Origin of the sequence: Thermophagus sp. OGC60D27 (assembly GCF_052400625.1) — a bacterium.
Lineage (GTDB): Bacteria > Bacteroidota > Bacteroidia > Bacteroidales > Marinilabiliaceae > Thermophagus.
This window is the reverse complement of sequence record NZ_JBQTGH010000006.1, coordinates 194302-251972: the sequence shown is the minus strand read 5'-3', so window position 1 is coordinate 251972 and position 57671 is coordinate 194302. Positions and strand designations below refer to the sequence as shown.

The following is a 57671-nucleotide window of genomic DNA, read 5'->3' as shown; positions in this document are numbered from 1 at the left end:
TCAGGGATTATCCCTTTTTTGAAAAATTCTTCTTTAGCTTTTGCGAGCTCGTCATACCTAAATGCAACAGCATCGATTTCTTTTCCTATTTCAATAGCTTTTAGTTTAGATTCCTCTGAATTTGAATCGCCTAAATCAACCAGTTTTTTCTGCAATTCGGCTTGTTGCTTATATAACTCAGATAAGTCACCCTTTATTTTGATAATAATTGGCGGTAATATTTTTTTATCTTTTCCAGTCTGACATCCGTGAAATTCCACGAGTGAAATTCCGATCATCTTTGATAGTTCCCATTTTATTTTACGTGAATACCTTTTAGGGTTGCGTGCAAAGTTACGAGCAAGGTTTTTGTTCCGGCCGTATTTGAGATAAAGATCTACGGCCTTATTAACATCGAAGCTTTCAGATTTTAGAAGTTCCTCGATTTTTGCTTTAAATTTTTCTGCCATGATAGAACTAAATTGAAGATTGCAAGGATAAAAGTATTTAGGCAATTGCCTTTAAAAAAGGACAAAAAACGGGAGCGCAAGCACCCCCGTTAAAAAAGTGGTATGGAATTAAGACTCCGTTGAGTCCTTGTCTTTTTTTTCGGTCCCGTGAATTTTCTCAATGTATGGGAATTTCTCTGCATGCAAAGAATCCAATACTTTGATAGGGATGTCGTCTCGGCTAAGATCGATCGTGCCATATTTTCGCGTGACAATTGGCCCGGGTTTGACACTAACGACCTTATACTTATGCCTCCAGCTCATTATGTGGTTTCAGTTAAAGGTACTGATCCACCATATTGATACAGGTTTGAAGTTTTATACGTGAATTCCATCGACACCCCAGGCCTTGCCGATGTTTCCATACCTGTACCGTTAGAATCTGGTGAACCTTCATAAGTAGCCGGACGCAAAGCATCACCCATGAGGAATAGATTTTGATTGTTGTCAGGAACTATGAACACAAGATTTTCATTTTTCGCGGCATTGATGAATCCGAGGATTTTTTTCTGTAGTCCAGGATGGAATAACCGAAGATGCATAATCCATGATTTACCGTCTTTTTCGCCCACAGATTCAATTTCAAACTCCCCAGTATCGTCTGTGAGATACAACTTAAAGAATCTGGTACCTGACTTCATGGTGATTTCACCGGTTAGTGTTGCCAGCTCTTCGATATCAGTTACTGAATCAAAATCCGGCTCAGTTGGCCATGAAGCCACATCTTTATGATATGCGAAATAGACGGTTTGCTTGATACCGCCCATATTGGCGCCACCGGGCAAATTTTTATCTATGTCAACAAATGAAACTTCCATATTAATTCGTATTAAGGGAACCTCTTATAAAAAGAAGTTCCCTGAAATTAAACATTAAGTGGTTTTTGGAAGGGTTGTCCAAACTGCATCGTTTATACCGAAGCCTATGCCTTCCCACCAGTCGGACATAATGAACACCTGTCTCTTTGATTCTTCAATTTTGAAGTTTGTCATATTCGCCGACTTCTTGGTTATGTGAAACATGTTTTCTTTTGGTGTGGCAAACATAAATGTTTCACCATTTAAAGAAGGAAGACCAACAACCTGCTGCGGAGTGAAATCGATTGAGTTGTCAATCTGTTTGTCACCTGTCAGGTTGTAGAATCCTTGGGATCTCTTATCTCGCAGATAGGCTCGCATGAACTTATAAGGCACGAAAACATTCATCTTTTTCGTCTGATAAACATCAGAAATTTTGTCTACGAATGCTTCAACCTGGTCAAAAATTGTATCGGCATCAAGAGCTCCAATGTCAGATACATGGTTCATTGGGTTTTGTGTGTTGTCAACTCCTACCTGAATGAGTTTTTTGAGACCATTCAGGTTCTTGCCAACAGCATTGGGGGTGCCTGCGGTTGGTTCTTCATGTACCCCAAGACCATACTCATACAGCTCCATGTCTTCCTTAATTTTAGGAATAATGTGAACCTCAATCAGCCATTTTACAAAAGGCCATTCTTTACGGTTTACACTGTTTGAAGCTAGGAACCCAAGCCATGTTGCTTCAAGATCGTCCGGGTACTCTTCAACATCTACTTTCAGATGGAAAGATTCAATTTTGTTGGGCGTAAATTTAGTTTCTCCTTTTGGTGTCCATGCCTTTTGAAATCCCTGAACAACCGATGAAATTGAAGATTTGGCCATCTGGAAGATAGTGTCGTCTGTTTTTATCGGCGTCATGTAGGAAGGGGTAACGGAAGGTTGCAACAATAGTTGCTTAATCCGGTTTGCATTTTGTCCCGACCTGAGGTAATACGCTCCGAATTCGGTGATGATGTCATTAACAGTCATACAGCAGGTATTTTAGAAAAATAATTACACTACGGAGTCAGCCTCTTTGTTGTGCGGAAGGCTGTCTATTTTGGTCCAATCCACACCAGCATCCTCTTTTGAATCACCACCATTATTTCCTGTAGCTGTGCTTCCGGGGATGTTGGCAACAATTTCTTTTAAGGCATTAATTTTTGCCTCAGCTCCTTCGGCAGAATGAACAGATTCATCAATGCCGTTCACTGCATTGATGAACAAATCACGTTCAGACTCCGCTGCTTGGCGAGCATTAACGGCATCCTGCCTTTCCTGTTCGACCTTATGGGCCTTTTCAATTGCTTGGTTTAACATATCCAGTTGCGATGCATTAAAATAGCAACCACCGTCTTTGTCGAGTTCAATATCATCGACCTTTACTGCATTCAGCAGCGGCTTAAATTTTGTTCTGTCCATCTTTATGTGTTTTTCAGAATTCAAAAGAGTTTTCACGTTGTCAAGAATCGACTTTGCCAAAGAACTAACATGATTGCTTTCGTCATTAGTTGTGTTTTGGCTTATTCTTGGTATAGGGGGGAGGCCGGCGGCCTCAATCATTGCAACTTTTGCAAAAGGAACATCATTGCTTTTCCCTGACATTTCAATAATCTCATCTATGAATCCCCACTCTTTCGCATCTTCTGCGGTTAGCCAAGTCTCTTTTTTCATTAAATCAATAATGTCCTGCACTTTTTGTCCAGTCCTATTAGCGTATATTTTAGCAATAACGAGGTCTATTTTCTTATTTTCTTCGGCCTCTTTCGTAAACTTTTCAATTAATTCTTTCAGCTCATCTTCGTTCTTAAACCCATACTCATCAATCCAGCCGGATACTTTATGAATTAGGAAAAAAGCTGTTGAATTCATGGATATAGTCTTCGCACCCGATGCCACTACAGTAGCAGCACTGGCCACAAAGCCGGAAAGTCTTACAGAAACATTGCCATGATTTACTATCGCATCATGCATTGCAAGGCCATGGTCAATATCGCCACCAAGTGATGAAATGTTGAGCAAAACAGGGCCATTTCCTGCCTTAGACAACATTTGATTCATCCACTGCTTTGAATATTGCCATGGACCTATGGACCCGTCAATGGTTATTGTAGTTTGTGCCATAAGAATCATTTGTTTGGCACAATATTATTCTATGTGTGTAAGAGTAAAAAGGACAAATTTTAATTAATAATAAGTTATACTGTTTATTCGGATTTCTATTTTTAACCCGGCGATCTGCTCTGGAGGAACTTTAAGGTTTGAATTATTATAATATGCAAACCCAAAATAAAATATATCCCACCACCAATTATAGCTTGAATCAATTGTTATATCATATGATTCCCATTCATCTACAAGATCGCTATCGCTAATATATATATTTTCATATGATTGATAATTAGTTGAATTTGGGTCATTATCTAAATGACATTCTATCCTACAGTCGAAAAGTTTTGGTGTTATGAACTTGTCTAGCAATGTCATGTTTTTTTTCACATCAAGTGATATTCTGATTTTTTTTGTATAAATGTTCGGAATTAAAGCCTTCTTTAAAAAAAGGATTGGTTGATCCGATAAATCTGAAAAGAATTGATTTATTGTAATTAAATTGCCAGAACCACTTATACTATATGCGCCCAATTCACTTTCAATACTCATACCATCAAAAAATGAATTGGGAATAATGTAATCAACTATCTCAAGATATTCTGAATAGGCTTCATTCCCAAATGAGGTCCCATCATGAGGAATTACAGAAAATTGAATGAATTTTCCTTTATTATTTTCCGATAAAACTAAAGTCTGACCTGTTGAAATAAGCACTTTATTGGTTCCATTTTCATCGTCACTTTGGTACCATTTCAACATGGAATTTCCTTCGGAATCTCCATCATCATCATGATAAAAATATTGACCTGTTAGGGTTTCACCTACAGAGCCGCTTCCTGAAATAATGACGTTACTTGCAACCGGTTTGTTATTCACAAATGGGTCCTCAATGAGCAGTGGCATGTTAAGCATTGTTCTTGAAAAAGAAAAATTAATGCCTGCAGGTTCAGAATAGTCTTCATTACTCTCTAAATCAGGATTATAAAGGAAAAAATTGTCGTAATCCCCGAAAAGCATAAAATTGTTATTATAATCTCTCACAATTATCAAGAAGGGAGTTGATTCGAGATCGATACTTGCTTGTAAATTATAAAACGATATGCCTGGTATAAAACATGAGATATTAACGTCATAGGCGCTTCCCTTTTTTTTAATCGAGTAACTGCATGAGTCAATAGAAAAGGGAACATCGGTCAATTTCCCTTTAATTCCTAAAGGATAATACAACCCTGATGTTGCATTGAATTTAACGCCATTGTAGTATTGAAGAGGCAATATCCATAATCGGGCAATACCTCCGGCAAATTTAGATTTCTGAAAGTTCATTTTTGAATTTGTTTGAAATGGTCCCGATTGTCGACAAATTTTCCACGAAAAGTTTATTCATTTTTTGGCTAATAGATTCAATGAAGTTCTCCACATCTTTATCTTTTTTTGTTGAAGTATGCCTGTCAATATCTTTTTTAATGGCATCAAAGCTCCAAACGTCTTCAGGCATATTGAACAAACATTGAAAATCACGGATGCATTTTGCAACCGGAAAACCGAGAGCAGCACGCATCGAAACATAATTGCGCATTATAAATTTTATCTCCTTTTCAATCTGCGCATTAAAATACATCATGTCTGTCCTGGTCAAATCCCACCCGTGGCGATAGAATGTGTCTTTGCTAATAATGATGCTAACATAGGATGTTCTGTCCGGTATTTTCAAGGACTCATGTCTCATAAGACTTTTTCGGAGAATGCTCCTGAACAAATTGTTAAGTTTAGGAAGCTTGGAAAGGTCAACAGGATCACCGCAATTGTTTACCAGGTATCTGGCCACATACGGCTTGACGATAACATTTACTGTATAGGTATCAGTCATAGTCGTAAGATTTCCCGAAAAATACGAAAAAAACCACGAATTATAAAATTTAACAATAATGTCCCTTTCGTGGACAATTCTTCAATATTGTTTTTTTACCACCTATGACTAAAAGTTGAGAAATCAGCTATTTTTTGTAATTTTTTTGCATATTCTATAAAACCATCATTGGAAATCAAGCAAATAAAGAATTACAAAAAAAATAGTCGAAATTTTCAATGCTGTAAAAAATTGAAATACAATAATTACAAAAATCACCAAATTTGTAATTTTTAGTATTTTGAATAAATATACCTCATATGCAATCCAAATTAAATTATCAATCAGATGAAATTACAAACCCGATTTTTTTTTGTAATTTTTTTGTAATTTGCTATTTGCTTTAAAGTCATTAGTTTTGATATTATAATTACAAATTACAATTATTTTTTATTCTTTTTAGTATGTTGATATTTCCCTTTTTCCTCTTTGTCTTAAATAATTACATTTTGACAAATTGAATTTAGATAATGGATAAAAAAAAAGCACCCAAAGGGTGCTTTGTACACTTACTTTTTTAGGCTTTATTTTAAAATGATTCCCAATCATCATTTTTTTCGCCTATATGTAATTGCATATTGGAGATTTTCTCTTTAATAATCTCTGTAATTACTTCTGTGTGCTTGTAATCATTAATTGGTTTGGCGTCAATTTTCTCGGCCATTTTTTTCGCATAATCTTCGTCGACAGGGGTCAATCCATAAATAGCGCTTGGAAGATGATACTTAGTAAATGCCGGCGTTCTTTTGGTAGCCGGAACATCAATTCGCACAAAGGATTGATCGGCAATTACACATTCGGTTACTTTGCCTGAAAGTTGATTATGGCCAAACAGTTCAATAATGGCCCAACTTTCAAATTTAGGATTTACTTCTTCCATCTTTTTGTAATTTATATGTTTTGTGGTCGTATTATAACCCCCTTCCACTTAGGGGTGGAATAATTTTTATCTTTTTATATCGTAAAATGCATTATCTTTTGACCTGGCAAGCAACGTGTCTTTATTGACGTAAAATAAAACAGCATACCAATTTTGCTCGCTCGAGCCATCAACATCAAATAATAACATATCATCAATTTTCCCTTTATAGGTTATTGGTACATCTAACATATACATGGTTCTACTTTTGGTGCCTAATTTTTTAAAAACATGGCCCGGATCGATTTGGGCTTCTCCCCATAAAAATGGCTCTTCTTTAATAACATCTATTGCTTCGAGCGATACCCAATTTATGTTATTGTGTAGGCAATATTTCATTAGTTCTATATCTTGATTAGGATAACAAAAGGAGTACTATAGCAACTTATAAATTCACAACCTTTGCTCTTGTTTTTTAATCCTATTTGCTTATTTCTGGCATATTTTATTTGCCCTAAATTCTATCGTTACCCTGAGTATATCCCCATGTTTTGTAAAGCATCCACGATCAATGAATTTCCACCCAATGGCTTCATATTTTCTAATTATTTCACCTAATTGATATTGATTTTGTAACTCGACCGTTAGCATTAATTCTGTTTCTTTCATGATATTATTATTAGTCGGTTAAATACTTTTTTTTTAGTCTCTCTTCAGTTTTTTTCGCAATTTCTGTTGCGACAATTTTTATTGCCCTTTTTTGAATGAGACGACCTTTTTTGAATGGCTTTTTTTTCCCGTTTAGCACTGCACTTACAAAGCTTTTGCTTGTGTTAAATTCTTGTGCGAGTTTTTTTTGTGTACCATGTGGTAATGAATTAATTACTTCATTCATCCGTTTCATATCAAGACAATTAAAATGGAATTTTATCTCGTTCCTGAGGTGTTAGCTTGTCGTTATCTTCATCAATTAAGGTTGATATGTAAAGCAACTCAGTTGTTTTTCCTTCAATGGTTTTCTTAATTGTTTGTCCTTGTGTACAAAGGGATTGGGGATTAAGAGTGAAACCATAGTACTTACACCAGGCCGTAAGGGCCTTTTTAAATTGGTGTGGTGTATATTTCCGTTGATGGGCATCTGAAAGTTCTTTCCTAAATTGTTGAAAAGCATTTTCACGGATAATATAAGTATTGAAGTATCCTACTTCAATCGGTGATATATTGTCGAATAGTTCCACATCATCCGGTTTATGTGTAAAGTAGTTGTTTGCCCATTTGAAGAATTCTTCCTCTTTGGTTCCCCCCTTTACCATTTCTCTTCGTAGTTGTCGTTTTTCGAGGTTTTCCATCGGCGGCATAATTTTCGGTAACCTTTTTGTCAACTGAATGCAGTAGGCAACCAGATTAAAGAATTTATTCCACTCTTCATCTGTAAAATCATCATACAATCGGCGACCATATTTATCAATTGGCGATCTGCTTTCCTTGTAATCGGTTCCTCGGCCTTCGTGGTAATAGTCGCTAACACCTGAATTTAACAATCTGGCCAGTGTTGACGGGTCCGTATTCCGGAGCTCAAAGTTTGTACTTACCATCATTTTGCCGGAGTCTGCATATTCAAGTACTTCCGGAGCGTGGTGTTTATGGTTAACCCGGCGTTTCCCTGTTATCTGCGTATAAAAGAAATCCATATCCACAAACTCACCGAGGTCATCCACTTCAATAATCCTGTGAAATCTTGTGTATCCGTCATAAATAAATTGGTCTTTTGTCAAATCGTTGTTTCGACCAGGTATGTAAAATGAAGGGCGTACATAAGACAGACCTTTACTTATTAGTGATTTCCCTGAACGACCACAGCTTTTCCCTATATCGCTCATCTTCATGTCCTGGATAATTACCATCCATGGTTTTGCAGGATCCTTATACTCCGCTGCCATGTAGCCGATGACATAAAGAAGGTTGGCTAAAAGCTGGTCCTGTTCTCTTTGTTCCTTTTCGGTTAAAGGGATGTTGGATTCCTCTTCCTTCCGCCAATAAATTCGTGAGAGATCTTTAAGGAATTGTATATATATAAAATCTTTGTCGTGAATGGTTACATCATACCTTTTCCACTCAGGGAATTGACTTATTTCAGCGGTAATTTTTGCCCTTTCTTCAGGGGTGTTGGCGGATTCGAGTTGTTCAAGTAATTGTTTGTATTCGGGTGATGGATCAACCGTAATAATTGGGCTTTTCTCAAGCCTACAATTACGAGGGATAAGATGTGATATCTTTCGATCATTCACCTCAAGCTCTTCTAATATAAAGTTCTCGAGTTTTTCATGCTTAATTTGCTTTATCTCGTCTTTTGTTATTTTGAAGGCGCAGTTTTGAAATATTAATGTTTCGTAATCTTTTGAATAATTCTTAAAATTAAGTTTGATGTCCGTTAATTCCTGAAGGTTGTTTTCGCTGATCTGTGTACTTGCATTAATTTTATTCAGGATTTGAATTTCATCAAGAAGGTTTCGCGAACGTATCCACTCCTTTGTGAATCGTTTTACCATCTTTTTAATATTGTCCGGGTTGATAAGTTTTATCCTTTTCCCGTCAATTTTGCAATAGCAGTATCCGGCCTTTTTGTGATATTTTGAATCCATGGTATAAAACCCATGAGTTTGTAGGAAATGATAGTAATATTCAAGGTTGATATTGTATGCAACTTTTTCTTTGCCCTTTACGACTTCAACTGATTTTTCCCAAAACTTCATGGGTTTTGCCCGCCGAATTAGAACAGTGAATTTTTCCCTCGTTTCGTCTTCATCTTTGCCGGCAATATTGATAAAATCTTTTACATCTTTACATGGGTTGCCTCTCCAATCCTTCTTTTTTGAAAGCCACTCAGGGAGTTCAATGGTGTAAAGGTTCATGTATTTAAGAGCCATTTTTCTGGCCGCTTCCTTTCCTGTCTGATCAAGGTCCATTATCTGGAAGTGTTTTTCGCAAAGATTATTGACCCTGTTGTAACTGTCTCTTTCGAATGATGCTGTTTCGCTATTCAACCAGTAAACATGATATCCAAGTGATGCCAGGTTAAGGGCATCGCTTTCACCTGACACGCGAAATAAGTTTCTAACCTTGGCATCAGGTTTACCTTGTGGCGGAACTATATCTCCTTTTTCTTCGTCAAGAAATTCGTTTTCGGCTTTTTCGAGTCTATCTAATCCGTAAATGTAGTTTACCGGCTTTTCTCCAATATAGTGGAACCTGTATTGTTTGTTTACTTCATGTGGTTTGTATAGCTTCTTAAAATTGCCGTAGTCAAAAAGGAAAATTGGATAATCATCCGTTGATTCAAAGATGTGAACTATATCCTTTTTTTGTTTCTTACTATAACTACAGTATTCATAACGTTCAACCACCTTGCAATGGAACTCATCCAAAATTTCAACCGTTATATACCTACCAATTGCTTGGAGATCTGTCTTAGCCGGTTTTTCTTTAAATGTGAATTTGTATTCTCCTTTTTTGTCGTCAGCTCCCATTTCCCGCCAGCTGTATTTTGCAGAATAAACTGGTTTTCGATAGTCGCCGCCGCCGATCTCCCTTCGAATGATTACACTTTCAATAAACTTTAATGCATCAATGTATTCAAGTCCTTCTGCATATTTTACCCACTCTATGGCGTTCATTCCGGACACGTTATTTTGATCGCCAAAGTCTGTCAGGTACCATCTTCCTCTATAATAACTTAAGTGAGCAGAGGCCGTCTTTTCGTTTCTTATTTTGAATTTGTGCCTGCGGTCGTCGAAGTCAATACCAGGAAAGTAGTATGAAAAAACATCCCGACCTCCGTCTGTGCCCCTGAATATTTCTTCTTGATCAATATATTTACTCATAGTTTTTTAAGCAGTAGAAAGTCAATAATAAGGTGTTTGGAAAAATTTGGATAAGTATCCTTCATGTGCCTTACAAGTTTGTTCCCAGGGATCCCGTATGTGAGTTTTGAAAACGAATTAATAAGATGTCCGTCTTTATCTATTTTAAATCTCCACATATCATGAATTTCAGCTTCCGTTTTTTCCCCAGTTCTCGGATCTTTTAGTGTTATTTTTTTTAAGGGAACATCCCGGATACTTACATAATCGGAAATTGGGCGCCCATTATAGGGCACCGCAATTGTGAAAAAATTCGATTTGGGCAAACCGTGATTAATCTCCATGTTTTCGAAATAATTTAGAGATTGCACTTTGTACTTTATTGCCGTTAATATCCGTAATTGATATTGGCGCACCTGGATCAAGGCTAATATATCTGTGGTATGGCCTCATATGCTTTTGGTTGGGTAACTGTTTGGATGGGAATATGCCACTAATTGAATCAATATTTTCAACACCCCAAACCGATTCAATTTTGGCAGTAACCATCTGTACTTCTTCATAAGTGCCCATTAATTTTATCGTGAATTTTGATTGCGTCATGATTCTCTTGTATTAATTGTTTAATTTCTTCCCCTGTTGCACCGGGTTTTGCGTATATTATTTTCTTATTTGTTGTATTACCGCTTTTAGCCTCGCATTTATGTCTTGTAATTCCTTCTCTATTTTTAAAAGAGTATTCTTTGACTGATCTTCTAATTCTTTTTTGTTCGAGGTATCGTTGATAGGCTTTGGGTCGCATTCTGAAATAGGTTTGTAAATTGTTTGACGAATTGTTATTCCTTCTCCTTTGCAGACCGGGCAAGTTTCCGTAATTCTTAATGATCCTCTGCTATGTCCAATATTTTCCCAGCCCAGGTCCACCGTTTTGTCTCCATTGCAATAAGGACAAACGACTTTTTTTATATCATTGTGAATGTACATTTCCTTAGTTTTTGGAAGTGTTAATCTCTTCAATTTCATGTAGTATATGGTCTGTGAGTAATTTGAAGCCGAGCTTATTGGCGATTTGGTATTCCAGGCGAGCACCTGGTGAATCTTTCCAGTCGTACAGTAGGTAAATGGTATTGCAATGTTCGACCATTGCCTTTATACATTTACGCATTGCATATTGCCAATCGGTTTCTGGATCTGGAACAAGTTTCATCGGATTTACCACCTCAAAGCCGAGCCGGTTTAGTTTTTGTTCGGCCAAAAGAAATTTTTCGTATGTTTCGAGGTAGTTAAGTCCTGACACTTTACCGGCTATATAAACCTTATTCATATTAAAGCCGGTTTTGGTTTTTCGTTTTTAATGGCGATTGCTTCGGAATATATCTCATTAAAAGATTGCATTAATCTTTTATGAGATTTGCTTGTTTTTCCGGGGATAAGATACATAATGTCAGACGCATGCCTTAAGACAAATTTTGACATGCTCTGCCTCGTGTTAAAGGGATAGTAATCAAGATACTTTTCAAGTATGGCAATAATCCTTATTGCCATACTATGGTCAAGTTTGCTTTCATCGTTCAGGATAAGTCGTTTTCTTATCCTGATAATGCGCTTTACAAAGAGTCGCGCATGCAAAGGATAATTTCTAATCATTTTTGCATTGATTTTTAGCGTTGGCGGACGCTGGTTAAACATTAAACTATCGAATGTTTTTGTGCCCAAAGGGCTATTTCTATTCTGTTGTTTACATTAAGTTTTTCTCTGATTCTATTTAAGTGAGTTCTTACTGTTGGTAATTCTATTTCAAATTCGGCAGCAATTTCTTTATCGAGTTTTCCTTTTGCGACTTCGATGGCTATTAAATATTGAGTCCTTGATAATTTTCCATTGGGCCCTTCTGGTTGTTTACAAACCTTACCAAAAGCAGGGCATGTTTTCATTCTTTCGCATATAGGAAGGTCGTGAGTGAGTTGGCCATCCTTTAAATCAGGTTGAGAGTCGAGAGTTCCGTATCTACACCCAACGAACATTTCTTCCATTTCATCTGCATTGGTTATTCGTAGGTCATTAATTAATGAATTCCTTGCATCCTTGTCTGCTATTAATTCTGCTTGAAATGGCTCTCGGAGTACCAGAGGGAGCTCCAAGTATTCGGTCCTATTCCCATTTTGAATTACTCTTACCATTCCTTCCGGATCGCGATAAATTTCAAGTCCATTGTTGTTCAGTCCTGCCGGGAGTCTCATAGTGATTTGATTTGCTTTTGAATTTTGGCTTTTTTTTCTTTTTCCTGTTTCGCAAGATTTATCGCAGCCTGAATTATTTCAGGACTATTTGTCTCTCCTTTTAAGGCTCGGTAAACAGCATTGAAATGCTTACCTGTTATTTCAGAAAGAATCCTTCCGTACCCTCGAGGAAGTTCATTTCTTAGCTTTTTTAGCTCTTTTTTTGTCATTGTTTTTTGGTATTTCAATGTGTTACAAATAGTGTTATATTTATGTCGTAATGGTGTTACGAAAAACGCAAAATTTTGCGAAAAAACAAAATTTTTTTCACGTAAAATAATTACAATGGGTAATAATGGATTGGATATCAGGATACAAAAAATAATATCTGAATTTGGTCTAAATCAATCTTCTTTTGCTCGTAGGTGTGGTTTTCCTGAAAGTCAAACTCGGCAATTCCTAAAGGGAACAAACGTGGGGATAACTCATGTAATAAAGGTTATAGATGGTTTTCCGGAATTAAATCCTATGTGGATTTTGAAGGGGGAGGAACCAATGTATAAGTCTGAAATGGAGTCGCAAAAACATACGAATATTGAGTCGCAAAATAATGCGAGTAAGAAAGAGTATTGTATGGAGTGCTTTATAAAAGATGGAAGAATAAAACAACTCGAGGTGTTCAATGAGTCATTAATTAAAAGGAATAATGAGTTGAATCAGGAGCTCGGCCGATTAAAAGCTTTGGTTGGTGAGCTCAAACTGGAAATCGAAGCCAGAAGGAAAGCCACCGGTTAGAAATTGTTTGGAAAAAGTAATTCGAGTGAGGACAATTTTAATTTAAAAAACCGTAAAGACAGAAAAGACAGGGAATAAGGGAAAGATATATAAATAATTATAGTGTGGGGTGGGTTCCCGCCACCCCGACAAAATAAGACGGTAAGGAAAGATCCTTATCGTCTTTTTTTTGCATCAATTGCTGGATCGATGAAATAGCATTGGAATGCTGTTCTATACCAATTGAAAAGGACTGCTTCCTCCGGTCCTGATAATTGTTTCGTCCGCATACCAGCCGGATTTGATTCTAATTTTGTACCATCCTGTCGGCAAATCTTTGGGTACCGATAAAAGTAATACCGAGGTTGAATTTACCTCTAGAAAATCAGTTAAGTCAAGTAGTTTCCCCGATTCAGTCTCCAAAAAGAATCCTTGATCCTTGGTAGCTGCAGGGCGGATTTTTAAATGGGCTCCTAAAATTTTCACTCGCATACCTCGTCTGATTGCCTTGAGGGAAGCCATCTCTTTTTCCACTTTTTGGTAGTGTTTAAAATTGTCTTCGCTTAATTCAGTGAATTTGGGGAGTTTTTCAAAATCGATCAATTTATCAATTCGGGCTGGTTCCGGAGTGTATTCACCTTCCACTTTTTTTTGTTCTATATTTTTGAGGAATGCTTCCGGATCATCCGGCATCAAGGTGATATCAATAGGTGTGTTTCTTTGTTCGATTTTTTGCAGTTCCGGATCCTGGTATTTAGATTCCTTTAAATTAGGGACCAAACTAAAACCGTTGTTCAGTTTGATCGTTTTATTTTCCAGAAAGGCATCACGCATGGGGCCACTAATAATTTCTACAACCTCCATTAATTTGTCGTAGTTTTCTATGCCTCCGGGCATTTTATAAATAATGTCTTCCAGATCAAAATGATCGTCTGCAAAATATACTCTGGTAATTTGATTAGGATGGTTAGGGTCTTGTTTTTCGAAATAATAAAATGCCATAACTCATGAATTTTATAATTTCTAAAACCACAGGTAAATATATAAATTTTAAAAATCACAGTCAATTTAAATATTATTAAGTGTTACCCTGCTACACCCAATACAAAGTTCCTTTACTTTTGTCAAGATAGAGTTTTTCGTTAATCAGATGGTTGTTTATTCGAAAAAATGGAAGCAAAACCTTAATGCATAGAAATATTAAAACATTTGTGCCCCTTGTCTTGGGGATCGTGAATGTATGAAAGATTGGTGAGTTGCTTCTTTTCCTTCCGGAATCTATTAATTAATTTCCATTTTTATTTTTATGAACAGAATCTTTAAGCCTAAGTTGGTAAGCTTGATTCAGCACAATCTTATTAACAAAACCACCATTACCAAGGATTTATTTGCTGGGGTCGTTGTTGGCATTGTGGCGTTACCTTTGGCCATTGCTTTTGCTGTAGCATCGGGCGTTTCTCCTGATAAAGGGATCATAACAGCCGTTATTGCTGGTTTCATAATCTCCCTTTTGGGTGGAAGTAGGGTGCAAATTGGAGGGCCTACCGGGGCATTTGTAATAATAGTTTATTCCATTATAGAACAATATGGATTCCAGGGGTTAATGATTTCTACCATTCTGGCGGGTATCATATTAATAGGTTTTGGATTGTTGAAACTTGGCACCTTGCTTAAGTTTATCCCGCATCCTTTGACGGTTGGCTTTACCAGTGGTATTGCTTTGGTTATTTTTTCCATTCAGATGAAAGATGCTTTGGGGATTGGAAGCAGTGATGCGCCTTCTCAATTCATTGAAAAATGGGTCTATTATTTTCACCACATTCAGCAAATCGATCTTAATGCAGTGATAATTGCACTGGCAAGTATTTTAATTACGGTAGTTGTTCCCAAAATTACCACTAAAATTCCCGGTTCATTTATCGCCATTCTTATCATTTCGCTGGCGGTAAATCTGACAAAAGTGAATGTGGCTACCATAGGGTCCGTTTTTGGAAATATTCCCGGTGGTTTTGTTCTAGAAATTCCTGAAGTAGACTGGTCAAATATCATGGTCTACATAGGTCCGGCGTTCACTATCGCTATGCTGGGAAGTATTGAGTCGCTTTTGTCGGCAGTGGTATCAGACGGGATGATAGGAAGTACGCATCGTTCCAATACCGAACTCATCGCCCAAGGTATCGCAAATATTATTACCCCTTTTTTTGGGGGGATTCCTGCAACAGGCGCTATTGCCCGGACGGCAACCAACGTAAAAAACGGAGGACGTACTCCCGTGGCTGGAATGATTCATGCCTTAACGCTTTTGCTAATCATGCTTTTTTTCGGGAAATATGCCGCGCTTATTCCCATGCCTTGTCTTGCAGGTATTCTCATGGTGGTTGCATATAATATGAGTGAATGGAAATCGTTCCTTTCTATTCTGAGAGGGTCGGTATTTGATATTCTGGTATTACTGGTTACCTTTTTTCTTACCGTTCTAGTCGATCTTACCGTGGCTATTGAAGTGGGCATTGTTTTGGCCTCACTGCTTTTCATGAAACGAATGGCCGATGTGGCTAAATATCCCAATAATGATATTGATACTGATGTCATTGAAAATTATTCCATAATCCCTGAACAGATAGGAATATTTGAGGTCAGTGGTCCTTTCTTTTTTGGATCAGCAAAAGAATACGTAGAATGGATGAAGGCTTCAGGGCGAAAGGCAAAGGTTTTGATCATTCGGATGCGGCATGTTCCGTTTATTGATTCAACAGGACTTCACAATTTAAAGGAAGCCATTAAAAATATTCAAAGTGGTGGTACGTCGGTTCTTTTATCAGGTATTCAACCCAATGTGAGAAAAGAGTTGATGAAAGGAGGAATATTGAATATTATCGGTGAAACCAATCTCTTTTCAAACTTTAGCGATGCCTTAAAGTCTGGAAAGGAAATTTTGAAGTCCTTAAAAATTCAATGAATCTTCTTACTTAGGATTGCCGCACTTTGGTAATGGAAAATTATCTCTGAAAGCTTCTGTCCGGAATTTGAGGGTTTGATCTGCCTAATAGACGTTGATATTTATTCTGTTAAGGATTTTGTATTGAACGGCAATTTCAGGTATTTTTGTAAAACCTATTTGCAGGAGGATAGATTAAAAAGGGCTTATTATGGGGTATCTCAAAATCAATGGGAAATTGGGGATTATCTCTCTGTGTCTATGTCCTCAAAATGTTGTTAATTTGTAGATAGTATTGAGAAGAAGTGAACTTTTTATATGATCGAAAAACTTATTTATCTGGAATCGGTTGATCTTGCGGAATTTATGGGGGTTAAAAATGCCAAATTAAATCTGATCAAGGCCGGATTTCCAAAACTGAGAATAATAGCCAGAGGTAATTGGTTGAAAGCCATGGGGGGCACGGAAGAAGTGGCCGATTTTGAAACGAAAATTAACCAGTTGCTGGAACACTACGAACGTTACAATGTTTTAACGGAAGATGCCATTCTCAATATATTATCGGGAAAAGAAATAGCCCAACCCAAAAGCTCGGATGATACGATTCTCTTTGGTGTCAATGGAAAACCTATAAAAGCCAGAACCGAGAATCAGCGTAAACTTGTAAAAGCCTATGAAAACAATGATTTAATGTTTGCAGTAGGTCCCGCAGGATCCGGGAAAACATATACTGCTATAGCTTTGGCTGTTAGGTCTTTGAAAAGCAGAGCTGTGCGTCGCATTATCCTGAGTCGTCCCGCTGTGGAAGCAGGCGAAAAGCTGGGTTTTTTACCGGGGGATATGAAAGAAAAAATTGATCCGTATCTTCAGCCTTTATATGATGCCCTTCAGGATATGATCCCTGCCGTAAAACTTAAAGAATACATGGAAAACGGCACCATTCAGATTGCACCTCTGGCTTATATGAGAGGGCGTACCCTTAACGATGCCTTTGTCATTCTGGATGAAGCGCAAAATACCACCACCAATCAGTTGAAAATGTTCCTTACAAGGATGGGAGCCAGCGCTAAATTTGTGGTTACGGGCGATGTTACGCAAATCGACCTGCCCAATCCCCTCACGTCCGGATTGGTGCAGGCTATGCGAATCCTGAAAGGGATTAAAGGAATCGAGCGAATTAAGTTTACTGTAAAAGATATTGTCCGCCACCGTCTGGTGCAGGATATTGTTGAAGCTTACGAAAAAGAATAACTCTATACAATTTATCATGCAAAACGCTATTGTAGAAACCAATTTTTCCTTCCCCAAACAGAAAGATGTCTATAAAGGGAAAGTACGCGACGTTTACAACATTGATAACCAATATCTGGTGATGGTGGTGTCTGACCGGATCTCGGCATTTGATGTGGTACTACCCAAAGGGATACCTTTCAAAGGGCAGGTACTGAACCAGATCGCAGAAAAATTTCTGGATGCTACGGCAGATATCGTTCCCAACTGGAAGATTGCCAGTCCGGATCCGATGGTTACCGTTGGACATTTTTGCGAACCATTTAAAGTCGAAATGGTGATTCGTGGTTACTTGACCGGTCATGCCTGGCGTGAATATAAAGCCGGTAAGCGCGAGCTTTGCGGGAACCCACTGCCCGATGGAATGGTGGAGAACCAGAAGTTTGATGAACCGATCATTACACCTACCACCAAGGCCGACGTGGGGCATGATGAAGATATTTCAAGAGACGAGATTCTTAAATCCGGATTGGTCCGTGAAGAAGACTATATTCAACTGGAAAAATACACCAAAGAACTCTTTAAAAGAGGTTCTGAGATGGCTGCCGAAAAAGGTTTGATCCTGGTTGATACTAAATATGAGTTCGGAAAAAAAGATGGCAAAATCTTCCTTATTGATGAAATTCATACCCCCGATTCTTCTCGCTATTTTTATGCCGATGGTTATGAAGAACGCTTAAGAAAGGGAGAGTCGCAACGTCAGCTCTCTAAAGAATTTGTTAGGCAATGGCTCATTGAAAATGGTTTCCAGGGGAAAGATGGTCAGCAGGTGCCGGAAATGACCGATGAGTATATTGCTCAGGTGTCGGATCGGTATATTGAGCTCTTTGAAAAAATTACCGGTGAATCTTTTCAAAAAGCCAAAGCGGAAAATATCGCTGCACGTATTGACAAAAATGTCACTGCTTACCTGGAGAGTGTTTTAAAATAGATCGTTCATTAAAAGAAGTTGTGCAGAAGGGAGGATGAGAATGGTTCCCTTTCTGCCTTTTTCTTTATATATACTTGAATTAAGGTTTGAATATATCTGCTAAAAATAAGTGGGCTCTGGCCGGAAAACTATTGCCGGGCATGTTGCCTTTGTTGCTTTTTGTGGTGGTTGAACTGGTGTGGGGAACCACCGCAGGACTTATCGCTGCTTTAATATTAGGCGTGTTGCAGCTATGCTGGTATTGGTTTCGAGAACGGAGAGTCGATAAGTTTGTCCTTGCCGATATCGGATTTATGGTAATCCTTGGGGGACTGGCGATTCTTTTTAGTAATGCCTTTTTATTTAAGTTGAAACCGGTCTTTATAGGGGCAGCCTTGTTATTACTCATTGGTTATTCGGCTTTTTCCGACCATAACCTGGTCATGCTGATGAGCCGAAGATATTTAAAAGGCTTTGTGGCCGGACCACTCGAGTCGTGGATGATGCAACAAATGTTAAAGGTGTTCTTTTGGTTGCTGGCGGCTCATACCTTACTAACGCTGGCGGCTGCTCTGTGGATGTCACATGCCTGGTGGGCAGCCATTAGTGGCCCTGGCTTTTATGTGTTATTTGCTTTGATGGTGGCTGTTTCCTGGATGGTGAATCAACAACGAAAAAAGGAATGGAGCAAGGAAGAGTGGGTCCCCGTGGTGGATGAAGAAGGTAAAGTGGAGGGCGTGGCACCACGAAGTATGGTTCATAACGGAAAAACCTTTTGGCTTCATCCGGTTGTGCATCTTCAGGTAATAACGCCCAATGGATTATGGTTACAAAAAAGACCGATCCATAAATTGATTCAGCCGGGAAAATGGGATACCGCTGTGGGAGGACACGTCGACAAAGCAGAGGATATCCGGCAAGCCTTGCAACGAGAAACCCGAGAGGAGATTGGTATAGACCTTCAACAGGCCGCTTTTGTTGGAAGATATCTTTGGAAAAGTAAAGTGGAGAAAGAACTGGTCTTCGTCTTTGCGATATATCATGAAGGCACGCTTCATCCTCATTCGGAGGAATTGGATGGCGGAAAAACGTGGACCTTCGAAGATATTGAGACAAGTATCGGTAAAGGTGTTTTTACCCCCAATTTTGAAGAGGAATATCGAAGATATGCGAATGGGTTGAAGAAGATTAGAAGTGAAAAGTCTATCGTCGAATGGAAATAGTTACTAGCTCGTTATTGATAGTTTTAATTCTGTGGGTTAGGGAGTCGGTTACCGGGCATTAATCCTATCCCTGAATTAAAAATATCGTTGGTTTCTTATGCAAATCGGGTACCTTTCCCTTCCAAGAAGATACCGAACGGGTCTCGATGAATTCATCCGGAAGTGTTAGGTTGCAGGCAATGCATAACAACGTATTGGGATGACAATTCCCTATAATATCTTTTACCAGGGCATTGTTTCGATAAGGCGCTTCGATAAATAACTGTGTTTGTTTTTCCTTTATGCTTCGGCTTTCCAGATGTTTAATGCTTTTAATGCGATCATGTTTGTCGATGGGTAAATAACCGTTAAAAGCAAAGTTTTGACCATTCATCCCGGACCCCATCAGCGCTAGAAGAATGGAGGAGGGGCCCGTCATCGGTACCACTTTAATCCCTTTCTGGTGAGCCAGTTTGACAATGGCAGCTCCGGGGTCGGCAATGCCCGGGCAACCGGCTTCTGAAATGATCCCGATATCATGGCCGTCGGCCAGTGGTTGTAAAAAAGATGAATATTCACGGGGACCTGTATGTTTGTCTAGGGTGAAAAAGGTGGAATGATCTATATCCATCTGAGGATCAAGCAATCTTAAATAGCGTCGTGCCGTTCGGATGTTTTCTACTATAAAATAGCGTAATCTTCCCGTTAAAGTTGCCACTTCGGAAGGTATCGTTAAAGGATGATCGGGATTCCCCAAATGGGTGGGTATTAAGAAGAGCTTACCTTGCATGATTTTCAATTTTCGACAAAAATAGCGATTTTGCATTGCCCGGGAAACATTATTTTTTGTGGTTTTCGGGATGTGTGCCGCAATACTTCATGTATATATGGAATAAGCACTCCTGAAATTATTTCCTTCCCGGCACGAAATATTAAAAAGAAAATCGTTGGCATCACGAAACAATTTTTAGCTTCATTCCCGATCAACTACAATAAAAACTTTACGTTGTAGAAAAAAAGATGTAATTTTGATGTTTGAAATGTTGAGATGTCAAAAAATAGAAAACACACGAATGATTAGGGGAAAACGAAGGAGTCATTTTTCTCTTTGTCAATGTTTATTTCGTTCCAATGATATTATTATTTGCAGACCTGGTTTTTTTAAGCCGGGTCTTTTTTTGTGCCTATAAGTAAGAAGGACAGAAGAAGAATTACCTGATTAATTATAAAGTAAACCCATGCAAAAGATGAAAAACCGGAGCTTAGTCTCTATTAATGATTTTAGCCGCGAAGAAATACTTCATGTTTTGGACGTGGCAGAAGAGTTTGAACGTAATCCCAATCAACGGCTACTTGAAGGTAAAGTGGTTGGTAGTCTTTTCTTTGAACCATCAACTCGTACGCGTCTAAGCTTTGAAACTGCCATTAATCGACTGGGAGGAAGGGTGGTTGGTTTTTCCGACTCGGCTTCTTCTTCCACCACGAAAGGGGAAAGCTTAAAAGATACCATCCAGATGGTAAGCCGATATGCTGACCTGATTGTGATGCGCCACCCATTGGAAGGCAGCGCCAGGTATGCTTCAGAACAATCACTGGTGCCGGTGATCAATGCCGGTGATGGCGCCAATCAGCATCCAACCCAAACCATGCTCGACCTGTATTCCATTCGTAAAACACAGGGATCTTTGGATAATTTGAATATTTTCATGGTGGGAGACCTCAAATACGGCCGTACCGTGCATTCTCTGTTAATGGCCATGTCTCATTTTAATCCTACCTTTCATTTTGTATCTCCCGAAGAGTTACGTATGCCTCGTGAATATAAACTCTTCTTGGAAGAGAATGGAATTCCTTATTATGAACATGGTGAGTTATTGGATATCATTGATGATGCAGATATTATTTACATGACCCGGGTTCAGAAAGAACGGTTTTCCGATCCCATGGAATATGAAAGGGTGAAAAATGCTTATGTACTCAGAAAAAACATGCTCAATAATACCAAAGAAAATATGCGTGTTTTACATCCGCTGCCAAGGGTGAACGAAATACATCCGGATGTGGATAGTAGTCCGAAAGCTTATTATTTTGATCAGGCTCGAAATGGGGTGTTTGCCCGAATGGCACTCATCGCTGTAGTAATGGGATACAGGTAGTAAGTTTTAAAATTACAGATTAAATTATCAGATTAAGATACTATTATGGTACACGGTAAAGAATTAAAAGTTAGTGCTATTGAAAATGGCACGGTGATCGATCATATCCCCACCGACAATTTATTTAAAGTGATTAAGATTTTAGATCTCGATAAAACGACCAAACAAGTGACCTTCGGTGCCAACCTCGATAGCAAAAAGCTGGGGCGGAAAGCCATCATTAAAATTTCTGAGGTTTTCTTTGAAGATCATGAGATCAATAAGATCTCTTTGGTAGCACCACAAGCGAGACTGAACGTCATCAAAAATTATAAAGTAGTAGAAAAGAGGGATGTTACCATCCCCGACACCATCGTGGGAATTGTGAAGTGCTTTAATCCCCAATGTATTACCAACAATGAAATGGTTACTACCAGATTTAAGGTCATCAATAAGAAAGAGGTTGCTATGAGGTGTCACTATTGTGAGAAGATTACGACTCAGGAAGAATTGAAGTTTGTGAATTCCTGATCAGAAATAAAACATTAATGGGTAGGGTTGGGGATTTTGTTGTATATTTTTGAAGCCTTAGTGTAAAATGTAACTTGTTGTTTTGCTAACGGGTAGCATAGATGATTTCTGTTATTGAACAGGTTTGAGTTGATGAAATTTCTTTTATTCATGTAAACATATTTTGGTATGGTAAGAACAATCTTTCTCATAGTATTCTTGATTGGCATTTTTACAAAATCAATGGGCCAACTGCCTGCACCTACGCCGGAGAACATTGAAAAGTATAAGCAGATATGTAGGAAGTACATTTACAAAGAGATGAAAGGAATGTACCGAACATCCGGCGGATCCTTAAAATACCCATTCCTGGCTCCGGGAAGCAATCAATACCTTGATATGCTATGGGATTGGGATTCTTGGCTCAGCAATATAGCCTTGCGGCAAATTTTGCTCGAAAATGGGAATGAGAAGGATCGCATTGAGGCCCTCCAATATGAACAAGGGTGTGTCTTGAATGCTTTGAGTTATGGCGGAATGGATGGTTGGATTCCCATTTGGATTGAACGAGATGCCCCCAGTCGAGAAGAAATGTTAAAGAAGCGAAATCCCTGGAAAAGTAATATGCATAAACCAACTCTAGCTCAGCATGCCGCTTTTGTGGTTCAAAATATGAATGGAGATGCAGAGTGGTTACGGGATGATTTTTACTTCTTGCAGGCTTTTGTTAGTAAATATCTTAATTTTCATCGTCATGCGGCCACGGGACTGATGTATTGGGAAACGGATGAAGCCATAGGGGTCGACAATGACCCCAGTACCTTTTATCGGCCTTATGGCAGTTCCGGATCTATTTTTCTCAATGCGCTCATGTATAAAGAGTTGTTGGCGATTAGTTACCTTGCCGAAAGGCTCAATCTCCCGGATATCGCAAATTACTATAACCGAGAGGCGGATCAATTGTTGAAAAACATCAGAGAACATTGCTGGGATCCTCGTGATGGGTTTTATTATAGTGTTGATCTGAATTTAAGGCCCATAGAAAAACCGGATATAGAATCTCTTCAACCCGGGGAGTTATACCTCCACGTTGGTCAACCACGAACGTATGATTGCCTGATTCAACGGTTCAGTATCTGGAGTGGGTTTATGGCGATGTGGGCAAATATAGCCACGCCTGAGCAAGCGGAAATAATGGTAAAGAAGCATTTTCGCGATACTACCTCCTTTAATGCCCCGGCAGGCGTTCGTACTCTTTCTCCCTTGGAAAAAATGTATGATGTAAGAGCCAGTGGAAATCCTTCCTCGTGGCTTGGGCCTGTGTGGATTAATGTTAATTATCTTGTTTTTAGAGGACTGGTCAATTATGGCTATGATGATGATGCCCGGGTGTTGGCCGAGAAAACCATTCTGCTTTTAGGACGGGATTTTGAACGCTTTGGCGCTTTGCATGAATATTACCTTCCCGATAATGGAGAGCCAGTATTAAATAAGGGATTTCAAAATTGGAATTTCCTTGTCCTTAATATGGCTGCTTGGCTTGATAAAACAACTGTTGTAACGGAATTTTAAAATCTTTTTTAAAGGTTTGGGAAACACTGTAGAGTAGTGCAGTGACAGATCATTTATTTTTTGTTCCAGGCTTCTGAAAAAAAGGCGAATTCATATTGGATGCTTTTTTGAAAGGCCTGGATCATTTCTTCTGTAAGTGTCTGGTTGATTCCTTTCATGATTTTTTCCACTATAGATATGTAACGAGCGACATAACGGCCATATCTGGGGTCAGCGTAAGTCTCTAACCATAATTGATAAGGATTGTCTTTTACAGCTTTTGATCGGATTCGTGTCCCTGCCTCATGATAAACCCAAAAACAGGGGAGAAGAGCTGCGACGGCTGATTCATATGAACCTGTAAGGCATACTTCGGTGAGATAAGAAGTGTATTGATGACAAGCTTTTGACATCTTTTGCGGACGTTCAACACCAAACAGAGGGAACAATTCCCGGTGAAGGGTTCGTTCTATTTCCAAACCATCGGTGGCCATCTGGAGAAAAAAGGTGAAGGCCTCCCGGTTTTCAGATCTCCCGGCCAGAATCGAAAAAGCGCGGGCATCCTTTTCTATATAAAGCATGTCTTGGGACAGATAGTGCCGGAAGCATTCGAGGGGGAGGGTTCCTTCCGAGAGCCCTCGCCCAAAGGGATGATCAAAGATCTTGTTGATCATGCCAAAACTAATATTCCACATATACGCCGTATGCGGTCCGGCAGGAGGGATGCTCAAAAACCGGGTGCTTTCTTTTTTGTCCTTCATCTGAAAAAAGTCTTTCTGGATAATGGGTGGTATATATCCAATGGTTCTCTTTGAGTTTATGCCCACCACCGGAAAAAATGATGCACCGGGCCGTGACCATGTCCCGTTTTGTAATCTTTACCTGCCTGAATGGCTTGATCAATATAGTTTTTCCCTTTGCCCACCGCCGATTGGAGCGTCTCCCCTCGAGCCAGAAAGGAGGCAATGGCAGATGAAAGCGTACATCCTGTTCCGTGCGTATTCATCGTCGTGATTCGCTTTGAAGGGAATGTGACAATTTCATCCTTTTCTGCATCATACAAGACGTCCATGAGCGTTTCATCGCTCAGATGACCGGCCTTGAGCATCACCGAAACAGATTGGTTACAGGAAAGGCTGCGGGCTGCATCGGGCAATTCTGATTGTGCCGTAATCTTCTCTCCCGAAAGGATCGATGCCTCAGGAATATTGGGCGTGATGATGGTGGCCAGCGGCAGCAGCTCCTCTTTCAGCGCTTCGATGGCTTCCTCCTGCAACAGTTTGTCGCCCGAGGTGGCTACCATGACAGGATCTATCACCAGTCTTTTTACTTCATATTGCTTTATCTTTTTTGCTACCAGTCGTATCACCTCGACCGAATGGAGCATTCCCACTTTTACGGCATCAGCACCGATATCGGTGAGCACGGCATCGATCTGTTTTTCAATCGTGGCGATCCTCACCGGAAATATGTCTGTTACCCCTTCGGTATTTTGTGCTGTAATGGCTGTTATGACCGACATGCCGTAGCACCCACAGGCAGAAAAGGTCTTTAAATCGGCCTGAATGCCGGCGCCACCTCCACTGTCACTACCGGCTATTGTTAGTGCGGTTTTATGTTTTTTCATTGGTATGTTTTTTATCTCAGTTATTGGTATGGTAGAATTCGTATGACAAAGAATTATACCTTGCTATTGTGGACAATCTTTGGTGTTAAGTGTATCTGTTTCCGGGGTTGTGGGATAGATGTTTGATATGTAGGGTATAGTGATTTTTGCAATCGATTATACCTGCCTCCCAAAACCCGGAACCTCGAAACCTAAAATCCGAAACCGGGAATCAGAAACACCCTTCTATTTTCTTTTCCGTCCTCGATCGATCTGTTTTAAGAGCTCTTGGGCGGCAGTATGGGGATCTCTGGCCGAACAAATGGCCGAAACCACCGAAAGCCCCTCCACACCAGTGGCCATCACCTCGTGGGCATTCCCTTGATGGATGCCCCCAATGGCCACCGAAGGATGTGAGGAATGCCGGGCTATGTCAGCCGTTCCCTGCAACCCCAAACCTTTCTCCAGTTCTTTTTTGGTGGGCGTGGTAAACACCGGACTTATACCAATATAATCGATATCGGCCCGGTTGGCCTCTTCCAGTTGATCCATCGATTCGACGGATAAACCAATAATCTTATCCGGCCCCAACATCTGACGAGCCATCTGCCAGGGCATATCGTTTTGTCCCAGATGCACCCCATCGGCATCGGTGGCCAGCGCTATATCCACCCGGTCGTTGACGATCAGCGGAAGCTTATGGCGTTGCAATATTTTCTTAACGCTCATCACTTCCTGTATAAATTCACGGGTAGTAGCCTCCTTTTCCCTTAACTGTACCATGGTGACACCCCCTTTAAGTGCATTTTCCACCACCTCTGCCAGGGGCCGTCCCAACGATAGGTCTCTGTCTGTTACCAGATAGAGACGCAAATCAAAAGAGGTTCTCATAGCTTTAAGGATTGGTTAAGGTCCTCTTGATTCAGAGCGTACAGAGCATCCAAAAAGTGCATCTGAAAAGAGCCAGGCCCTGCCGCCATCGATTCCGCTTTTTCCCCGGCTACCGCCATGATGGCCATGGCCGATGCGGCACCGGTCAGGGCATTGTCACTGACCGCAGCAAAAGCCCCTGTTAATGCCGAGGCCGTGCATCCCATCCCTGTCACTTTGGGCATGAGGGGAATGTGGTTTTGAATTTGAATAACATGGGTTCCGTCGGTGATGTAGTCGGTTTTCCCGCTGATGCTTATCACCGCCCCCGTTTCGCGAGCCAATGTCTTGGCCATGCGAAGTGCCACGTCCGAAGATTCGGTGCTGTCGACCCCTTTGGTGCGTACATCACTGCTGATGAGAGCCATAATTTCAGAAGCGTTACCACGAATGATGGTCGGATTACAGGCTCTGATCAATTGATGACAGGTCTCGGTCCGAAAAGAGGTGGCGCCAGCTCCCACAGGATCCAGTACAATAGGTATTTTTCGTTCCCTGGCCGTTTTGCCGGCTAATAGCATTCCTTCTACCCATTGCCGGCTCAGGGTTCCAATGTTCAAAACCAGGGCAGAGGCGATGCCGGCCATGGACGCCATCTCTTCCGGGGCGTGGGCCATCACCGGACTGGCACCTACCGACAGCAAGGCATTGGCTGTATTGTTCATGACCACGAAATTGGTAATGTTGTGAACCAGGGGCGAGGTGGCCCGCACCTTACGAAGAAGGTCTCCTGTAATTTGTGGTGTAATCATTTCACTTAATATTTTGGGGTTAAAAAAAAAGCTGTTCTGCACGAGGCAAAACAGCTTTAAATGATCTACTATGTCCTAAATGGTATGTGGTATCTCATTCAAACGACTGTTTCCCTACGCTGTTATTACACATATCAGGTTTAAGGGTCTGTTCTCAGCCCCACTCAAGGTGGAGCACCCCTAACAGTGTTTCGTTACAAATGTAACATTTTTTCTATAACCAGGAATGTTCTCCGGCGTATCGCATCATCTGTTCATCATATTTCTCGCCATAATCCGGAATGATATCGGTAATATTGCCTTTATCATCCGTTACGGTACGGAATCGCGGGTTGACAAAGCCACTATAGGGGGCAAGGTTCAGTTTTTGGTAGCGGTTCAAAACTTCTTTATGAAGTTGCTTATCCACCTTCACCCCATAGGTTTCTACCAGATGGCGAGCTGTTTCAAAGTCGCCTTCCGACTTGACGCGTTGAATTTCTGACAGTAAGGTGGCAAACAGATGCCGCAAGGCGTCATAATCATTGATGATGAAAAAGGTTTTGCCATCTTTCATTTTCTTTTCTATCACCTTCTCCGTTTTTCCTTTTTCGTAGCACCAGGCGGCAATAAGCTGGCGATTGCGCATATGGGCTTCTTCAATATCCTCGCCGGGGTTGATACGTGTTAGCTGAGTCATCAGTCCGTTGCGGATATAGTTGTCGTATTCGGCTTTATAAGCCTCCCGGTCGGGCAGTAGATTCAGTTCCACCACTTTCTTATCGGCCATATAATAAAGGGCAAACAGATCGGCACGCGCTTCTTCTATTACGGCGCCATAAGCCTTTAATTCATTGCCCGAGACACCTTCCAATAACTGCCCGGAACCATGTCCCAAACATTCATGAAGGTCGGTATGCAGGTTGCCCGAGATAAAACCATATTGATTATATCTGTCAATCTCTTCCCGGGAATAACAAAACTCTTCCAGAAAACCTGTTCCTTTGGATGCCTGATCGTAGGCATAGGTGATATTTTCAATGGTGACCGACTTGGAACCATACTCTTTCCGAATCCAGTCGGCATTGGGGAGATTGATGCCGATGGGCGTATGAGGAAAGCAATCGCCCCCCAGCATGGCGACGTTGATCACTTTGGCGGTAACGCCCCGAACCTTTTTCTTTTTGAAGCGGGGATCGACGGGTGAATGATCTTCGAACCACTGGGCATTGGCACTGATGATTTCGGTGCGGCGGGTGGCTTCACGGTTTTTAAAGTTAACCACGCTTTCCCAGCTCCCTTTCAATCCCAGAGGATCCCCATAGGTCTCAATGAATCCGTTAATGAAATCCACCTGCGAATCCTGATCGGACAGCCATGCTATATTGTAGTCATTAAATATCTTGAGATCCCCTGTTTTGTAAAAGTCGATTAACAGCGAGATCACCTTTTTCTGTTGGTGGTTTTCGGTTACCGTCAAGGCTTTTTGGAGCCATCCCACAATCTTCTCTATGGCGGGCGAATACATGCCGCCTATTTTCCAGACTTTTTCTTTAAGTTGTCTTCCTTCTTTTACCAGTTGCGTGTTTAACCCGTGAGATAGGGGCTCCCGGCCATCCGACGCCTTAAGGGAAGCATAATAAGCCTCCGCTTCTTTTTGCGATACACCGCTGTAATAGTTGTTGGCAGAGGTGGCAATCAGATCTGAGTCGTTTTCCTGATTAACCCGTTTGGCATCTACCTCGGGATCGAACAACACAGGAATGAGCGTTTTTAGCAAGTCGTCAACGGTTTCCCCTTTTTTTAAAGGCAACAATTCGGCAGGAATGCTTTTGACCGCTTGTTGGAAAAATGCTTCACCAAACGTCGGCGTTATTTTCAGGGTGGAGTAGTGATGATGAATACCATTGGAAAACCACACCCGCTTAAGATAGACCACCAACTCGCGAAAATCTTCCGATGAGCGGTCGCCGGTATAGTGTTGGTAGATGGCTTCCAGTGTTCGGCGAATGGTGAGATTATGCTTATAGTTCTGGTCAAACAGAATATCCCGGCCTTCAATGGCCGCCTGCGATAAATAGTAGATGAGTTTCTTTTGTTGCAGCGACAGCTCCTCAAATCCGGTTACGGGATAACGAAGAATGCGTAGGTCGGCAAACTGCTCTACGTAGTATTGAAAATGATCTGTTTTCATGGTGTTACTCTGTTTGTAGGGAAACGATTAAGGGCCCTCCCGTCACGGCATCGTGAATGCCCGGGGCAGGCCTTAGTGCCCATGCGTTTTAAAGAAAGGGGCAATTTTATCGGCCAGAAACGGCGGAATGCGCGTTGGTCGTCGTGTTTGGGCATCCAAAAAAGCCAGTACGGTTTCACCCTTTACCAACAATTGTCCCGATTGATTATATATATTGTATTGAAACCGAATCCTGGATGTGGGAAAATCTTCCACGTAGGTCTCGATGGTCAGTTCATCGTCGTAACGGGCCGACCGCAAAAACTTAACATGCAGTTCGGAAAGCGGCAGCATAATCCCTTGCTTTTCTATTTCGCTGTAGGGAAGTCCCAGGTGCCGGAACATTTCGGTACGTCCCACCTCAAAATAGGCCGAATAGACTGCATTGTTGACAATCCCCATCTGGTCGGTTTCGCCGTAGCGCACTCTCAGTTTTGTTGTATGCTTTAACATGATTATTGCAATATGGTGAATTCTTTTTTCTTTTGGAAATAAACAAACAGGCACCTATATCCTGCCCATTGTAGGAGCAGGGTGCCGAAAAAACGGGTAAAACCATTGCAGATGCATGATTTCGACCCGGCCATGTGAGTGCTTACTTAAAGGGAGAGTCCGGTTCTTTTGCCATGTGGTGATACGATAACTTTTCGATCAACGAAGGCCACCATTTGCTTAGGAACACCGTTAGTTTTCCTTCCACAAAGGTCAGAACGAGGGTTCTCTTTCGTTTGCGGATGGCATGGGCCAGATGACGGGCTACCTCTTCGGCACTCATCATTTTCTCTTCGGCCCGAGGCGTCTCGCCTTGTTGCGCTCCGTTGGCAGTGAGTGCCGATTTACGAACGTTGGTACTCGTGAAGCCGGGCGCCGCGATGAGTACATGCAACCCCTTTTTGAGGTTTTCGGTACGAAGGGTCTGTAAAAAACCGTGCATGGCAAATTTGGAAGCCGAATAACCGGTTCGGCCCGGCAACCCTATGAAGCCGGCGATGGAGGAGATCCCTACCACCGATCCTTTAGCAGCCAGCAGATAGGGTAACGCATATTTGGTGCAATAAACAGTACCCCAGAAATTAACGTCCATTAATTGTTTCAAAACACTTAAATCCACCTCTTCAAAAATCGCTCGCATGGAGATCCCCGCATTGTTGATCAGGATATCGATTTTACCATACCTTTCAACGGTTTGTTGTATCAGGTTTTGGCAGTCTTCTTCCCGGCTGACGTCGGTGGGCACCACCAACACTTCGTGCCCTTGACCGGTCATTGTTTGTTCTATTTCTTTCAGTTTGTCGGCGTTACGCGCTGCCAGCGCAAGTTTGGCACCTCGTCCGGCAAATTCATAGGCACACGCCCGTCCTATACCTGAGGAGGCCCCCGTAATTATTATGACTTTGTCTTTCATTGTTTTTGGAATATGTGGTGCAAAAATGACGTTTTTTGCCGAAACATGGAAACAGCTCAGGGTTTTTGTATGGTTTAAATATTCTTAATGGTTCGGTTTATTTTGAATGTTATTCCATAAGTTGGTGATTTATAGTAAAGAGCAGGTGAAGTACAGGGACGTTGTGACCTTCCTTTTTTCCGTGGCCATGGGCGTCTGATGTTATAAATAAAAGAAGCGGGCCTGACCATTTTACGGTTGTCACAACCAGAAGGAGCATATAGTGTAGAGGCAGGATGGAGAAGAGAGCAGGCAGGCGGGGATTTAAGTAATTTTCAGTATTGCCGCCCAACCATGAGGGATGGCCACAAAAGAGTCAGATTACTGGAGCGACCAACTATTAGAACCATTAGGCTGGCAGTTAATAACGATGGACTTTTCACCAAGAACTAGCAACTAAGAACTGTAAACTAAGAACGATCCATCAAGTGCGATCCATATGGCCCGCGACATAACTTAAATTTATACGAATGAATGGGGAGCTTCTCTTCAGATGCTTGTTGTTTTCCCTGCTTGTCGGTGCATATTCCCGTTGGTCGGCTTATTTTCTCCACTTGTCCTTTCTTTTTTGCTTTATGGCGTTTACCGGTCCAAATTTGTTATATGAATTTCGGGAAGTAAAAATTAATGATCCAAGCCTTGACATACTAATATTCCGAAATCCAGTGAATTTGCATTCACGTATTAACAATCAAACGTTTAACAGCATTTATTTTTGGTAAATCATGAAGGAAAAGTTGTTTCTGTTGTTTCTGGTATCAGGTGGGCTAACGGCGACCCCTCTGATGGGGCAAACCCGGATAAATGGTGTGGTAACCGACCATCGAACCGGAGAACCATTGACGGGAGTTAATATATATGTAAAAGGAGAATACGATGGCACCACATCCGGTGCTGATGGCAGTTATACCCTGGCGGTAGATGGCGATCAACCTTTTGTTTTGGTATTTAGTTTTGTTGGATACCAGAATCGCGAGATGGAAATAGCACCCGACACCCATCGTGTTGTCAATATAAGGATGAAAGAAAGTATTACAAGTTTGAAGGCGGTAACCATTACTGCCGGTAGTTTTGAGGCGGGTGACCGAAAACGGGCAGCCGTAATGACCCCGCTCGATATTTATACAACGGCGGGTTCCATGGGCGATATAGGAGCCGCCTTAAAGACCCTTCCCGGAACGCAGATTGCTGCGGATGACGGACGGTTGATGGTGCGAGGGGGTGATGCCGGCGAAACAAAAGTGCTTATGGATGGTATGCTGGCCGCCAAACCATACTATTCGAAGGTGCCCGATTTGCCTACTCGCGGTCGGTTTGCGCCGTCGTTGTTCGAAGGGGTCTTTTTTAGTACCGGTGGTTATTCGGCCGAATACGGGCAGGCGCTATCATCGGTGCTGGTTCTCGAATCGTCGGGGGTGGCCCTCGAAGAGCTGACCAGTCTGTCGCTTATGAACATTGGAGGCGAAGTGTCAAAAACCCTGGCATCCGGCAACCGTTCCTTCTCGGCCGGCATGGGGTATTACAATTTCGGGCCCTTTAACCATTTTGCCCATAATCGTATTGACTGGGACCAACCCGTCGAGTCGGGCAATGCCTACTTGATCTACCGGCATAAAGGCGACCATGGCAACCTGTTTAAGTCGTTTGTGGCGGGCGATTACGGAGGTCAATCATTTCGTACCAACGACGGTTCGGGAGGAGAAATTACTATCGATGAAGCGGGTGGAAACCTTTATTCAAACACAACCTTTAATACACCTGTTTCCGACAAGACGCTTCTCAAAGTGGGGGCTTCCATTACTTTCGATCATCAGGATATGAGGGCCGGTATTCATAACGTAGATACCAAAGAGTGGATCTCGGAAGGAAAACTAAAACTCATTACCCGGGCAGAATCAGGGTTGAAGTTGACTTACGGTACAACGTGGCAGTTCAACCAATTTAATGAGGAATACCTTCAGGAAGGAGGGGCATTGGCCCAAAATTCTGATGTTCACGACCACCTTGTTGCAGCCTTTGCAGAAGGAGAGTGGCGGCTTTCCAACGCCCTGGCGTTCAGGCCGGGCATACGCTTCGAACATTCGTCTCGCACGGGAGAATACCACTGGTCGCCACGTGCAGCGATGGCGTTTGCAACAGGCGAGAACACCACCATCTCCATGGCGTGGGGCCATTATTACCAGGCGGTACCATCCGATTTTTTGAAGTACAACCCTTCTATAGAGATGCAGAAGGCCGAACATTTTATCCTGGGGCTGCAAACGGGACAACTGAGCCGGCGTCTGTTCCGGGCCGAAGCGTATTATAAAAAGTATCGTCGATTGGTTACGGGAGAATATAACCAATTTGCCCAATTTGTTCCTTTTGCCAATGGTGGAGAGGGGTATGCCAAAGGGATTGATTTATTTTTTCGCGACAAAACGCTTTTTGACCATACCGACTATTGGGTTTCCTATTCATTGATTGTTTCCAAACGAAAGTTTCTGGACTATCCCCTAAAAGTAGAACCCGAATTTATTGCCCCGCACACATTAAATGTCGTTGCCAAACATTTCATCATACCCCTCAGAACTCAGATTGGTGCCTCCTGGTCATGGAATTCGGGGCGCCCCTATCATCAGCCGGGTGACGCCCAGTTTATGGCACATACGTCACCCAATTACAGTGAAATAGGCGTTAATATGAGTTACCTCACCGGCATATTGGGAAATCAAACCATTGTACACCTTAGTTTTTCCAATGTGTTGGGACGCGATAATGTGTTGGGATATCGAAGAATTCCTTTGGCTATCGACGATGGCGACCCTAAGCTTGTTACCATCCGTTCCGACGTCAAACAATTCGTGTTTCTGGGGGTGTTTATATCCATTAACTAAATCCCTTTACAAGAGCTGTTGTATTTATTGGTCTTACATCAAAACAATTGTTTATCTATCAATCTTAATACTTAAATCTAACTTACTTTAAATCTTACCTCTAAAAATAGAGCCATAAATCTTCTCATTATTAACAAAAAAAACTATAAGCCATGAAAACCATCTTATTAACCATCGTTGTAGTGCTATCAGCCTCACTGTCAAGCGCCGGAAATTATGAAACGGTGATGAAAGAAAACATTGACAAAATGTATCAAAGTTCCTCATCATCGGAATTAGAGACCCTTGCAGCCAAGTTCTACCGCATTGGGGAAGCCGAAAAAGAGAAATGGATACCGTATTATTATGCCGCATATTCTTATGTCACCATTACTTTTTCTATTTTTGAGGATACGGAAGAGACCGACCGACAGCTGGATAAAGCCCAGGAAATGCTCAACAAAGCACTCAAACTGGCCCCTGATGAGTCTGAGCTGTATGTATTGCAAGGACTCATTCATTCCATGCGCATCACCACACCAACCCGGGGAATGAAGTATTCCATGCTTTCCAATGAAGCCCTTGCACAGGCAGAAAAACTCAATCCCAACAATCCCCGACTATGGTTTTGTAAAGCGCAGAATGTTCTGTATACCCCGGCCATGTTTGGTGGAGGCGAAAAAAAGGCACGGCCACTGTATGAAAAAGCCGCCAGGTTGTTTCAGTCATTTGAGGCGCCCCACGCGCTCTGGCCCGACTGGGGAGAAGAAATCAATGCCCAACAAATAGAAAAAATAAAACCCTAAAAAGCATTCACCGTAACCCATCAACCATTATTTAGTATCCATCATCTTACTTTTGGCAATGACAAAAAAGAAGTATCCGGTATTGGTGTTTTTATCGTATGGCTTAGTATCCATGCTGATCGGATTTGTGTTTCAATGGATTATGTGTCCTCAGTGCCTGCGTCATCCCATGGCCGTTATCCAAAATTTGGGCTATTCCATCATGCTGGGCTATGGTTTATTTTTCAACGGTTATTTGTATAATATTGGCATATCACGTTTTGTATCGTGGCAAACCCGTCCGGTGAAAAGCGTGTTGATAGCCTTTTTCATTACCACCATTTATTCGGGGATGGTCATATTCTTCACCAACTGGTTTTGGTTTTCACTGATTCAGGGTATGCCCTTTGGGCTGTTTCTGAAAACCTATCCCGTAATATGGGTAACAGAATTTGTCATTCTCTACATCATAACCTTGTGGTTCTATGCCCGCTCGTTTTTTATGGACTGGCTGGCAGAAGTCCAGAAACGGGAAGCGCTGAAGCGGGAAGCCTTAACGGCCAAATATGAGGTGTTGAAGAGTCAGGTGAATCCCCACTTTCTCTTCAACAGCCTCAATGTAGCAGCTTCGCTGATTGATCAAAACAGCGAAACTTCAAAACAATTTTTGTACAACCTTGCCGGCATGTATCGAAGTATTCTGGAGATGCAAGACAGCGACCTGGTGACCGTTGAGGCGGAATTACAACTAACAGCCCGGTATCTGTGGTTGCAGGAGATGCGGTTTGGAAACGCCTTTCATTATTCGCTGCCGGAGGAAGATCTTGCCAACTATTCGGTTGTTCCGCTTTCCATTCAGATGTTAATGGAAAACGCCTTTAAGCACAATATCTTTTCCCTCGAAAAGCCCATGCATATCAGTGTATCAAAGCAGGCCGAAACCCTGGTGGTGAAGAATACCCGATATGCCTCCAATAATGGCGTGGAATCGTTGAATATCGGGTTGGAGAATGTCAGAGGACGATATCGCTTTCTGACCGGTAAAGAAATTGACATTATTCATGAGGATGGTATATTTGAGGTCAGGATTCCGTTGATTAAAAACTTTGAGGGACCATAAATCGACCCCCAGAAGAAGGGGCAGAGAAAGTCCCGTGTACGTTTTGCCCTCGCCTTTCGGGCATGGTATATTTTCAGATATTCGTATATTTATCACAACCATCCCATAACCCAAAACAAATTTCTTTTTAAATAAAACATCGAAACGAAAAACTCATAACCAACCACCGCATGACTATCCTGATAGTGGAAGATGAACCTTTTGCCGCCACGCATCTTGCCGAAATGCTTCGTCAGACAGACCCCTCGGCAGAGGTGGTTGGCACATGTGCTTCGGTCACCTCTGCCGTTGAGTGGATCAAGCAACATTCTGCGCCCGATCTTGGGGTTTTCGATATTCAATTGGGGGATGGCACCAGCTTCGATATTTTTGAAAAGGTAGAAATAGCGTTTCCGGTAGTCTTCGCAACGGCCTACGATCAGTTTGCTATTAAAGCGTTCAAAGTGAATAGTGTAGACTATTTACTTAAACCTATCGATAAGCATGAGCTAAAGCAGGCTTTGGAGAAATTTAAAAGGTTACATCAGTCCTCTTTTCCTTCGGATGGTTTTTCCCGCATGGTGCAAACCATGGCTCAAATGATTGACAGAGGACAGAAATATCGGCAACGGTTTGTGGTGAGCGTGGGAGAGCATATCAAGGTGCTCAAAACCGAAAATGTGGCCTGTTTCTACAGCGAAGATAAGGCGACCTATTTACTGACGCGCCAGGGGAAAATCTATTTTCTGGATCAATCGCTCAACCAGTTGGAAAAGGAACTGGATCCCTTTCGGTTTTTTCGAACCAGCCGCAAGGATATGGTCCATATCGATTCGCTGGGCGATATTGTTTCATTTGGTAATTACCGTCTTAAAATAAAGGTGAAAACCGACAGGGAAACACGCGATATTGTGGTTAGTCGCGACCGGATTAAATCTTTCAAGGATTGGCTGGAAAATGCCGGTTAGTGCCTCCATTCAACCACACATCTACGCAGGTCTTTGGGGGAGGCCCTCCTTCCTTTAAAATCTCTTTTTTTTAACTCACTCTTCAACCATTCATGAACCATGGGAATCGTCTTCCCACGGTAATGGGAATCCCTTTCCCACGGTAATGGGAATCGCTTTCCCACGATAATGGGAATCGCTTTCCCACGGTAATGGGAATCCCTTTCCCATGGTAATGGGAATCGCTTTCCAATGGTTATGGGAATTGCTTTCCAATGAACCTGGATACCCATTTTCTACAGAAGTGTTGGATAGAATTAGAAAAAAAAAATTTCATCAGAACAAACAGTTTGTTCCAGCCATAAAGAAAAAAGTAAAACTGTTATTTCGAAAGTTGGAACAATCGTGTATCGTATCCTTTTCCTTTCTCTGGCAGCTTTGGATTTTATAATAGAGGATATTCCTTAGATATCAGCGGGAAAAGCGAAAAGAAACAATTGAGAAGCAGGCTGGCGCATCAAAAGGCGGAAACATTAACCTTAGGCCTCTTCACGAGCGCATCGGGTGAATCTTCAGCCCCAAAGGTCATCAACAAAAAAAAGAGGAGAAGGATGGGGTTGTAACCCTCAAGACCTGTTGTAAAACACCCTTTTTTTCTTGATTAATTTATAGCAATAGTGTTTTAATTCTGCTACTTTTGCGGAAAATTTTCTTTATAAAGGTTCTGGGCGTTTCAAACAAAATTGGAAATGTGGCCCTGAAAAAGAAGAAGGTTTTGTTTAATCTTGAAAATCAAAGGTTCATTAATCCTTACTGTTGGATCGTAAGTTTTTGGGGGATGAGGAGAAGGGAAGGAGGATTAATGAGTTGTTTGTCAAGGAATTATTAAATAATCTAATGGGAATATTGATGTATAATAAATAATATTGATATGAAACCAACACATATTGAACACATCGGCATTGCCGTAAAGAGTCTTGACGAAGCCATTCCATTTTACGAAAAGGTTTTCGGATTAAAATGTTATGCAGTAGAAGAAGTGGCTGATCAAAAAGTTAAAACCGCCTTCTTTAAAGTGGGTCAAACCAAAATAGAGTTGCTCGAATCGACCGACAGCGAAGGCCCCATCGGAAAATTTATCGAGAAAAAAGGTGAAGGCATTCATCACATGGCGTTTGCGGTAGAAGGCTTGGATGAAAAACTGAAAGGAGCCGAAGCACAAGGCGTTCGTTTGATCGATAAACAGCCCAGAAAAGGTGCCGAAGGACTTAACATCGCCTTTTTACACCCCAAATCCACTTTCGGGGTATTGACCGAACTGTGTGAAGCACCCAAATAAGGATCAGCGAGATCCTTATTTTTTTGATGTTGAAAAATTACCAATAGTCCGGTAAATTACAGCCTGAAACGGTAAATGCTAAGGCTTCATCCGGAAGGCCTCATTCATGGCCTTGAAATGATAACTAAAAAATGGTCAAAGTGACGAATCGTTTATCGGACTATTGATAGAAACATCCATGAAAATATAAAAGTCGTCAGGATCAAGATTCGGAGTAAAATGGTTCAGATTTTCAAGAGTCTTGAATCCAAAACAGTAACGATCAGTTGAAGAATTGTCGAAACAAACAAAAATCATAAAATATGGCGAATCAGGATAAAATAAAACATTTAATTGAACTGCGTAACAAGGCGCGGCTCGGCGGGGGAGAAAAACGAATAGAGTCCCAGCACAGCAAGGGTAAGTTTACCGCACGCGAAAGGATCGAAATGCTACTTGACGATGGTAGTTTCGAAGAGTTTGACATGTTTGTGACTCACCGTTGCACCAACTTCGGCATGGAAAAGAATAAAATTCTGGGTGATGGTGTTGTAACGGGTCATGGTACCATCGACGGTCGCGTGGTTTATGTGTTTGCACAAGATTTCACCGTATTTGGTGGCTCACTGTCGGAGACCTTTGCACAAAAGATATGTAAAGTGATGGACATGGCCATGAAAGTGGGTGCACCCGTTATTGGCATCAACGATAGTGGTGGCGCTCGTATTCAAGAAGGTGTAACCTCATTGGCCGGATATGCCGAGATCTTTGAACGTAACATTCTGGCATCCGGTGTTGTTCCCCAAATCTCAGCCATCTTCGGACCTTGCGCAGGAGGTGCTGTCTATTCTCCGGCCCTGACCGATTTTATCATGATGACCCAGCAAACCAGTTACATGTTTGTTACCGGTCCTAAAGTGGTTAAAACCGTTACGGGAGAAGATATTTCCGTAGAGGACCTTGGTGGAGCGCATGTTCATTCCTCCAAATCAGGAGTATCGCACTTCGAGCTGGAAAATGAAGAAGAGGGCATTATGCTGATTCGCAAGCTTCTGTCGTATCTCCCTCAGAACAATCTGGAAGAGCCGCCATTGGTTGAATGCCAGGATCCCATCGATCGTATAGAAGATAGTTTAAATACCATCATACCGGATAATCCCAACCAGCCTTACGATATGAAGGAGGTGATTTATACCATTGTGGATGATGGCGAGTTTTTGGAAGTACACCGCAATTATGCCAAGAATATTATTGTAGGATTCTGCCGTATGGGGGGTGCCTCAGTAGGTGTTGTGGCCAATCAGCCCAACTTTCTGGCGGGCGTACTCGACACCGATGCATCGCGTAAAGCAGCACGCTTTGTAAGGTTCTGTGATGCCTTCAACATACCGGTCCTGACATTGGTTGACGTTCCCGGATTCTTGCCCGGAAGTGGTCAGGAATATGCCGGAATTATTACGCATGGTGCCAAACTGATGTTTGCCTATGGAGAAGCCACGGTACCGAAGGTGACCATAACGCTTCGTAAGTCGTATGGAGGAGCCCACGACGTGATGAGCTGTAAGCAATTGCGAGGTGATTTGAATTATGCCTGGCCCTCGGCCGAAATTGCCGTAATGGGGGCATCGGGAGCCATCGAAGTATTGGAAGGCAGAAAACTGAGTAAAATCGAAGATCCTGAAGAGAGGAAGAAATTTGTCGCTGAGAAAGAGGCAGAATACAAAGAGGCTTTTGCCAATCCTTATCAGGCGGCATCCTATGGTTATATCGACGATGTTATTGAACCTCGAAATACCCGGTTCAGAATTATCCGCGGTTTCCAAAGTCTGCAGACCAAAAAATTAACCAATCCACCTAAGAAACACAGTAATATTCCTTTATAAACAGATTATTATGATCCATTTATTAGATGCTGTTAACTGGTCCCGGATATGGGTGATCACCGTTGTTGGTTATTCCGTGGTCTTTACAGCCCTGGTACTTCTGATATTTGTCTTTCGATTAATGCCCAAAGTGCTTGATATGCATATGAAGCGCAAGTTGAAGAAAGAAGGTAAATATGTTGAAAAACAGGGAGATGAAGAACAATATATTGCCGGGGAAGTGAATGCGGCGATCGGTCTTGCTCTGTCGCTCTACTTTGACGAGATGCATGATGAAGAGAGCAATATCATTACCATCAAACGGGTAGAAAGAAGATATTCACCCTGGAGTTCGAAGATATATAATATTAATAACGTTTTACCGCCAAAAAGATAGGATGAAACGGATAATCAGCTGCGGCCCTGCGTGTTTATAGCGCACGTAGTGGCAGTGGCAAGCCGGCAGGGAGAAACGAGTGTGATTTTGGCCTGCAGGCTGAAATGAATGCTTTCAATACGATTATTCAAGTTTCATTAGGGCAAAAACTTAGACTTATTTATACCTATGAAAAAATTTGATTTTTCCATAAACGGGAACAAATACCATGTTAGCGTTAAAGATATTGAAGACAATATTGCGACCGTTGAAGTGAATGGTACCCCTTATACGATTGAAATAGAGCAGGAAGTTAAAAAGGTGAAAACACCGAAGCTGGTTCGTCAAGAGGTAAAACCTAAACCCGGCGAAGGACACATCGTTAAGAAGGCGTCAGCCGGGGGCCATCAGATTCTTGCCCCGCTGCCGGGAAGCATCTTCAAAGTAATGGCAAAAGAAGGTGATGCCGTTAAAAAAGGTGATACGCTTCTGATTATGGAAGCCATGAAAATGGAAAACAATGTCATGGCCGACAAAGACGGTATCGTGAAAGAGGTTAAAGTGAAAGAAGGCGATGCCGTGCTTCAGAGCGATGTGCTGATGGTGATTGAATAACAGCTTTTTTACAGATTGTTGAATCTCGGAGCTATTTAGCTTCTTCCAAAGATCGTTTAAAGTGAGAAAATTTGTAACAGTATTTACAGTAGTCGGGCTGTTGTTTATGGTTTCGATGTTTACCGGAGGCACTATTTCTGCCCAGGATGTAACGCCCGACCATGTGGAAAGTGGCAGTGCCTTGATTAAAGGGCTGCATACTTTTTGGCAATATACAGGATTTTCCAATGTTACCGCGGGAAACCTGATCATGATAGCCGTGGGATTATTTTTTATCTTTCTGGCTATTCGATTTAATTATGAACCCCTATTGCTGGTTCCGATAGGTACCGGTATTTTGCTGGGAAACATACCGTTTGTAGAAGGATTCCAGATAGGAATCTATGAAGAGGGCTCAGTACTTAATTATCTCTATTTCGGGGTGCTCAAGGGGGTCTATCCGCCGCTGATATTTCTGGGAATTGGAGCGATGACCGATTTTTCATCGTTGATTTCCAATCCCCGTTTGATGCTGTTGGGAGCAGCTGCCCAGATCGGTGTTTTTGGTACGTTTGTAGGAGCTATGGCCATGGGTTTTGAAATCCATGAAGCGGGTGCGATTTCCATCATTGGGGGAGCTGACGGACCTACCGCCATCTTTTCCTCTTCCAAATTGGCGCCTCATTTGATTGGTAGTATTGCCATTGCTGCATATTCCTATATGGCTTTGGTGCCTGTTATTCAGCCGCCCATCATTCGTTTGATGACCACCAAGAAAGAGCGACTGATAAAGATGAAACCACCGCGTGCCGTTTCCAAAACAGAAAAGATTCTGTTCCCACTGATTGGTCTATTGCTGACTCTCTTTATTTCACCTACGGCGCTACCTCTGTTGGGGATGCTGTTTTTCGGTAATTTGATGAAGGAGTGTGGTGTGACCGAACGGTTGGCAGAAACGGCCCGAACAAAACTGATCGATATCGTTACGATTTTGTTGGGGATCACTGTTGGTGCTTCTACCCAGGCCAGCGTATTCTTGACCAGTGAATCTATCAAGATCTTTGTTCTAGGTGCTGCATCCTTTATTATAGCCACCGCTGGAGGATTGTTATTTGCCAAAATAATGAACCTGTTCCTGCGTCAAGGGAATAAAATAAATCCGATGATTGGAGCAGCCGGAGTGTCGGCAGTACCTGACAGCGCACGTGTGGTTCAGCACGAAGGGCTTAAGAATGATCCTACCAACCACCTGCTCATGCACGCCATGGCACCCAACGTATCGGGGGTTATTGGTTCGGCGGTAGCAGCAGGTATGATGTTGAGTTTCCTTATGTAGTTTCGTATTAGTAATTGGTTGATTGTAGAAAGAGGTTTTCCGGTTTCGGGAAGCCTCTTTTTTTATGAGAAGTCGAAAGGAAGTGTCAGCTGTCCCGTATTGTCTTTTTGCGATATTTCTTGTTTTGTTTTTTCCACATAGGCGGTTAATTCCCCCTTGCATCGGCCACAGGACGAGGCGGCAGATGTTATTCGAATGATATCTTCCAAATCGGCATGGGGGTGATGGGAAAGTATTTTTTTGACATCCTTAGTCGTTACTTTATTGCAAATACATATGAGCTGAGTCATTTTATCACGCGTTTTTGGGTGGCAAAGATAATATGGGTTGCGCTTTTTTAGTCCTGTTGGGGGAAGAATTCGGGCTAAAAGAACAGAAAATAGATGGTTCGTTGGAGGCTTTTACCGAGGTGAGAACTTTACAGTGTAATCAATAAAAAAGCTCTGTGCAACCGGCCAAAATTGAGCAACCACATTGATTTGTGTAGAAGCACCCGGGTTCCACAGAGCTTTTTCGAACTCTATCCACATCCTTCATCCATAGTTTCGGCTATCAACGACGCGTTAACCCCAAGAAGGGTGGAAGAAGAGCCTTACTCTTTCAGCAAATCATTTTTAGATACGAAAATTTTATCGAACAGATAATGATTTTTATCCAGCGCCAGATTATCGGGATACTGGCTTGAAAAGATCACGGTAGAATCATTATCATACAGGGCCTCGATGGCGGAAACGACCCCGTTTTCACCTTTAATAACCACCTTATGCGAGGGGTTTTGAGGCTTTTTAGGGGCAAAAGAACTAACTCTTAAATTCCGAATGCCGTTCAGGAATTTGGCCACCGATGCCGAATCGGCCTTAACATTACCAATGTTCCAATGATCCTCCTGTTTGGTGAGCACAAAAGAGCTATCGCCGGGAAATGAGAAGGAAAACTCAACCGGTTCAATGATCCCGTTTTGCATGGCAAAAAACGATTTGTCTCTGAACCGCGCCACTTCTGTGCCTACCGAAGAACTAAGGAATCCTTCCACAGCATACACCTCAGATTCGTCACGATTGCGGACATAGGTACTCATGGTTCCCGGATTTTGACGCATATAGGGATTTCGTTGCGCCATTTGCGCAGCCATGGGTGACTGAGTGTAGGTGAAGCGACCAATAATAAGGTCGGCCAGCACCTCATTTTTGTTGTAGAAGGCAATGCCTATACCTGCAGAGTCGGTAACGTCAAATTGGCTCCAGCGTTCTTTGTTTTGGGTCGCCATACGCATGGGCGAGAGTTGACTCATTGTTCTCAGCAGATTTTTTACCACGTTGGAATCGGCGGCAAATTCGTTATTGGAATTTTCTTCGGCCACGAACCATTCTTTGTTGTTTCTTTTTTCCAGTATAATGTTCGGTTTATCCATCCCTTTGGGATTGATGACAATTTTGTTGCAGTCGTCTGCCACAAAGGAAGTGATGGATTGTGGCATGTTGCCGGTTCCTTTAGGGGCGGTAAGTAATTGAATGGCATATATAATAGCCAGGGCCAAGAAGGTTATGGCCAGCGTTTTGACATTGATTTTTCTAAGCATAGTTCTCCTCCCTTCTTTTGTTTCTGAGATTAATACTTTGCTGATACCTAACAAATCCAATAATAATGATCAGCAGAAGAGGCAACCCGAAGTTGAGCGTCTTCAACCAGGTCTGTTTGCTTTCCTCAATCTGATCCAATGGTCTGTGTTTGATGCTTTTGGTTCTTAGTTGCATTAACCCGGTGTCATCACTTAAATAGTCAACGGCATTGACGAACAGTGAAATGTTGTCGGGTTGTAATTGTCTGGCCTCTTGTCCTGTGCCATTAATGACAAAATCGCCGTCGGAAAAGACGATAATGCGTCCCATAGCTTGGTTGTTTTTATTTTCCGCCAGAGCTGCCACAGGGATTTCGGACCGACTAAAATCAGATTCGCTCCACTCTCTCTGGAAGTTAAAGAATGTGGGGGCCTTTTGTAGATCCGATTTTTGACTGGAGAAGGCCAGAGGAATGAAATTGTAGGTTGAATCGGCCGGCTCCAACGAACTCGCAAACTGAAGCATCACAGCGCTTAGCCCCTTTCCCACGGGATGGTCTGCGAACTGAGATATAACCGGTAGATAGGGAAAAGAAACAGGTGTATTGATAACGAAAGGTCCCTGCTGTTGTCTTATGGTAACACTTCCGCAATTGGCATCGATTAGAAAATCAGAGTTGATTTTCACCCCATGATTTTCCAGCCAGTTGGAAATACCGGTATACAGGTCTTGTCCCATGCCACTGTTAAAATTGGCCTCTACTTTATTGACGGCCAGAATTACATCACCGCCGGTTTGCATATACGCGTCAATTTTGTCGAGATGTGCCTGAGGGATGCTGTCGGTGGGTCGAATCCAAAGCAAGGCTTTGTATTTTGCCAGATCAATGGAGTCATCCAGAGTGGTGGTTTCAGGGGCATAAAGTACCTGCAATTCGGAGACGATTTCATTTAATTCTTCCATCCCCGGTTCACCATGTCCAGAGATCATTCCTATAGGTGGTTTTTCAGGAATGGTCATCTTTTTAATGGCCATGGTTAAAGCATATTCCATTTGCGCCCCGGGCTCCAGAAAAGGAATCACTTCAATACCTTCGCCATAGTTGATCACAGCACCCATATAGGCACGTTTTTGCACGGCCTGGTTTTTCTCACGGGAAGAGATCACCAGGGGCTGAATGCCATTTTGCTGGGCTTCGCTTTCCAGTTCATCGCTTTCGTTAGGATTAATAAAGCTAAAAACCACTTTGTTATCGGAGCGGGTGGCATATTCTTCGAGCAGGTTTTTAAAGTCTTGTCGCATCCGATCGAACTGAGGTTGGAGATCCTCAGAGAAATAAGCGGTAACGGTCACCGGATCCTGCAGGTCACGCAGGATGTCGAGGGTACTTTGACTCAAAGTGTAACGCTGGTCTTCGGTGAAGTCTAACCGTAGATAAAGATTATCACTGATCAGGTTGACCAGAATCACAATACCTGTCAGTAGCAATAATATATTTTTGAGTTTTGACTTTGTCATATTATTCAAACTTTAGTTCAGGTTCTTTTTTAGTAAAGATGCTTCGGCACCGGCAAGTGATACAAAGATGACAGACAGGAAATAGATAAAGTCGCGGCTGTCCACAATACCTCTTGTTACATTGTCGTAATGTCCTCTCAGGTCGAGGAATTCGAAGATGTGGCCCAATGTACCATCAAAGACGGAAGCCAGCATGCTGAATAATATTTGAAAAAAGATACCTCCAATAAGAGCCAGGAGGAAAGCCACAATTTGATTTTGTGTGAGACTACTGGTAAAGATGCCGATACTGATGTAAGTACCACTCATGAGCAACAGCCCCAGATACCCTGTAATGACGGTTCCGTGATCTATAGGTCCCAGATTGGCAAGAGTGATATACCAAGGCAATGTAAGTGCCAGGCTGACGGCAATCAACAGCCATGTGGCCAAGAATTTTCCCACAATAACCTGCCAGTAGGAAACGGGTTTTGTGAGCAACAGCTCTATGGTTCCTGTTTTAAGCTCCTCCGCAATATGTTTCATGGTAAGGGCGGGGATGAACAGGAACAACGTCCAGTAGGCGGTTTGAAAAAAAGGAGCCAGACTGGCCGTATTGGTATAAAACACGTCGGTTCCGTAGAGCCAGGTGAAGAAACCTGTCAGTCCCAGAAAGATGAACAACATGATGTATGCCATCAGGGAGTCGAAGTAGCTACGGAATTCTTTTGAAGTAATAATCAATATTTTATTCATAGATCTAATGGTTTTAATGCTCTTTGGTTACTTCGCGGAAAATATCTTCAAGATTCTTCTCAAAGGGGGTAAGCTCGGTCAAATACCAACCCTTGCTAACACATAAATCGAAAATATTTTTGGCCGAACTTTCACCGGGCTTGCTTTGTACTTCGAATCCGCTTTTTTTATCGGTGCGGAAATCTACTACTGCTACCTGAGGAATTTCCTGCAGGGCTTTAAACACTTTATTGCTATCTTCCTCACCACCGATGGAGACATGAAGGATTTCATGCCCGCTGGCTTGTTTTCTTAGTTCTTCAGGTGTGCCATCGGCAACCAGACGACCTTTATTGACGATAAGTACCCGGTCGCAGGTGGCTTCCACTTCGGCGAGGATATGAGAACTCAGCAATACGGTTTTCTCTTTTCCTATTTGTCGAATAAGTTCCCGTATCTCAATGATTTGGTTGGGGTCCAACCCGGTGGTTGGCTCATCCAGTATCAGCACTTGTGGATCATGAATCAGGGCTTGAGCCAGCCCGACCCGTTGGCGATATCCTTTAGACAGTTCGCCGATTTTTTTGTGTTTTTCCGAATTAAGGCCACACACTCTGACCATTTCGCGAACCCTTTCAACGAGCTTATCGCCCTCCAGTCCTTGCAGTTTACCGGCAAATAGGAGGTAATCAATCACCGGCATATCGCCGTAGAGCGGGTTGTTTTCGGGTAAATACCCGATGGTTTGCTTGGTCTTTTCAGGATGTTGTGTAACACTGATCCCATCAATCAGCACATCCCCTTCGGTAGGGGTCAAATAACCGGTAATGGCCTTCATCGTAGTGGTCTTCCCGGCACCATTAGGCCCCAAAAAACCAAGGATTTCCCCGGTTCTAACCTTGAAGGAGAGCTGATCAAGCGCCTTCTGAGGGCCGTAAAAATGATTCAACTCATTAACTATGATTTCCATATCAATTATGTTTTGATTGGTTATATGATCCAAAAAGCCATAAAAAACCGGGAAATAGAATAAATCTAAAGCCCGGGATCTGTGATATTTTCCTTAAGAAATAGGTGGAATGGAATGCTGAAGCTGTCAATTCCCGGATAGAGCAAAAATCGTATCCATCGTGGAATTGGTATTACCTCATGTCAATGATCTCTACATTAGGATGACTGGCAGGATCAAAAACAAACATGCCCGCATCAAATGGAACATTGGTTTCCATGCTGGTAATATCTATAGTGTAGTTGTTACCGTCTTTACCTATCTGGGTGATTTTGGAGATGTGATTATTTTTTACCTTGATGTAAACTTTAATCCTTGAGTAGGGTTTGTCTCTCTCTTCGGGGAAGAGATCCACAATATTAACTTTTTCTCCTTTAAGGGTTTCTTCACCTGCGAAAATATAGCGAAACCCTTTTTTAGACAGGTTGAAAATGGTAGAAGGGCTTAAGGTTGTCTCATCCGATGGGTCAGGATTGGAAATATTGACTTCATCCACCTCTTTAAGATATGTCCAAAGGGTTTGTCCGTCATAATAACTGTCCACATTCATCACCGATGCTTTGTATTTATCCCCTGCTATTAATATGGTTCCCTGGTGAGAATCGGAAATGTCGGCCTGCGTGTTTTCCATGATAAAAGTAAAATCAGCTTTAATGGAGTTACAGGATTGAATCATTTTACTGACTTGATCCAATATATTCCCGGCTTTAATAACTTCGGGACTTTGGGCAGACATTACTAGGGTTGCAAAAGAAAGTACAAAAACAGGAATAAACAGTTTTTTCATTTTTGGTCAAATTTTTATTGCATGTGCTTAATCAATTACCGTTCCAAAGTCATCTTATGGCGTTAAAAATTTTTTCCAATTCGTATTCATCCTGAACAAGGACCTGTCTGGCTTTGCTTCCTTCAAAGGGGCCAACCACGCCAGCCGCTTCCAGTTGGTCGATAATCCGTCCGGCCCGATTGTAACCAATAGAGAAGCGCCGCTGGATGAGAGAGGTGGATCCCGACTGATTGGCTACCACCACCCGGGCCGCCTCTTCGAACATGGGATCTCGTTTTGAGAGATCTACTTCTCCCGGTTCCGCACCCTCACTTTCACTTCCGGTGTATTCAGGTAACATCAGGGCAGAGGGATAGCCTTGTTGCGCACCAATGTAGTCGTTGATTTTTTCCACTTCCTGAGTGTCCACAAAGGCACACTGTACACGAATGAGGTCGCTGCCCTGGGTGATGAGCATGTCGCCCCGACCAATCAGCTGGTTGGCACCCGGTGAATCAAGAATGGTGCGACTGTCAATCATCGAAGCCACTTTGAAGGCCACGCGGGTGGGGAAGTTGGCTTTTATAACACCTGTAATGATATTCGTGGACGGCCGTTGAGTGGCAATAATCATATGGATCCCTACTGCTCTGGCAAGCTGTGCAATTCGCGCAATGGGCATTTCCACATCTTTCCCTGCGGTCATAATAAGATCTGCAAATTCATCGATAATGACCACGATATAGGGCATGAAGCGGTGACCCTTTTCGGGATTCAGCTGTCGTTTCACAAACTTGTGATTGTATTCTTTAATATTTCTGGCATGTGCCTTTTTCAATAGTTCGTACCGTTGATCCATCTCAATGGTGAGCGAATGAAGCGTGTTGACCACTCGCTGGACATCGGTAATGATAGGTTCGTCCTCATCGGGAAGTTTGGCCAGAAAATGCTTTTCAATTTTACTGTAAATGCTAAGTTCTACCTTTTTGGGGTCCACCAACACAAACTTCAACTGTGATGGGTGTTTTTTGTAGAGTAGGGAGGTGATGATAGCATTGAGCCCCACAGATTTACCTTGTCCGGTAGCCCCTGCCACCAACATGTGTGGTGCTTTCGTCAGGTCGAGCATGAACGTTTCGTTGCTAATGGTTTTCCCAAAAGCAATGGGGAGTTCATATTTGCTGTTTTGGAACTTTTTGGAGGTAATGATCGACCTCATGGATACAATTTCAGGTTCCGAGTTCGGCACCTCAATACCAATCGTACCCCTTCCGGGTATAGGCGCAATGATACGGATTCCAAGCGCTGCCAGAGACAAAGCAATGTCATCTTCCAGATTTTTAATCTTGGAGATGCGCACTCCCGGAGCAGGGACAATCTCGTAGAGCGTAATGGTAGGCCCCACGGTGGCTTTTATGCTTCTAATCTCAATTTTGTAATCTTCCAGTGTTTTTACAATTCGGTTTTTATTAGAGATTAGCTCCTCTTCACCCACTTGTCCCACATCGGAACTACGTTCATCCAAAAGGTCAAACGTGGGAAGCTCATACGATGAGAGATCTAACGTGGGATCGTAATCCCCAAGCGGTTTACCTTCGTTTTGATGAAGCATCTCTTCATGGGCTGCCTTTTCGATGGTAAGCTCCAGTGTTTCTTTGTTTTCTTGATATTCCAGTGTTTGATCAGTATTTTTGGGGTCCAGTTCCTTCTCAAAGGTCGAAGCCTTTGGCGTATCATCCTGTTCACTTTCATTTACGTGGATGGTAGCCGGTTGCATTTCCACTTTTTCTGGTTGGGGCATGATCGGTTCAATGGCATCTTCAGGTTCCTCTATTGTAGCCACAACAGCATTATTATTGACTTCATTCTTAGATACCTCGGGCACCGGATTGGAGGACGATGAACCTTTTTTTCGAAAGGGTTTTAAAATAAACGGGATAAATCCGTCGAAGGTGAAAGAGAGATAGGCAGTTAACGACAGCAAAATCAGGATATACATTCCTGCCCGACCTATGGCAGCCTGAAGCCACATACTCATGAAAAAGCCGTGAGCACCGCCCAACAATAGATATTGATCATTGACCGAGTCGATAAACAGAAAGCCTAATGTTACCGATAGCCAAATAGTTATTAAGGCTAAATGAATAAAAATGTGGGAGAGTTTCATGACTTTGGCACCCAGTAACTTTATACCGGCCATAAATAATAAAACGAGCAATGAGGAAGCCGCCACTCCGAACCAATCATTGATAAATGTATTGGCCAACCAGGCACCCATTTTTCCGGTCCAGTTCTCCACAGTGACTTCTGAATTACGAATAAATTCCCAAAAATCAATGTCGAACTTACTGCGGTCGGCAAATCCGGTAAAGAAAAAGGACATGAAAGCCAGGGCAAGATAGAAAGAAAAGGATACCAGTGCCATTCCGCTAATAAACCGGAATTTGTAGTTTTTGAAGCCGGTTTCCCATTGTGAAAGACCTGACTTTTTTCTTTTTTTCCCTTTCTTGTTTTTTTGTCCTGTGCTCATGGTTTGTTTTTGGTTGTTTTCAGGCAAAATATTTAGTGTTTCAACTCTTTCTACTTCTTGAATGAGTGTCTGTTTTTAGTAAATATATAATCTCGTGCCATCGGTTAAATGGAACGCGCACGACTAAGTTTTATTATCCTCATTTTCCCGAAGGATCAGCACATGCTGTTATCCGCTTTCTTGCCATTCCTGTTACCATGGTTTTCTATAATTGGCACGAAAAGCACATCCTGATTGCAAAATTAATAAATTGAGCCACCTTTTCACCGAAGATTTTTGATAAAAAATCATTAATCAATGTAGGATCCCGGAAATGATTTGTTCTATTTCTTTTATGGTGGTTGGTTGGTAGTCGGCAGGGACCTTGAAGAGCGAATCGGAAAGGTTTTTTTTCTCTATTTGCGATGAATTAAGTGAGAACAACAGCTCATTAAAATAGATCGAATACTCAAGCATAACTCCCGGAATCTGAGAGAATGGGGTATTTTTATTTGTGGTGGCATTGGCAATTTGTGGGCAATACCAAACTTCAATGTCGGTATTGATTCGGTTGTTGAGGTGAATCATTGCTTTTTGAGTGGGATAACCCAGAATGGTTCGTGAGGTGTCCGAATCAAAGGTGAGGGTTCCGTTTTTTAAACTCTGAAAAATGAATAGTTTACGGCTCTCGGAGGAAGGGACAAACACTTTTTTGTTTATGATCTTTAGCAAAGTAATGGTACTGTCGGTGGAATGGTTAGAAATAAAATCAAGCTGGTAAAGACCCATATTTCCTTTAAAAGAAATGCGTTCCTGTCCCGGGCGGAAATAGTAGATCATCTTATCCGGTAAAAGAAAGGAAAAAGGTTTTTCCTTGGTTGTAGAGGGATAGGAAATGGTGTAATTGACAATTCCTTCATTCATACTCAAATCGCTTCTCTTTTCCTTTTTTGTTCCGCATCCTTCAAAGATGCAAAGCAATGAATAAAGGGTAAAAAGTGTTAGAAAGCTTCTGCCAAGATTGTTGCTTAGTGTCTTCATATATTCTTTCCCCGGGTTCTTATGTCATGAAATTCACTTATAGAAAAGCGGATGGTTGCTGTTTTTTTAATAGGTAAGGGGTATTTTCCAAAACTAAAGGAAAAAAATGAAACTACGGGCATCACTCATGGTATCTTTTGCTTTACTCATCAAAAATCCGAATCCGCAATCTGAGGAATTATAGATTCCTTTAACGAGTTCTGCTTTTGTGGATAATGACAACAGTCATTGGAAAAATTACTTTTTGTAACGAACATAGTAGTGCCAAAATGATCCTTTGGATCTCGCATTATTACTATGCCTTTTAGGTAGGGACCAAGTAATGTTTTTCGAAAACTAATGATTAGGCGCAATAATACATAATGAAGGGTGGAAACTTTTGATGGTTGGATTTTTAGGCGGTAATGGGCACTTTATTTAAGGACCAAGAAAGAAGTAACATACAATAAAACCTGACTTAAAAAGAGACAAATGAGTAAACTTGCTGTAGTCGCCTTGGGGGGAAATGCCCTCTTGCGAAACCATCAGGACGGAACCATCGAAGAACAGGAAGCCAACACCACCGAAACGTTGGAGAACCTGATCTTTCTGGTTAAAGAAGGATATAATCTGGTTTTTACACATGGAAACGGACCTCAGGTGGGAAATATTCTTATGCGTAATGATGCCGGTGAGAAACAGTACGGATTGCCTCAAATGCCATTGGATATCTGCGTGGCAGACAGCCAGGGAGGTATCGGTTACATGATTGAACGTTGCTTAATAAATGTTCTTCAGAAGCACAAGCTCAATAGAAAAGTGTTAACACTTATGACGCTTACTGAAGTAGATCCGAACGACTTGGCATTTAAGAACCCTACAAAGCGAATTGGAAAGGTGCTGACCAAAGCAGAGGCAGATCATCTTTCCGATGAAAAAGGATGGGTTTTCAAAGAGGATAAAAAAAATGCCGGAGGATACCGAAGGGTGGTAGCCTCTCCTGAACCTAAATCTATAATGAACAGCGAAGTAATTGAGAACAACGCACGCGCAGGAACCATCGTTATTGCCGTTGGTGGCGGGGGAATCCCGGTTTATACAGATGAAAATGAGGTGGTGAGACCATCTGAGGCAGTTGTTGATAAAGATCTTGCCTCATCTCTTCTTGCCACGCAGATTAAAGCAGATGAACTTTATATTTTGACGGATGTTCCGTTTGTGTATGCTAATTTTGGTGAGCCCAATCAGAAAAAGCTGGAGTTTTTGAATTATTCTGATGCTTTGGAATACTTAAAAGCAGGAACCTTTGGGGAAGGCAGTATGGCACCCAAAATTAAAGCTGCCCTCTCATTTATCGAGAAGGGGGGATATAAAAGCATCATCACTGAGTCCAAAAAACTGGTTGATAAATCTTATGGCACCAAAATTACCATGGAATACGACGAACAGGACCTGCAAAAGTACCAACCTTAAGTGTTTGTGGCCTCTTGCACTGGTTAATGCTGCATCTGGTCCATCCCTGTTTGGCCTATTCCCGGAACCTTTAATCTGCGTTTTGATATCTTATAACTATGAATTTAAAACTTTACAATTATGGCTTTTAATCTCAAGAACAGACATTTTCTAAAACTTCTGGATTTTGCACCAAAGGAAATTGGGTTTCTGTTAGATCTGTCACGTCAATTGAAGGCCGCCAAATACTCAGGCACTGAACATCAACGACTGAAGGGAAAAAACATTGCCCTTATATTTGAGAAAACCTCTACCCGAACGCGTTGTGCTTTTGAGGTGGCGGCCTACGATCAAGGGGCGCATGTTACTTATTTGGGGCCATCAGGCTCACAAATAGGGCATAAAGAATCGATGAAGGATACAGCCAGAGTGTTAGGACGTATGTATGATGGCATTGAGTATCGTGGTTTTTCGCAGCAGATTGTGGAAGAATTGGCCAAATATGCCGGTGTCCCCGTATGGAACGGACTTACCGATGAATTTCATCCCACCCAGATTCTGGCCGACTTCCTGACCATGCAGGAACACTCCTCCTTGCCTTTGGAGCAGGTTTCGTTTGCTTATCTGGGCGATGGCCGAAATAACATGGCGAATTCCCTCTTGGTGGGTGCAGCAAAAATGGGAATGGATGTTCGCATTGTAGGGCCTAATTCCCTTCAGCCTGCACCCGATCTGGTAGAACAATGCCGCCTGATAGCCAAAGAAACGGGGGCCGTTGTAACGATTACCGATGATGTGAAAAAAGGGGTGGAGGGCTGCGATTTTCTCTACACCGATGTATGGGTATCAATGGGAGAGCCGGAAGAGGTATGGAACGATCGGATACAACTTTTAAAGCCTTTCCAGGTGAATGCTAAAACCATGGAAATGACCGGAAATCCTGCCTGCAAATTCATGCATTGCCTGCCCGCTTTTCATAACCGAGAAACCAAGGTGGGAGAGGAGATCTTCAATAAATATGGCTTGGACGGATTAGAGGTCACTGAAGAGGTCTTCGAATCGCCTGCTTCCATCGTGTTTGACCAGGCTGAAAACCGATTGCATACCATTAAGGCTGTTATGGTTGCTACATTGGGAATGTAATTTTATTGGATACAAAGATATTGTATAATTACCCTACCCCAATGTGGGTAGGGTGATTTATGGCGCGTGATTTCTGTTTAGTCTGGAAAACGTCATAACGAATGGAACAATTAGATTATTGCTGCCAAGCAAATGGGTTCATACTCATAAAGAAGGGGGAACCCGACCAATAACTGAGATGAATTTTATACCGATGAAGGAAGAAAATAATTTTGATTTATTGCGCGAACATCTTGCCAATGAACGTACTTTCCTGGCCTGGATAAGAACGGGGTTGGCTTTGATGGGCTTTGGATTTGTGATTATTAAATTTTCTTTTTTCCTGCAAGAACTGGCTTTATGGGCTGAACCTAATGATGAAACCTCTGTGCATTACTCCAATCATTTGGGTGTGTCAATGGTAGCTGCCGGAATTCTATTGTCTCTTTTTTCCTATTTGAGATATAGAAAAATAGGGAAACAATTGAGTAAGAGGACTTTTTCAACCTCCTTCTCATTTTCAATGATATTGACCATTATAATTATTCTTATTGGCTGTTTTGTCTTTGTAATTTATTTGTTTCCGATGATTTGTGGCCCATTCAAGAACTGCTGATAATCCATGACCAAACTACAATTGCCCGCAAGAATAATTCCTTTTCGCGCTCCTTGTGGGTTGACGTAAACAACCCCAAAATGGACATAAAACTGGTTGGCTTACACGGGAATCTGACTCAATTCAAGCTTTTTTTTCTCCAAGATATCTGTAGCTCTTGAAGCATTAACGAAAAGAATGTCGTCAAGCGACTTAAAATCTTTGAAGAATTCAGTACCTCGTTGTTTTATATGTTCTTCCCTGAATCCCATGATGATTAATCCCGCTTTGCTCGATTTCTCATAAATAATTTCATGAACCGGTTGATTGCCAGTGGCCGGCACAATCTCTATATTGGAAAGAGTTATCGGCAAACGCCCTTCTTTGACCAGCAGATCCAGATCTTCACGGGTCTTTTCCAGATGTTCCGGAGCGCAGATACTGAAAATCTTGATTTTACTCTTTTTCCAATCGGGATGCCCCAAAATAATATAGCCCAAAAGAATCATCAGGTTGGCATTTAGATAATCCACCGGTCGAATCCATACATGAATGCCATTTCGGAATCGAGGTGTCGATTGACCGGTGCCAAAGACGCAGACGTCATATTCTCCGGCTTTGGTTAATGATATGTTGTCTATGATGCGTTCCAGCTCTTCGGGCTGGTTTTTATCATATTCAAATACTACCATATTGTTCTCCATTCCGGAGATGCTGGGGGCCTGAATGATCTGAGCGATGGCAGAGGTATAGGAGGGCGATATCATCGTGTCAATATAAAGAGAGCTGTTTTCTTCTTTTTGAAGGTCTATGATCTCTTGCATTATTTCACGGGATTTCTGAAACGTTTGACGGCTGAAATAATCTTCTATGAAATGGAAATAAGTGCCAAATCCATGACGGTATGAAATCCAATTCATTAAATCAAAAATTTTGGGGCGCTCAAATGAATGAGACGAAATGCAAACTGCTGCAGGACGCCATTCCTCTTTCTCTGCAGGGCCCTGATTTTTTTGCATATAGACCTGTAACCGTCGGTTCAGCTGAAACAAGGCTCCCTTAAATAAATTTACAAGTCCGCTCCGGTCTTTGTGATAATGCTCTATTACTAAATATATGAGAATGATTAAACTATAGGCAAGAATCGTGTAAACAGGGTTTATCATAAACATGACCCAAACCGAAAGTACAAAGCCCATGAGAGAAAAATACCATTTCGACCGGAAACGAGGCCGATACGAAGGAGAAGACCCAAAATGATTCAAAAAACTGATTAAACACAACGAACCGTATGTGATTAGGAAAAACATGGATATCACCTCGGCAACGGCATCTACATTGCCCAGTGCCACAAAAACAAACGCAATGACAAAGGCGACAAGAGAAGCGTTACGGGGCTCATTGGTTTCGCCTTTCCCTTTGGCCAAAACACTGTTTATTCGGGAAATGGGAAGACTACGGTCGCCGGCCAATGCCTGAAGCGTTCGGGGTGCAACCAATACTGATCCCAATGCCGATGAAAGCGTAGAGGCCGCCAGGCCCAATAATACAAATATACTGCCTCCTACGGCTATTTCAGACATAATTAACTGATTGGATAATAAGGATTCGGTTGGAACCGAGGAGGCCATCTTCCATACAACTAATATGTAGATGAACATTCCCAGAAATGTGGCCAGCATTGTCCCCAGAGGTAAGGATTTTCCCGGCTCCTTAAGATCACCACTCAATCCGACTCCTGCTGTCATGCCGGTAAAGGCAGGAAAACAGATGGCAAACACGGAAAAAAACGATTCCCGGTTCGAAAAATTAAAGTTGCTGCTGAAAAACTCTCCGGGAACGGATTCATTGGCGCCGTGTCCAAGAAAAAACAATAATAATGACAAGAATAGGAGGCCGGCAACTCCAAACAGCATCCCTACGCCAAGGTTTGCCCCTTTACGTAGTATTAATACTCCAAGAATGATCAATACCGGTAGACTGATGGCTTGGCGAGGCAAATCCCATCCAAAGTGTAAACTCCACCAGTTGAATACCATTTCGAAGGTCTCTGTAAAGGCTATTATGTAAAAGGCGATACTGATTGCTTGCGAAAGAAATAGTGCCACCCCAATAGTGGCTCCGATATTTAATCCAAACGAACGTGATATAATGAAATATTCTCCGCCACCTTCCACCCGCGTGTTGGTTGATATTTCCGAAATGGCCAATGCCGTGGGAATGGTAATCAGATGACCCAAAACGATCAGCAGCAAGCTGCCTAGAAATCCTATCGTGCCAACGGCATATCCAAAGCGAAGAAACAGGATTGCACCCAATATGGTGGATATCGCCGTTATAAATACCGGGGCAGTGCCAAACCGGCGAGCCGATTGCGTAATTTCTGACGGATTCATATTCTTTTGTTGTTTGTGATTATTCGAAATAAAAATAACACTTTCTCACATACCAAATTCTCTTTTTACATATATTTATCCCCTTATCGGCTATGCGAGTACATATATTGTTTATCAAGTTAAGAATAAATATCTGAGTTTTCCTGCAATATTGTTGAAAATTAAAAAATGAGCATGATGGAATCCAAACGTTGTGAATGGTGTGGAACGGATCCTCTGTATGTCAAATATCATGATGAAGAATGGGGTAGACCCATCTTTGATGATCGAAAACTTTTTGAATTTTTGATTCTGGAAGGCTTTCAGGCCGGCTTGAGTTGGATTACCATTTTAAGAAAACGCGATCATTTCAGAGTGGCGTTTGATGATTTCGACTATCTCAAAATTGCCAAATATTCCGAAGTGGATTTTCTGCGGCTGATGCAAAATGAAGGAATTGTACGAAATAAGTTGAAAATCAAAGCGGCTATCACCAATGCACGCGCATTTATGGATGTTCAGAAAGAATTTGGAAGTTTTAGCAACTATATATGGGGCTTTGTCGACGGAAAACCCATTAACAACCTGTATCAAAAACTTGAAGATATTCCGGCATCCACACCTTTATCCGACCGAATAAGCAAAGACTTGAAAAAGAGAGGGTTTAAATTTGTCGGCTCCACCATTGTTTATGCGCACATGCAGGCCACAGGAATGGTGAATGATCACATTACCGGCTGTTTTGTTCATAAACAATTGTGCCCCAATGCTCAGAATGTATGAATGGGGTTATAGTTTTTTGGCTTCTTCCCATATTTTATTCATCTCATCAAGCGACAGATCCTTTAAATCTACCCCTTGCTTTATGGTTTTTTGTTCCAGGTAATTAAACCGTTTAATGAACTTTTGGTTGGTGCGTTCCAGGGCATTCTCGGGGTTAACACCATATAAACGAGCGGCATTGATGATGGAAAAAAGCAGATCCCCAAATTCATCTTCTATGGAATCGGGGCTGCCGTGTGCTATTTCTGCCTTCACCTCGCTAAGCTCTTCCTGTACTTTATCCCATACTTGTTCCCGATGTTCCCAGTCAAACCCCACACCACGTGTCTTTTCCTGAATACGGTTGGCCTTCACCATGGCAGGAAGGCTATTGGGAACGCCCGCCAATACCGATCGGTTGCCATCTTTTTCTTTCAGTTTTAACCGTTCCCAGTTCTGTTCCACTTCTTGGGCATCCTTTACTGCTTTGTTGCCAAAAATATGGGGATGACGGTAGATCAGCTTCTCAATGAGTGTGTCAATAACATCTTTTATGGT

Annotated in this window: 57 protein-coding genes and 1 riboswitch (2 of these 58 only partly in view); of the genes, 21 read left to right on the top strand and 36 right to left on the bottom strand. The window is 42.0% G+C overall.

Annotated elements, in window-relative coordinates; genetic code table 11:
* The 17 genes from ACT29H_RS09390 to ACT29H_RS09310 form a co-directional block, all read right to left on the bottom strand.
* Nucleotides 1–449 carry the 5' portion of a hypothetical protein gene (locus ACT29H_RS09390; RefSeq protein WP_444821365.1) on the bottom strand. It extends 262 nt beyond the left edge of the window, so only the first 449 of its 711 coding nucleotides appear in the window; the start codon lies at nucleotides 447–449; its stop codon lies off the left edge, out of view.
* A gap of 302 nt (nucleotides 450–751) precedes the next feature.
* Nucleotides 752–1306, bottom strand: coding sequence for a hypothetical protein (locus tag ACT29H_RS09385; protein ID WP_444821364.1), 555 nt, complete (start codon nucleotides 1304–1306; stop codon nucleotides 752–754).
* 54 nt (nucleotides 1307–1360) lie between these two features.
* Nucleotides 1361–2317 carry a hypothetical protein gene (locus ACT29H_RS09380; protein ID WP_444821363.1) on the bottom strand — a complete coding sequence of 319 codons (957 nt, stop codon included), beginning with the start codon at nucleotides 2315–2317 and terminating at the stop codon, nucleotides 1361–1363.
* 24 nt (nucleotides 2318–2341) lie between these two features.
* Nucleotides 2342–3460, bottom strand: a complete 1119-nt coding sequence (locus ACT29H_RS09375) for a Clp protease ClpP (protein ID WP_444821362.1) — start codon at nucleotides 3458–3460, stop codon at nucleotides 2342–2344.
* A gap of 54 nt (nucleotides 3461–3514) precedes the next feature.
* On the bottom strand, nucleotides 3515–4765 hold the full coding sequence (locus tag ACT29H_RS09370) for a hypothetical protein (RefSeq protein ID WP_444821361.1): 1251 nt from the start codon (nucleotides 4763–4765) through the stop codon (nucleotides 3515–3517).
* Nucleotides 4746–5309: a hypothetical protein gene (locus ACT29H_RS09365; protein WP_444821360.1), complete on the bottom strand. Its 564-nt coding sequence runs from the start codon at nucleotides 5307–5309 to the stop codon at nucleotides 4746–4748. Before ACT29H_RS09365 ends, ACT29H_RS09370 begins: the two co-directional genes overlap by 20 nt.
* Nucleotides 5310–5877: 568 nt before the next feature.
* Nucleotides 5878–6228: a hypothetical protein gene (locus ACT29H_RS09360; RefSeq protein ID WP_444821359.1), complete on the bottom strand. Its 351-nt coding sequence runs from the start codon at nucleotides 6226–6228 to the stop codon at nucleotides 5878–5880.
* Nucleotides 6229–6294: 66 nt separating this feature from the next.
* Entirely contained in the window at nucleotides 6295–6606 is a 312-nt protein-coding gene (locus tag ACT29H_RS09355) for a hypothetical protein (RefSeq protein WP_444821358.1), read from the bottom strand.
* A gap of 90 nt (nucleotides 6607–6696) precedes the next feature.
* Nucleotides 6697–6876: a hypothetical protein gene (locus tag ACT29H_RS09350; protein WP_444821357.1), complete on the bottom strand. Its 180-nt coding sequence runs from the start codon at nucleotides 6874–6876 to the stop codon at nucleotides 6697–6699.
* Between the two features lie 10 nt (nucleotides 6877–6886).
* A complete protein-coding gene (locus ACT29H_RS09345; protein WP_444821356.1) occupies nucleotides 6887–7111 on the bottom strand; it encodes a hypothetical protein in 225 nt (74 codons plus the stop codon).
* A gap of 10 nt (nucleotides 7112–7121) precedes the next feature.
* Nucleotides 7122–10088, bottom strand: a complete 2967-nt coding sequence (locus tag ACT29H_RS09340) for a hypothetical protein (protein ID WP_444821355.1) — start codon at nucleotides 10086–10088, stop codon at nucleotides 7122–7124.
* Nucleotides 10089–10400: 312 nt separating this feature from the next.
* Nucleotides 10401–10670 carry a hypothetical protein gene (locus ACT29H_RS09335; protein ID WP_444821354.1) on the bottom strand — a complete coding sequence of 90 codons (270 nt, stop codon included), beginning with the start codon at nucleotides 10668–10670 and terminating at the stop codon, nucleotides 10401–10403.
* Nucleotides 10671–10727: 57 nt separating this feature from the next.
* The gene (locus ACT29H_RS09330) at nucleotides 10728–11090 is read right to left on the bottom strand and encodes a hypothetical protein (protein ID WP_444821353.1); all 363 of its coding nucleotides are present in this window, start codon (nucleotides 11088–11090) and stop codon (nucleotides 10728–10730) included.
* Complete coding sequence (locus ACT29H_RS09325; RefSeq protein WP_444821352.1) at nucleotides 11056–11391, bottom strand: DUF4406 domain-containing protein; 336 nt, start codon at nucleotides 11389–11391, stop codon at nucleotides 11056–11058. The genes ACT29H_RS09330 and ACT29H_RS09325 overlap by 35 nt, the downstream gene beginning before the upstream one ends.
* On the bottom strand, nucleotides 11388–11756 hold the full coding sequence (locus tag ACT29H_RS09320) for a hypothetical protein (protein ID WP_444821351.1): 369 nt from the start codon (nucleotides 11754–11756) through the stop codon (nucleotides 11388–11390). The genes ACT29H_RS09325 and ACT29H_RS09320 overlap by 4 nt, the downstream gene beginning before the upstream one ends.
* Nucleotides 11756–12307, bottom strand: a complete 552-nt coding sequence (locus ACT29H_RS09315) for a response regulator transcription factor (protein ID WP_444821350.1) — start codon at nucleotides 12305–12307, stop codon at nucleotides 11756–11758. Before ACT29H_RS09315 ends, ACT29H_RS09320 begins: the two co-directional genes overlap by 1 nt.
* Nucleotides 12304–12516, bottom strand: coding sequence for a hypothetical protein (locus ACT29H_RS09310; protein ID WP_444821349.1), 213 nt, complete (start codon nucleotides 12514–12516; stop codon nucleotides 12304–12306). The genes ACT29H_RS09315 and ACT29H_RS09310 overlap by 4 nt, the downstream gene beginning before the upstream one ends.
* A gap of 115 nt (nucleotides 12517–12631) precedes the next feature.
* Between ACT29H_RS09310 and ACT29H_RS09305 the strand changes: the two genes are divergently transcribed.
* Complete coding sequence (locus ACT29H_RS09305) at nucleotides 12632–13081, top strand: hypothetical protein (protein WP_444821348.1); 450 nt, start codon at nucleotides 12632–12634, stop codon at nucleotides 13079–13081.
* Nucleotides 13082–13294: 213 nt separating this feature from the next.
* Here the strand turns inward: ACT29H_RS09305 and ACT29H_RS09300 are convergent, their stop codons facing one another.
* Nucleotides 13295–14062, bottom strand: coding sequence for a DUF4469 domain-containing protein (locus tag ACT29H_RS09300; protein ID WP_444821347.1), 768 nt, complete (start codon nucleotides 14060–14062; stop codon nucleotides 13295–13297).
* Nucleotides 14063–14366: 304 nt separating this feature from the next.
* Between ACT29H_RS09300 and ACT29H_RS09295 the strand changes: the two genes are divergently transcribed.
* From ACT29H_RS09295 to ACT29H_RS09280, 4 genes are all read left to right on the top strand, one after another.
* On the top strand, nucleotides 14367–16019 hold the full coding sequence (locus tag ACT29H_RS09295) for a SulP family inorganic anion transporter (RefSeq protein WP_444821346.1): 1653 nt from the start codon (nucleotides 14367–14369) through the stop codon (nucleotides 16017–16019).
* 297 nt (nucleotides 16020–16316) lie between these two features.
* The gene (locus ACT29H_RS09290) at nucleotides 16317–17249 is read left to right on the top strand and encodes a PhoH family protein (RefSeq protein WP_444821345.1); all 933 of its coding nucleotides are present in this window, start codon (nucleotides 16317–16319) and stop codon (nucleotides 17247–17249) included.
* A gap of 16 nt (nucleotides 17250–17265) precedes the next feature.
* Entirely contained in the window at nucleotides 17266–18219 is a 954-nt protein-coding gene (locus ACT29H_RS09285) for a phosphoribosylaminoimidazolesuccinocarboxamide synthase (RefSeq protein WP_444821344.1), read from the top strand.
* 86 nt (nucleotides 18220–18305) lie between these two features.
* Nucleotides 18306–19421: an NUDIX domain-containing protein gene (locus ACT29H_RS09280; protein ID WP_444821343.1), complete on the top strand. Its 1116-nt coding sequence runs from the start codon at nucleotides 18306–18308 to the stop codon at nucleotides 19419–19421.
* A gap of 64 nt (nucleotides 19422–19485) precedes the next feature.
* On the opposite strand, the gene ACT29H_RS09275 is transcribed toward ACT29H_RS09280, so the two are convergent.
* Nucleotides 19486–20190 (bottom strand): SAM-dependent methyltransferase, encoded by a 705-nt coding sequence (locus ACT29H_RS09275; protein WP_444821342.1) that lies wholly within the window; start codon nucleotides 20188–20190, stop codon nucleotides 19486–19488.
* 457 nt (nucleotides 20191–20647) lie between these two features.
* On the opposite strand from ACT29H_RS09275, the gene pyrB reads away from it, so the two are divergent.
* From pyrB to ACT29H_RS09260, 3 genes are all read left to right on the top strand, one after another.
* Complete coding sequence (pyrB, locus tag ACT29H_RS09270; RefSeq protein ID WP_444821341.1) at nucleotides 20648–21556, top strand: aspartate carbamoyltransferase; 909 nt, start codon at nucleotides 20648–20650, stop codon at nucleotides 21554–21556.
* 45 nt (nucleotides 21557–21601) lie between these two features.
* Entirely contained in the window at nucleotides 21602–22066 is a 465-nt protein-coding gene (gene pyrI / locus ACT29H_RS09265; RefSeq protein ID WP_444821340.1) for an aspartate carbamoyltransferase regulatory subunit, read from the top strand.
* A 168-nt stretch (nucleotides 22067–22234) separates the two neighbouring features.
* Nucleotides 22235–23617: an MGH1-like glycoside hydrolase domain-containing protein gene (locus ACT29H_RS09260; RefSeq protein ID WP_444821339.1), complete on the top strand. Its 1383-nt coding sequence runs from the start codon at nucleotides 22235–22237 to the stop codon at nucleotides 23615–23617.
* 53 nt (nucleotides 23618–23670) lie between these two features.
* Here the strand turns inward: ACT29H_RS09260 and ACT29H_RS09255 are convergent, their stop codons facing one another.
* From ACT29H_RS09255 to ACT29H_RS09225, 7 genes are all read right to left on the bottom strand, one after another.
* Nucleotides 23671–24357: a TenA family protein gene (locus tag ACT29H_RS09255; RefSeq protein WP_444821338.1), complete on the bottom strand. Its 687-nt coding sequence runs from the start codon at nucleotides 24355–24357 to the stop codon at nucleotides 23671–23673.
* A 56-nt stretch (nucleotides 24358–24413) separates the two neighbouring features.
* Nucleotides 24414–25223: a bifunctional hydroxymethylpyrimidine kinase/phosphomethylpyrimidine kinase gene (gene thiD / locus ACT29H_RS09250; protein WP_444821337.1), complete on the bottom strand. Its 810-nt coding sequence runs from the start codon at nucleotides 25221–25223 to the stop codon at nucleotides 24414–24416.
* 225 nt (nucleotides 25224–25448) lie between these two features.
* The gene (gene thiE / locus ACT29H_RS09245; protein ID WP_444821336.1) at nucleotides 25449–26093 is read right to left on the bottom strand and encodes a thiamine phosphate synthase; all 645 of its coding nucleotides are present in this window, start codon (nucleotides 26091–26093) and stop codon (nucleotides 25449–25451) included.
* Nucleotides 26090–26884 (bottom strand): hydroxyethylthiazole kinase, encoded by a 795-nt coding sequence (gene thiM, locus ACT29H_RS09240; RefSeq protein WP_444821335.1) that lies wholly within the window; start codon nucleotides 26882–26884, stop codon nucleotides 26090–26092. The genes thiE and thiM overlap by 4 nt, the downstream gene beginning before the upstream one ends.
* Before the next feature lie 94 nt (nucleotides 26885–26978).
* A riboswitch (TPP riboswitch) is annotated at nucleotides 26979–27076 on the bottom strand.
* 22 nt (nucleotides 27077–27098) lie between these two features.
* A complete protein-coding gene (locus ACT29H_RS09235; protein ID WP_444821334.1) occupies nucleotides 27099–29057 on the bottom strand; it encodes a dipeptidyl-peptidase 3 family protein in 1959 nt (652 codons plus the stop codon).
* Nucleotides 29058–29129: 72 nt separating this feature from the next.
* Nucleotides 29130–29549 carry an acyl-CoA thioesterase gene (locus ACT29H_RS09230; protein WP_444821333.1) on the bottom strand — a complete coding sequence of 140 codons (420 nt, stop codon included), beginning with the start codon at nucleotides 29547–29549 and terminating at the stop codon, nucleotides 29130–29132.
* Nucleotides 29550–29691: 142 nt separating this feature from the next.
* Nucleotides 29692–30501, bottom strand: a complete 810-nt coding sequence (locus tag ACT29H_RS09225) for an SDR family oxidoreductase (protein WP_444821332.1) — start codon at nucleotides 30499–30501, stop codon at nucleotides 29692–29694.
* A gap of 764 nt (nucleotides 30502–31265) precedes the next feature.
* Here ACT29H_RS09225 and ACT29H_RS09220 point away from each other — a divergent pair.
* From ACT29H_RS09220 to ACT29H_RS09180, 9 genes are all read left to right on the top strand, one after another.
* A complete protein-coding gene (locus ACT29H_RS09220) occupies nucleotides 31266–33416 on the top strand; it encodes a TonB-dependent receptor (protein WP_444821331.1) in 2151 nt (716 codons plus the stop codon).
* A gap of 152 nt (nucleotides 33417–33568) precedes the next feature.
* Nucleotides 33569–34201, top strand: a complete 633-nt coding sequence (locus tag ACT29H_RS09215) for a hypothetical protein (protein ID WP_444821330.1) — start codon at nucleotides 33569–33571, stop codon at nucleotides 34199–34201.
* 58 nt (nucleotides 34202–34259) lie between these two features.
* Entirely contained in the window at nucleotides 34260–35300 is a 1041-nt protein-coding gene (locus ACT29H_RS09210; RefSeq protein ID WP_444821329.1) for a sensor histidine kinase, read from the top strand.
* A 170-nt stretch (nucleotides 35301–35470) separates the two neighbouring features.
* Complete coding sequence (locus tag ACT29H_RS09205; protein ID WP_444821328.1) at nucleotides 35471–36247, top strand: LytR/AlgR family response regulator transcription factor; 777 nt, start codon at nucleotides 35471–35473, stop codon at nucleotides 36245–36247.
* Nucleotides 36248–37157: 910 nt separating this feature from the next.
* Nucleotides 37158–37565, top strand: coding sequence for a methylmalonyl-CoA epimerase (gene mce, locus ACT29H_RS09200; protein ID WP_444821327.1), 408 nt, complete (start codon nucleotides 37158–37160; stop codon nucleotides 37563–37565).
* 302 nt (nucleotides 37566–37867) lie between these two features.
* The gene (locus ACT29H_RS09195; RefSeq protein ID WP_444821326.1) at nucleotides 37868–39427 is read left to right on the top strand and encodes an acyl-CoA carboxylase subunit beta; all 1560 of its coding nucleotides are present in this window, start codon (nucleotides 37868–37870) and stop codon (nucleotides 39425–39427) included.
* A 10-nt stretch (nucleotides 39428–39437) separates the two neighbouring features.
* Nucleotides 39438–39803: an OadG family protein gene (locus tag ACT29H_RS09190; RefSeq protein WP_444821325.1), complete on the top strand. Its 366-nt coding sequence runs from the start codon at nucleotides 39438–39440 to the stop codon at nucleotides 39801–39803.
* 168 nt (nucleotides 39804–39971) lie between these two features.
* Entirely contained in the window at nucleotides 39972–40397 is a 426-nt protein-coding gene (locus tag ACT29H_RS09185; RefSeq protein WP_444821324.1) for a biotin/lipoyl-containing protein, read from the top strand.
* Between the two features lie 61 nt (nucleotides 40398–40458).
* Nucleotides 40459–41712: a sodium ion-translocating decarboxylase subunit beta gene (locus ACT29H_RS09180; RefSeq protein WP_444821323.1), complete on the top strand. Its 1254-nt coding sequence runs from the start codon at nucleotides 40459–40461 to the stop codon at nucleotides 41710–41712.
* Between the two features lie 62 nt (nucleotides 41713–41774).
* On the opposite strand, the gene ACT29H_RS09175 is transcribed toward ACT29H_RS09180, so the two are convergent.
* The 8 genes from ACT29H_RS09175 to ACT29H_RS09140 all read right to left on the bottom strand — a co-directional run bounded on the left by ACT29H_RS09175 (nucleotide 41775) and on the right by ACT29H_RS09140 (nucleotide 50828).
* The gene (locus ACT29H_RS09175; protein WP_444821322.1) at nucleotides 41775–42002 is read right to left on the bottom strand and encodes a (2Fe-2S)-binding protein; all 228 of its coding nucleotides are present in this window, start codon (nucleotides 42000–42002) and stop codon (nucleotides 41775–41777) included.
* Between the two features lie 302 nt (nucleotides 42003–42304).
* Nucleotides 42305–43291, bottom strand: a complete 987-nt coding sequence (locus ACT29H_RS09170) for a DUF4340 domain-containing protein (protein ID WP_444821321.1) — start codon at nucleotides 43289–43291, stop codon at nucleotides 42305–42307.
* A complete protein-coding gene (locus ACT29H_RS09165) occupies nucleotides 43284–44789 on the bottom strand; it encodes a GldG family protein (protein ID WP_444821320.1) in 1506 nt (501 codons plus the stop codon). The genes ACT29H_RS09170 and ACT29H_RS09165 overlap by 8 nt, the downstream gene beginning before the upstream one ends.
* A gap of 12 nt (nucleotides 44790–44801) precedes the next feature.
* The gene (locus ACT29H_RS09160; protein ID WP_444821319.1) at nucleotides 44802–45524 is read right to left on the bottom strand and encodes an ABC transporter permease subunit; all 723 of its coding nucleotides are present in this window, start codon (nucleotides 45522–45524) and stop codon (nucleotides 44802–44804) included.
* Between the two features lie 13 nt (nucleotides 45525–45537).
* Nucleotides 45538–46473 carry an ATP-binding cassette domain-containing protein gene (locus ACT29H_RS09155; protein WP_444821318.1) on the bottom strand — a complete coding sequence of 312 codons (936 nt, stop codon included), beginning with the start codon at nucleotides 46471–46473 and terminating at the stop codon, nucleotides 45538–45540.
* A 172-nt stretch (nucleotides 46474–46645) separates the two neighbouring features.
* On the bottom strand, nucleotides 46646–47299 hold the full coding sequence (locus ACT29H_RS09150; RefSeq protein WP_444821317.1) for a LolA family protein: 654 nt from the start codon (nucleotides 47297–47299) through the stop codon (nucleotides 46646–46648).
* Between the two features lie 49 nt (nucleotides 47300–47348).
* Entirely contained in the window at nucleotides 47349–49808 is a 2460-nt protein-coding gene (locus tag ACT29H_RS09145; protein ID WP_444821316.1) for a DNA translocase FtsK 4TM domain-containing protein, read from the bottom strand.
* 294 nt (nucleotides 49809–50102) lie between these two features.
* Nucleotides 50103–50828 (bottom strand): hypothetical protein, encoded by a 726-nt coding sequence (locus tag ACT29H_RS09140; RefSeq protein ID WP_444821315.1) that lies wholly within the window; start codon nucleotides 50826–50828, stop codon nucleotides 50103–50105.
* A 471-nt stretch (nucleotides 50829–51299) separates the two neighbouring features.
* Between ACT29H_RS09140 and ACT29H_RS09135 the strand changes: the two genes are divergently transcribed.
* The 3 genes from ACT29H_RS09135 (at nucleotide 51300) to ACT29H_RS09125 (ending at nucleotide 53997) form a co-directional block, all read left to right on the top strand.
* Entirely contained in the window at nucleotides 51300–52280 is a 981-nt protein-coding gene (locus ACT29H_RS09135; RefSeq protein WP_444821314.1) for a carbamate kinase, read from the top strand.
* Between the two features lie 120 nt (nucleotides 52281–52400).
* On the top strand, nucleotides 52401–53402 hold the full coding sequence (locus ACT29H_RS09130) for an ornithine carbamoyltransferase (protein WP_444821313.1): 1002 nt from the start codon (nucleotides 52401–52403) through the stop codon (nucleotides 53400–53402).
* 193 nt (nucleotides 53403–53595) lie between these two features.
* Nucleotides 53596–53997 carry a YidH family protein gene (locus tag ACT29H_RS09125; RefSeq protein WP_444821312.1) on the top strand — a complete coding sequence of 134 codons (402 nt, stop codon included), beginning with the start codon at nucleotides 53596–53598 and terminating at the stop codon, nucleotides 53995–53997.
* A gap of 101 nt (nucleotides 53998–54098) precedes the next feature.
* On the opposite strand, the gene ACT29H_RS09120 is transcribed toward ACT29H_RS09125, so the two are convergent.
* Nucleotides 54099–56372 carry an amino acid permease gene (locus ACT29H_RS09120; RefSeq protein ID WP_444821311.1) on the bottom strand — a complete coding sequence of 758 codons (2274 nt, stop codon included), beginning with the start codon at nucleotides 56370–56372 and terminating at the stop codon, nucleotides 54099–54101.
* Nucleotides 56373–56540: 168 nt separating this feature from the next.
* On the opposite strand from ACT29H_RS09120, the gene ACT29H_RS09115 reads away from it, so the two are divergent.
* The gene (locus ACT29H_RS09115; protein WP_444821310.1) at nucleotides 56541–57134 is read left to right on the top strand and encodes a DNA-3-methyladenine glycosylase I; all 594 of its coding nucleotides are present in this window, start codon (nucleotides 56541–56543) and stop codon (nucleotides 57132–57134) included.
* 6 nt (nucleotides 57135–57140) lie between these two features.
* On the opposite strand, the gene mazG is transcribed toward ACT29H_RS09115, so the two are convergent.
* Nucleotides 57141–57671, bottom strand: the 3' portion of a protein-coding gene (gene mazG / locus ACT29H_RS09110) for a nucleoside triphosphate pyrophosphohydrolase (RefSeq protein ID WP_444821309.1). The gene runs 246 nt beyond the window's last position; only the last 531 of its 777 coding nucleotides appear in the window; its start codon lies off the right edge, out of view; its stop codon occupies nucleotides 57141–57143.

Excerpts from the sequence above, each read along its gene's own strand:
- ACT29H_RS09335 (WP_444821354.1), bottom strand. The coding sequence starts at position 10,670 with ATGACGCAATCAAAATTCACGATAAAATTAATGGGCACTTATGAAGAA.
- pyrB (WP_444821341.1), top strand. The coding sequence starts at position 20,648 with ATGAAAAACCGGAGCTTAGTCTCTATTAATGATTTTAGCCGCGAAGAA.
- ACT29H_RS09145 (WP_444821316.1), bottom strand. The coding sequence starts at position 49,808 with ATGAGCACAGGACAAAAAAACAAGAAAGGGAAAAAAAGAAAAAAGTCA.
- ACT29H_RS09310 (WP_444821349.1), bottom strand. The coding sequence starts at position 12,516 with ATGACAAAAAAAGAGCTAAAAAAGCTAAGAAATGAACTTCCTCGAGGG.
- ACT29H_RS09370 (WP_444821361.1), bottom strand. The coding sequence starts at position 4,765 with ATGAACTTTCAGAAATCTAAATTTGCCGGAGGTATTGCCCGATTATGG.
- ACT29H_RS09125 (WP_444821312.1), top strand. The coding sequence starts at position 53,596 with ATGAAGGAAGAAAATAATTTTGATTTATTGCGCGAACATCTTGCCAAT.
- ACT29H_RS09325 (WP_444821352.1), bottom strand. The coding sequence starts at position 11,391 with ATGAATAAGGTTTATATAGCCGGTAAAGTGTCAGGACTTAACTACCTC.
- ACT29H_RS09220 (WP_444821331.1), top strand. The coding sequence starts at position 31,266 with ATGAAGGAAAAGTTGTTTCTGTTGTTTCTGGTATCAGGTGGGCTAACG.
- ACT29H_RS09205 (WP_444821328.1), top strand. The coding sequence starts at position 35,471 with ATGACTATCCTGATAGTGGAAGATGAACCTTTTGCCGCCACGCATCTT.
- ACT29H_RS09305 (WP_444821348.1), top strand. The coding sequence starts at position 12,632 with ATGGGTAATAATGGATTGGATATCAGGATACAAAAAATAATATCTGAA.
- ACT29H_RS09340 (WP_444821355.1), bottom strand. The coding sequence starts at position 10,088 with ATGAGTAAATATATTGATCAAGAAGAAATATTCAGGGGCACAGACGGA.
- ACT29H_RS09300 (WP_444821347.1), bottom strand. The coding sequence starts at position 14,062 with ATGGCATTTTATTATTTCGAAAAACAAGACCCTAACCATCCTAATCAA.
- ACT29H_RS09330 (WP_444821353.1), bottom strand. The coding sequence starts at position 11,090 with ATGAAATTGAAGAGATTAACACTTCCAAAAACTAAGGAAATGTACATT.
- ACT29H_RS09230 (WP_444821333.1), bottom strand. The coding sequence starts at position 29,549 with ATGTTAAAGCATACAACAAAACTGAGAGTGCGCTACGGCGAAACCGAC.
- ACT29H_RS09235 (WP_444821334.1), bottom strand. The coding sequence starts at position 29,057 with ATGAAAACAGATCATTTTCAATACTACGTAGAGCAGTTTGCCGACCTA.
- ACT29H_RS09255 (WP_444821338.1), bottom strand. The coding sequence starts at position 24,357 with ATGAAGGACAAAAAAGAAAGCACCCGGTTTTTGAGCATCCCTCCTGCC.
- ACT29H_RS09295 (WP_444821346.1), top strand. The coding sequence starts at position 14,367 with ATGAACAGAATCTTTAAGCCTAAGTTGGTAAGCTTGATTCAGCACAAT.
- thiM (WP_444821335.1), bottom strand. The coding sequence starts at position 26,884 with ATGATTACACCACAAATTACAGGAGACCTTCTTCGTAAGGTGCGGGCC.
- ACT29H_RS09225 (WP_444821332.1), bottom strand. The coding sequence starts at position 30,501 with ATGAAAGACAAAGTCATAATAATTACGGGGGCCTCCTCAGGTATAGGA.
- ACT29H_RS09155 (WP_444821318.1), bottom strand. The coding sequence starts at position 46,473 with ATGGAAATCATAGTTAATGAGTTGAATCATTTTTACGGCCCTCAGAAG.
- ACT29H_RS09150 (WP_444821317.1), bottom strand. The coding sequence starts at position 47,299 with ATGAAAAAACTGTTTATTCCTGTTTTTGTACTTTCTTTTGCAACCCTA.
- ACT29H_RS09345 (WP_444821356.1), bottom strand. The coding sequence starts at position 7,111 with ATGAAACGGATGAATGAAGTAATTAATTCATTACCACATGGTACACAA.
- pyrI (WP_444821340.1), top strand. The coding sequence starts at position 21,602 with ATGGTACACGGTAAAGAATTAAAAGTTAGTGCTATTGAAAATGGCACG.
- ACT29H_RS09165 (WP_444821320.1), bottom strand. The coding sequence starts at position 44,789 with ATGACAAAGTCAAAACTCAAAAATATATTATTGCTACTGACAGGTATT.
- ACT29H_RS09215 (WP_444821330.1), top strand. The coding sequence starts at position 33,569 with ATGAAAACCATCTTATTAACCATCGTTGTAGTGCTATCAGCCTCACTG.
- thiE (WP_444821336.1), bottom strand. The coding sequence starts at position 26,093 with ATGAGAACCTCTTTTGATTTGCGTCTCTATCTGGTAACAGACAGAGAC.
- ACT29H_RS09185 (WP_444821324.1), top strand. The coding sequence starts at position 39,972 with ATGAAAAAATTTGATTTTTCCATAAACGGGAACAAATACCATGTTAGC.
- ACT29H_RS09320 (WP_444821351.1), bottom strand. The coding sequence starts at position 11,756 with ATGTTTAACCAGCGTCCGCCAACGCTAAAAATCAATGCAAAAATGATT.
- ACT29H_RS09260 (WP_444821339.1), top strand. The coding sequence starts at position 22,235 with ATGGTAAGAACAATCTTTCTCATAGTATTCTTGATTGGCATTTTTACA.
- mce (WP_444821327.1), top strand. The coding sequence starts at position 37,158 with ATGAAACCAACACATATTGAACACATCGGCATTGCCGTAAAGAGTCTT.
- ACT29H_RS09130 (WP_444821313.1), top strand. The coding sequence starts at position 52,401 with ATGGCTTTTAATCTCAAGAACAGACATTTTCTAAAACTTCTGGATTTT.
- ACT29H_RS09380 (WP_444821363.1), bottom strand. The coding sequence starts at position 2,317 with ATGACTGTTAATGACATCATCACCGAATTCGGAGCGTATTACCTCAGG.
- ACT29H_RS09210 (WP_444821329.1), top strand. The coding sequence starts at position 34,260 with ATGACAAAAAAGAAGTATCCGGTATTGGTGTTTTTATCGTATGGCTTA.
- ACT29H_RS09275 (WP_444821342.1), bottom strand. The coding sequence starts at position 20,190 with ATGCAAGGTAAGCTCTTCTTAATACCCACCCATTTGGGGAATCCCGAT.
- ACT29H_RS09360 (WP_444821359.1), bottom strand. The coding sequence starts at position 6,228 with ATGGAAGAAGTAAATCCTAAATTTGAAAGTTGGGCCATTATTGAACTG.
- ACT29H_RS09115 (WP_444821310.1), top strand. The coding sequence starts at position 56,541 with ATGAGCATGATGGAATCCAAACGTTGTGAATGGTGTGGAACGGATCCT.
- ACT29H_RS09195 (WP_444821326.1), top strand. The coding sequence starts at position 37,868 with ATGGCGAATCAGGATAAAATAAAACATTTAATTGAACTGCGTAACAAG.
- ACT29H_RS09140 (WP_444821315.1), bottom strand. The coding sequence starts at position 50,828 with ATGAAGACACTAAGCAACAATCTTGGCAGAAGCTTTCTAACACTTTTT.
- ACT29H_RS09355 (WP_444821358.1), bottom strand. The coding sequence starts at position 6,606 with ATGAAATATTGCCTACACAATAACATAAATTGGGTATCGCTCGAAGCA.
- thiD (WP_444821337.1), bottom strand. The coding sequence starts at position 25,223 with ATGAAAAAACATAAAACCGCACTAACAATAGCCGGTAGTGACAGTGGA.
- ACT29H_RS09350 (WP_444821357.1), bottom strand. The coding sequence starts at position 6,876 with ATGAAAGAAACAGAATTAATGCTAACGGTCGAGTTACAAAATCAATAT.
- ACT29H_RS09365 (WP_444821360.1), bottom strand. The coding sequence starts at position 5,309 with ATGACTGATACCTATACAGTAAATGTTATCGTCAAGCCGTATGTGGCC.
- ACT29H_RS09375 (WP_444821362.1), bottom strand. The coding sequence starts at position 3,460 with ATGATTCTTATGGCACAAACTACAATAACCATTGACGGGTCCATAGGT.
- ACT29H_RS09135 (WP_444821314.1), top strand. The coding sequence starts at position 51,300 with ATGAGTAAACTTGCTGTAGTCGCCTTGGGGGGAAATGCCCTCTTGCGA.
- ACT29H_RS09160 (WP_444821319.1), bottom strand. The coding sequence starts at position 45,524 with ATGAATAAAATATTGATTATTACTTCAAAAGAATTCCGTAGCTACTTC.
- ACT29H_RS09290 (WP_444821345.1), top strand. The coding sequence starts at position 16,317 with ATGATCGAAAAACTTATTTATCTGGAATCGGTTGATCTTGCGGAATTT.
- ACT29H_RS09285 (WP_444821344.1), top strand. The coding sequence starts at position 17,266 with ATGCAAAACGCTATTGTAGAAACCAATTTTTCCTTCCCCAAACAGAAA.
- ACT29H_RS09315 (WP_444821350.1), bottom strand. The coding sequence starts at position 12,307 with ATGAGACTCCCGGCAGGACTGAACAACAATGGACTTGAAATTTATCGC.
- ACT29H_RS09385 (WP_444821364.1), bottom strand. The coding sequence starts at position 1,306 with ATGGAAGTTTCATTTGTTGACATAGATAAAAATTTGCCCGGTGGCGCC.
- ACT29H_RS09175 (WP_444821322.1), bottom strand. The coding sequence starts at position 42,002 with ATGACTCAGCTCATATGTATTTGCAATAAAGTAACGACTAAGGATGTC.
- ACT29H_RS09170 (WP_444821321.1), bottom strand. The coding sequence starts at position 43,291 with ATGCTTAGAAAAATCAATGTCAAAACGCTGGCCATAACCTTCTTGGCC.
- ACT29H_RS09190 (WP_444821325.1), top strand. The coding sequence starts at position 39,438 with ATGATCCATTTATTAGATGCTGTTAACTGGTCCCGGATATGGGTGATC.
- ACT29H_RS09120 (WP_444821311.1), bottom strand. The coding sequence starts at position 56,372 with ATGAATCCGTCAGAAATTACGCAATCGGCTCGCCGGTTTGGCACTGCC.